Source organism: Rhodanobacteraceae bacterium, from assembly GCA_024234055.1.
In the GTDB taxonomy this organism is placed as follows: domain Bacteria; phylum Pseudomonadota; class Gammaproteobacteria; order Xanthomonadales; family SZUA-5; genus JADKFD01.
Genome location: JACKOW010000001.1, coordinates 350,001 through 407,671, shown reverse-complemented (window position 1 = coordinate 407,671; position 57,671 = coordinate 350,001). Strand labels below are relative to the sequence as shown.

The following is a 57,671-nucleotide window of genomic DNA, read 5'->3' as shown; positions in this document are numbered from 1 at the left end:
GCGGCGATCGCCAGCCACTGCAGTTTCAGCCGGAGTTCGTGCTGCGCCGCGGGGAACCAGTCCAGATTCAGAGCGCTGCTGACCTGCTGGCGCTGATACAGGCCGAACAGGCTGTCGGACTCCCACAGCAACCAGTCCTTGCTATCCAATGCGTAGCCGCTGATCTGCGCCGTCAGCGTGTTGCTGGCAAAGAAGCTGAGCTGGCCTCCGGCCTCGAGGCCGTATCCACCCTGGCTCTCCTGAAAACTGCGCCCGGACAGATACAGCTGCCAGCGACCCACTCGGGGCGCACTGTACTCGGCGTAGTACTGCTGGCGCGCGGGCAGTCGCACCAGACCGTTGCCGCGGGATATCAGATCGTCGAAACCGGCACTCTGGAGATAGGCATTGGCCAGAAACTCGCCGCCGTTTCGGAACTGCAGGATGTAGTCGAGCGAGAGAGTCGATTGCAGATTGTCCCCGGAATCGTTGTGCCGATTGGTGACGCGCGCGCGCTGCAGTCTGCCGCGCAGGCTGGACTCCGGGTCTTCCACCTGCTGCTGCCTTTCCCACAACCAGCGCGCCTCATTGAGACTTGGGCGGCGCTGAAAACCGACGTCGTTGAAATCCAGCTGCCGATCAAAGTGGGTCAGCTCCAGTTGCTGCCGAGTGGCAGCATCGGCGGCGAAGTCGACACGCGCCCACGCGCCGCTTCCACTTTGATTGACGCCCGGCAGATCAATCTGGCTGACGATGACCTGACCGGCGACGGTCCATCGAGGATCCGGTCGCCAGCTGGCATCGATGGCGTGCACGCTGGATTCTCGGGTCAGAAAGGGCCGATCGGCATAAGTGCCTAGATAGCCGATGCTGAACTGATCGCCCGGGCGCAACAGCCGCTGTGCCAGGAACAGACTGCCCAGATCGTCGGCGTAATCGCTTTCCTGGGCCGCCAGCACGCCGTAGTTGAAGCCCAGCGCGGAGCCATTGAGCTTCAGCGCCACATCGATGTCAGCCGCCAGCCCCGAGTTGTCGTCACGAGGCCCACCGATACGGCGCGTGTAGATCAGCTGCCCACCGTCGGTGCTGCGCACATCGAACAGACTCTGGTTCTCGGTGAAGAAGGGCCGGCGATCCGAGAAAAAGGTCTCGATAGCGTCGAAATTCACCACCAATTCGTCAGCCTCGACCTGGCCAAAATCCGGATTCAGCGCCGCCGTGAGCTGCAGATCGCCGGAGGGCTTCCAGTACAGATCGGCACCGCCCTTGACCTCGTTGCGCGTATCGACGAAGTCACGACTCGCCGTGGCATAAGGGAAGACATGGAAGACCGATGCCTGATACTGGTCTATGCCCACCTTGGCGAATTCGGAGATGAAGCGCGGCCGCCTGAAACTGGCCGCCGGATAACCACTGCGTTCCTTGGTGCTGCCGAGCACGCGATCGAACATGATTGCGATCGTGCGTCGCGGCGCCGAACTGTCGCGCATCGGCGCCACCGTCCACGGCAGCAGGAATTCGGCGCTCCAGCCCTCGTCAGTCTCGGCCACCCGGTGTTTCCAGTCGCCATCCCAGTCCGGACTGAAGTTGTTCTCGTTGGTGATGGTGGCGTCCTGGGTCGAGCCGGACAGGGCGATGGTGAAGTTGTACCCGGTTTCGCCGTCGGCATTGAAATCAATGAAGACATTGACCCGATCCCCTGGAATGTCCGCGTCCCGCGGCGTGCGTGCGCGTAACCGCGGCACGCCCTCGGGCTGCCTGCAGCGGAAACCGATGACGATGCCGGCCGGCGTGGACAGCAACAGCGCTTCCGTTTCGTAGGAAGGTTGAGTCAGTGTGTAGGGCTCCACCACCACAAAATCGCGAAACACCTGCGCGCCAGCCCAGGCGGCGTCGTCCAGATGACCGTCGATCTTGATCTCGGGCGGCGCCGCCAGGGCACCGGCGCAAGACAGCATCAGGGCGAGACCGAGGCGCGCGCGGGCAGGATTTGCTGGAGACATGTGCAGGGAAGAAACGCTGGGCGCGCGATTGTACGAGCGCGGCCCCGCCGATCGCAGTGCCAGAAGGCAGGACGCCCGTCCGGATCGCCGAGTTGCACTCGGCGATCCCAGCGACGCCTCGCCTGCACGCGCCTTGCCCCGATTCAGCTCGCCATCAGGGTTGACAGCTCCAGCCCGGCGCATGCACTCTCGCGTCCATGACATTCTTGCCGCACCGCAACATGAACGCAGCCGCAGCGCTACTGGCGCTTCGACTTCTACTGCGCTCACGCGAGGTGTGCGGCTGCCAACGGGGCTAGAGCCCTCAGGCAACAGGAAGCGACAAACCTGAAAGCCCCGCACCTCGTCATGAGGGCGGGGCTTTTGCTTTATTGGCACTGGAGAAGCACATGACAGCTATAGACCCCAATCGCGTCATCGTCTTTGACACCAGCCTGCGTGATGGCGAGCAGGCGCCCGGATTTTCGATGAATCCGCGCGGCAAGCGCCGCCTGGCGCATGCTCTGGCTGAGCTCGGCGTGGACGTGATCGAGGCCGGCTTCCCTTCCGCCAGTCCGGATGATTTCTCGGCAGTGGCCGGCATTGCCCGCGAAGTGCGCGGCGCCTCCATTGCCGGCCTGGCCCGCGCCACCCGTGGCGATATCGAGGCTTGCGCCCGCGCGGTCGAGCATGCCGAACGCCCGCGCATCCACACCTTTATCTCGACCAGCCCGCTGCACCGGCTGCACAAGCTGAACATGGACAAGGCTCAGGTGCTGGAATCGGCCGTCGCTGCCGTCGAATTGGCCAAACGTTACGTTGATGACGTCGAGTTCTCGGCCGAGGATGCGATCCGCACCGAGCCCGAGTATCTGATCGAGATCTTCAGCGCCGTGATCGCCGCCGGTGCCCGCACCGTGAATGTGCCCGATACCGTCGGCTACAGCACGCCGACCGAAGTCCGCGAGCTGTTCGCACGCCTGAAGCGCGAGGTGGTCGGCGCCGACAGCGTGATCTTCAGCTGCCACTGCCATAACGATCTGGGTCTGGCCGTGGCCAACTCGCTGGCGGCGCTGGAAGGCGGCGCGCGGCAGGTGGAATGCACCATCAACGGCATCGGCGAACGCGCCGGCAACGCCGCGCTGGAAGAACTGGTCATGGTGCTGCGCACCCGCCAGGAACGCTACGGCCTGAGCACCGGCATCAACACGCAGAAGCTCTATCCCACCTCGCGGCTGCTGCAGAGCATCACCGGCCAGGAAGTGCAGCGCAACAAGGCCATCATCGGCGAGAACGCCTTTGCCCATGAGGCCGGCATCCATCAGCACGGCATGCTCAAGCACCGCGCTACCTACGAGATCATGCATCCCGAGGATGTGGGCATCACCAAATCGGAACTGGTGCTGGGCAAGCACAGTGGCCGCCATGCGCTGAAGGACCGGCTGACACGCATGGGCTACAGCCTGGACGAAGCCGAGACCGACAAGGTCTTTGCCTCCTTCAAGGCCCTGGCCGACAAGAAGAAAGAAATCTACGACGCTGACCTCGAAGCCCTGGTACTGGCGGTCACCGGCGGCAATGCCTCCAGCTACCAGCTGCTGAGCCTGTCGATCCAGAGCGCCACCGGTGAGTCGCGCATGCCGACCGCCAGCGTGCGCCTGAGCACGCCGGATGGTGGCGAAGTCTGCGAAGCTGCCGTCGGCGACGGCCCGGTCGACGCCCTGTTCCGCGCCCTGGCCCGCGCCATCGGCGCCGAAATCGTGTTGCGCAGCTTCCATATCCGCAGCATTTCCTACGGCAGTGACGCCATGGGCCAAGCCACGGTCGAAGCCGAGTGGGACGGCAAGGAACACATCGGCCGCGGCACCAGCACCGACATCCTCGAATCCAGCGCCCTGGCCTGGCTCGACGTCGCCAACCGATTGCTCAAGGCCCGCGCCCGCGCGGCGGCGGCCAGTGTTGAAGAGGTGGCGGGGGTATGAGGGGCTCGATTCAGGAGCATTTGTCCGCAAAGGACGCAAAGGACGCGAAGAAGAGCAAATTCATCGTTGATCCTTCGTCCACTGTGAAGTTTTCGCAGGCCTTGCCGCCGCGCTCGGGTAGCGAGCTGCTCATGAATATCTCTGCGCTGCCTTTGCTGTCTTCGCGTCCTTTGCGTCCTTTGCGTCCTTTGCGGACAAGAATGGCTCTTTCGGCATTTACGGAGACCCGCCAGTGACACCACGCACCCTCTTCGACAAACTCTGGGACGCGCATGTGGTGGTCGCCGAGACGCCTGAGGCGCCGGCGGTGCTGTATGTGGATCTGCATCTGGTGCACGAGGTGACTTCGCCGCAGGCCTTCACCGAGCTGCGCTCGCGCGGATTGCCGGTGCGGCGCACCGATCGCACGCTGGCGACGCTGGATCATTCGACACCGACGTTGCCGGCAGACGCCAACGGTGAGCTGCCCTACTACACCGCCGAGGCCCGTTCGCAGGTGGAAACCCTGCGTCGCAATGCCGCCGAATTCGGCGTGAAACTGCTGGACTTCGACTCCGGTCAGCGTGGCATCGTTCACGTGATCGGGCCGGAACTCGGCGCCACCCAGCCGGGCATGACCATCGTCTGCGGCGACAGCCATACCAGCACGCATGGGGCATTCGGCGCCATCGCCTTCGGCATCGGCACCAGCGAGGTCGGCTATGTGCTGGCCAGCCAGTGCCTGCTGCAGCGCAAGCCCAGGTCCATGGCCATAGAGGTCGAAGGCACACTGGCAGCGGGCATCAGTGCCAAGGACGTGATCCTGCACATCATCCGCGAGATCGGGGTCGAGGGCGGTACCGGCTATGCCATCGAGTACCGCGGCAGCGCGATTCGCGGTCTGGATATGGAAGGCCGCATGACCTTGTGCAATATGTCGATCGAGGCCGGTGCCCGCTGCGGCATGGTGGCCCCCGATCAGACCACCTTCGACTATCTGCGCGGACGGCCGATGACACCGCAGGGTGCGGATTTCGACGCCGCGGTCGCGCGCTGGAGCACTCTGGTGACGGATGAAGGTGCACGCTTCGATCGCGTTGTGCGCATCGACGCCGCCGACATCAAGCCCACCATCACCTGGGGCACGCATCCGGGCATGGGCGCGGCCATCGACGAGTCGGTGCCGGCCGGTAGCGATGCCCAGCTCAGCAAGGCTCGCGCCTACATGGGATTCGAGGCCGGCGAAGCCTTGATCGGCCATCCCATCGACGTGGTGTTCGTGGGTTCGTGCACCAATGGGCGCTTGTCGGATCTGCGCACCACCGCCGCCGTGCTGCGCGGGCGCAAGGTGCATCCGCGCGTGCGCATGCTGGTGGTGCCGGGCTCCGATGCGGTCAAGCGCGACGCCGAAGCCGAAGGCCTGGACCAGATCTTCGTCGCCGCCGGTGCCGAATGGCGCCAGCCCGGCTGCTCGATGTGCATCGCCATGAACGGCGATCTGGTCGGCCCCGGGCAGACCGCGGTCAGCACCAGTAACCGCAATTTCGAAGGCCGCCAGGGCAAGGGCGCACGCACGGTACTGGCGAGCCCGGCCACGGCCGCCGCCAGCGCCATCGCCGGCGCCATCGCCGATCCGCGGGCGCTGGCGTAGAGGCGAAAGAACATTTTTCCGCAAAGGACGCAAAGGACGCCAAGAGAAGCAAAAGTGAATCAAGTTGTCGGGATGCCGACTTTCGATCTCAGTCGGATCTTGATGCTCTACTTTGCGTCCTTGGCGCCCTTTGCGGACAAAAAACCGCTCTTTACGAGGGTCTAGCATGCGACCAATCACCCAAATCCAATCGACCACGCTGGTATTGCCGCAAGAGAACATCGACACCGACCAGATCATCCCGGCGCGCTTTCTGACCACCACCGAGCGCACGGGTCTGGGCCGCGCGGTGTTCTACGACTGGCGATACCACAGCGATGGCAGTGAGCGCACCGACAGCCTGCTCAACCAGCCGGATGCGCGCCAGCACGCCATCCTCGTGGCCGGCCGCAATTTTGCCTGCGGCTCCTCGCGCGAGCATGCGCCCTGGGCGCTGCTCGATTACGGCTTCAAGGCCGTGATTTCCAGCGAGATTGCCGACATCTTCCGCTCCAACGCGCTGAAGAACGGACTGGTGGCCATCGTCATCGCCCCCGAGCGCCACGCCGAGCTGCTGGCCCGCCCCGGCATCGCGCTGAGCATCGATCTGGAGACCCTGCGCATCCAGGGCCCGGATGGCTGGCAGGCTGAGTTCGAACTCGATGCCTTCGCGCGCCGCTGCCTGATGATGGGCGTCGATCAGCTCGGCTATATCCTCGCGCAGGACGCGGCGATCAGCCAGTTCGAAGCCAGGCAGTAAGGTCGCGATCGCGACCACCGCGAAAGCCGGCTCTTCGCAGGAGCGCCCTTGCGGCGCGACCGGTTCCCGAGGCACATCGAACCTGGTCGCGACACGAGGTCGCTCCTGCAAGGCCAACCTGACCTACCTCACCATCAAGACCGACAAGACCCCATGCACGCAAACATCACCCTGCTCCCCGGCGACGGCATCGGCCCTGAAGTGGTCGCCGCCGGCCTGGCTGTCCTGAACCAGATCGCCACCCGCTTCGAGCACAGCTTCGACTACCACGACGCGCTGATCGGCGGCGCCGCCATCGATGCCACCGGCAATCCGCTGCCGGATGAATCGCTGGCCCGGTGTCGATCGGCCGACGCCATCCTGCTGGGCGCCGTCGGGGGTCCGAAGTGGAGTGATCCGAATGCGCCGGTGCGTCCCGAACAGGGCCTGCTGAGACTGCGTCGCGAACTCGGCCTGTTCGCCAATCTGCGCCCGGTCACCGTGCACCCCGACCTGATGGATCTGGCGCCAGTCAAATCGGATCGACTGATCGGCGTGAATCTGCTGGTGGTGCGTGAGCTGACCGGCGGCATCTATTTTGGCGAGAAGCGCCGCGACGGCGATGTCGCCTTCGACGGCTGCAGCTACAGCGTGCAGGAAATCGAACGCGTGGTGCGCCTGGCGGCGCGGCTGGCCGGCCAGCGCAGCAAGCGCCTGACCCAGGTCGACAAGGCCAATGTGCTGGAAACCTCGCGCCTGTGGCGCCAGGTCACCACGCGCGTGCTGGCCGAGGAATTTCCGGAGATCGCGCTCGAACATCAGCTGGTCGATTCGATGGCCATGCATCTGATCGCCAAACCGTCAGCCTACGATGTGATCGTCACCGAGAACCTGTTTGGCGACATCCTCACCGACGAGGCCGCGCTGCTGGCCGGGTCGCTGGGTTTGTTGCCCTCGGCTTCGCTGGGCGATGGCGGACCCGGCCTGTACGAGCCCATCCACGGCAGCGCCCCGGACATCGCCGGTCAGGACAAGGCCAATCCCATCGGCACCATCCTCAGCGTGGCGATGATGCTGCGCTGGAGCCTGAAACTGGAAGCCGAAGCGGCAGCGATCGAAAAGGCCGTGGCCTCGGTGCTGAGCGCAGGGCTGCGCACCGCCGACATCGCCGCAGGCGGAACGGCGCTGGGGACGGAAGCGATGACGGCGGCCATCGTGGCTGCGCTGAAGTAAAGACAGACCCGCCCCCTGTGGGAGCGGATTCATCCGCGACCGGGCCCCGGGAAACCTTGATCGCGGCTGAAGCCGCTCCCACAGGGGACGGCTTCACTGACTGACAACCGACAACCGACAACCGACAACCACGCTAGCATCCCCCCATGCACATCGGCCCTCATCTGATCGACCCGCCCGTGATCCTCGCGCCCATGGCCGGGGTCACCGACAAGCCCTTCCGGCAGCTGTGCAAGCGCCTGGGGGCGGGTCTGGCGGTGTCCGAGATGACCACTTCGGATGCGCGGCTGTGGGACACACCGAAGAGCCGCTGGCGCATGGACCATGTCGGTGAACCGGCGCCGATCAGCGTGCAGATCGCCGGCTACGATCCGCAGCAACTGGCTGACGCCGCTCGTTTCAACGTCGATCATGGCGCCGACATCATCGACATCAACATGGGCTGCCCGGCCAAGAAGGTCTGCAAGGTCGATGCCGGTTCGGCGCTGATGCGCGACGAGGCACTGGTAGCCCGCATCCTCGAAGCCGTGGTCGCCGCGGTGCCAGTCCCGGTCACGCTGAAGATCCGTACCGGCTGGTGTCAGGCGGTGAAGAACGGCCCGGTCATTGCGCAGATCGCGCAGAGCGCCGGCATAGCCGCACTGGCCGTGCACGGGCGTACCCGCGAGCAGATGTACGAGGGCGAAGCCGAGTACCAGACCATCGCCGAGATCAAGTCGCGGCTGTCGATACCGGTGCTGGCCAATGGCGATGTCGACAGTCCGGAGAAGGCCCGTGAGGTACTGCGCCTGACCGGCTGTGACGGCGTGCTGGTCGGCCGCGCAGCGCAGGGACGCCCCTGGATCTTCCGGGAAATCGCGCATTTTCTGGCCACTGGCGTACATCTGCCGGCACCTGGCGACCGTGAAATCGCCACCATCATGCTCGGCCATCTGCAGGCACTGTACGCCTTCTACGGCGAGCATCAGGGCACCCGCATCGCCCGCAAGCATCTCGGCTGGTACGCGAAAACCCGCGCCGATGGCGAATCCTTCCGGCGCGAAGTCGTGCGCTTTGACAGTGCCCAGGCCCAATACGATTACACCGCGCAGTGGCTGGCCGGCGATAGCTGGCAACTGGCGGCGTGAGCGCAGGGCGGGTACTTGCGGTAGAGGCCTGGCCCATACGGCGGCGACACCGACTTTCTGTCCGCCAAGGACGCAAAGGACGCCAAGAAGGCAGCGGCTGCAATGGTGGATCACCCCCGGATTCCAGTTCCAACTTCGATAGCGGTTTTCCTTTGCGCCCTTTGCGTCCTTGGCGGACAAATGGCTATTGATCAGTGACTTACGATAGGTCTCGTGAGGCCCGGCGCGACCGGAATCGCCTGTTGACGCTGACGCTGCTGCTGCTCGGCGCCTGCAGCAGTGTCCCGCCGCAAGTGGCACCAGCGCCGACGAGCCAGGCACGGGTAGTCGGTGAAGTGCTGCTTGATCCGGCATCGCCGCCCACCGAAGCACCCGAGCGTGAGGTCTTCGAAGCGCCGGAGCAATTGCCGGGCAACGCCATGCCCATCTATCCGGCGGCGCTGCTGACGGCCGGACTGGCGCCACACACGGTCAGCGTACGCATTGTCGTCAACGCCGATGGCAGCGTGGCGCGGGTGATGCCTCTGCCGGATTCGGATGACCAGGTCCCGGGCTACCAGCCCTTCTTCGACGCCGTGCATGCCGCGGTGATGCAATGGCGCTTCGAGCCCTTCCGCGTCGTCCACTGGGCTGAGGGCCCGGATCTGGACGGTGACGGTGAGGGCGACAGCGAATCGGTGGTCGGCGAGGAGACCCGCCCCTTTCGTTTCGACATGCGTTTTCGTTTCGAGGTCGTCGACGGCAAGGCTCAGGTCTCTTCGTGAACCGGCATCACAGTCGGTGATACGTCGTTGCGAGCCACCTGTTCCGGCCTGAAACTGCCCACGGGCCCTGAACCCCCCGGCGTCATTGCGACCCCGGACTTAATCCGGGGGAAGCAATCCAGGGATGTGCGGCGCTACCCTGGATTGCTTCGTCGCTGCGCTCCTCGCAATGACGCGAAGTTGTGGCGAGCGGCGCCGCGGCGCGGCGCCCTCCAAAGCGGCAGCCGGCGCCGGCCGAACGCAGCTGCCCTGCCCAGTCCCCGTCGATTTCGCTAGTCTCTTCGGGAGCCTTCACGAATCAGCCCCGTCATGCCTACCAGTCCTGCTCTGCATGTGATCGTCCTTGCCGCCGGCGAGGGCAAGCGCATGCGCTCGAATCTGCCCAAGGTGCTGTTGCCACTGGCCGGCCGGCCCATGCTCGATCACGTGCTGGCCTCAGCCCGCGCGCTGGCGCCGCAACGCATCCATGTGGTCTACGGCCACCGCGGTGAGCAGCTGAAGGCTGCCTACGCCGACGCCAGCGATCTTGCCTGGGTACTGCAGGCCGAGCAGCGCGGCACCGGGCATGCCGTGTCGCTGGCGCTCGGCGACATCGATGACGACGCCCGCGTGCTGGTGCTGTATGGCGATGTGCCCTTGCTCACCGCCGACACCCTGAGACCGCTGACGGATGCCGCCAGCAGTCTGGCCGTGCTCAGCGCCTATCTCCCCGACCCGCACGGCTACGGCCGCGTGCTCACCGATGAGAACGGTCGAGTGACAGGCATCGTCGAAGAACGTGATGCCACGCCTGAGCAGCGCCGGGTGCGCGTGGTCAACACCGGCGTGGTGGCCGGACGCGCTGACGAGCTGCGTGCATGGCTGGCGCGGGTGCGACCCGACAATGCCCAGGGCGAGTTCTACCTGACCGATGTCTTCGCCCTGGCCGCCGCCGACGGGCTGCCGGCGCTGGCAGTGCCTTGCGCGAATGCGCATGAGGCCTTTGGTGCCAACGATCCCTGGCAGCTGGCCGAGCTGGAACGGCATTACCAGCACCGTCGGCTGCGCGCGCTGTGTCAGGCCGGCCTGCGGGTGGCCGATCCGGCGCGCGTGGATATTCGCGGCGAACTACACGTCGGGCGCGATGTCAGCTTCGACATCAATGTCATCGTCGAGGGCCAGGTTGAGCTGGGTGACGGGGTCAGCATCGGCCCCTTTGTGCGTCTGCGCGATTGCCAGCTGGCCGCCGGAACCGAAGTGCTGGGCCACTGCGATCTGGACGGTGTGGTCACCCTTGGCGCCTGTCGCATTGGCCCCTACGCGCGCCTGCGTCCGGGCACAGAACTGGGTGCCGGCAGCCATGTCGGCAACTTCGTCGAAACCAAGAAGACCCGACTGGGCCCTGGGTCGAAAGCCAATCATCTGAGCTATCTGGGCGATGCCCAGATCGGCGCCGGGGTCAATATCGGCGCCGGCACGATCACCTGCAACTATGACGGCATCAACAAGTTCGAAACCCGAATCGAGGATGGCGTCTTCGTCGGCTCCAATTCCTCGCTGGTGGCGCCGCTGAACATTGGTGCTGGCGCCACCATCGGTGCCGGCTCGGTCATCACCAAACCCGTGCCTGCCGGCGAGCTGACCGTCGCCCGCGCCCGTCAGAGCACCGTCAGCGGCTGGAAGCGCCCGATCAAACGCCCGTAGGCCAGGGTGCGCGCCTGGCGCGCTCCCCGGCGGCTTTTCCGCGCCTAGTCGACCACCACCCGCCAGCCTTCGAAAAACAATTCGGCGGACCCGTCCTCAGCCACCCGCAACCAGGACGCGGCTCGCGGCCAATCGCCAAGGACGATGCGCCGCCGCGAGCCCTCCAGTTGATGCAGCGCCGGTCGATGGGTGTGGCCATGGATGATCCATTCGGCGCCGGATTGCTCGAAAAGCTCCGCGACCGCCGCAGCATTCACATCCATGATCTCGGCAGCCGCGCTGGCGGTGTGAGCACTGCTCTGGGCGCGGGCCTGGGCCGCGAATGCGCGCCGCGCAGCCAACGGCTGGGCCAGAAATTGCGCCTGCCATTGCCGATCACGCAGCTGGCGCCGGATGCTCTGGTACTCCACATCGTCGGTGCACAGGGTATCGCCGTGCAGCAACAGCGCCCGCCGCGATCCCAGCTCGATCACCGCCTGCGTGTCCAGCAGGCGCAGCCCGGCACGCGCCGAAAAGGCCTGACCAAGCAGGAAATCGCGATTGCCGTGGGTGAAGCCGAGCGCGATGCCGGCATCAGCCAGTGCCCGCAACTGGACGCCCACCGCCGCGACCAGCGGATCGTCGTCATCGTCACCCAGATAGGCCTCGAACACATCGCCCAGCAGATACAGCGCCTGACCATCGACCGCCACACGGCGGCAAAAGGCGCTGAAGCGGTCGAAGATCGGGTCTTCGACCGCGGTCAGATGCAGGTCGGACGCGAAGTAGATCGCGCCCATACCCGGCGTTACTGGCCCGCCGCTTTGGCAGCCGGCGCCGCTTCTTCCAGCGTGGCCTTCTCGACCACCACATAGGGACGCGGCAGATTCTGGAACTCGGCCGAGAAGGCGCTGGTCGGCAGCACCTTGATCTTGTCGATCACGTCCATGCCCGACACGACCTTGCCGAACACCGCGTAGCCCCAGGTGCGGCCATCGGCCTTGGAGACGTGGTCCAGCGCCTTGTTGTCATTGACGTTGATGAAGAACTGCGCGGTAGCCGAATGCGGATCCATGGTGCGGGCCATCGCCACCGAGCCACGCACGTTCGACAAGCCGTTGTCGGCCTCGTTCTGGATCGGCGCCCGCAGACCACCCTTGGGCGCGAGTTCGGTGGTGTAGCCGCCGCCCTGAACCATGAAATTGTCGATCACACGATGGAAGATGGTGCCATCGTACTGACCGGCCTTGACGTACTGCACGAAGTTCTCGACCGTCTTGGGGGCCTTGGCCGCATCCAGCTCGATCACGAAGTCACCCTGATTGGTCTTGAAGGTGACGCGCGGATTGGCGGTTTGGGCGCTGGCGCTGACGGCAAAGCCGAAAGCCAGGATGGCGAGAGCGAAACGAGTCATTTCGGGGGCTCCTGATGCATGAAGAACACAGGCCGCGATTCATAGCAGATTTGGGCTAAACGCGGGGGGAATGGCGGGTTGTTGGTTGTTGGTTGTTGGTTGTTGATTGTTGGTTGTTGATTGTTGGTTGCTGGTTGTTGCTTGTTGGTTGTTGGCATTCTGCGGAAGTCCCGGTCGCCCCGGTCGGCGCGCTTATTCGCGCATCAAACTGAAGGCGATCTCGGGGGGGGGCATTTTTTGTCCGCAAAGGACGCTAAGGACGCGAAGAATTCAAAGGATGGTCGGCTGAGTGGCTATCTCTGGCGACACAACCGGCTGACAACTTGGAATCGCTCTACTTTGCGTCCTTTGCGTCCTTTGCGGAAAATGTCTTTTGTTCAGGCACTTGCGGCATGTTTGGTGAGAACGCACTCGGTCCGCGACGGCTGTTGATCCTGGAAACGGTGATCGCGGACAGAGTCCGCTCCCACAGGTGCGAAGGCCTGCATGCCACAATAGAAGCCTCACGCTACGGAGCCCCGCCCATGTCCCTGGCCACCACCGATCTGTCCGATGCCCACCCCGAAGCCGCCGCGCTGGCGCCGATCTTCCGCGACTTCGGCGGCGTGACCGGCTTCCACGGTCAGGTGGTCACGCTCAAGGTGTTCGAGGACAACGCTCTGGTGCGCGCCACCCTGGAAACGCCGGGCGAGGGGCGTGTGCTGGTCGTGGATGGCGGTGGCTCGCTGCGCTGCGCCCTGGTCGGCGGACTGCTCGCCGAACTCGGACGCCGCAACCACTGGGCCGGCATCGTGGTTTACGGTTGCGTCCGCGATGTTGCCGAACTCCGGGCCCAGGCCATCGGCATCAAGGCCTTGGCCCCGCATCCCCGCAAGAGCGAGAAAGGACTGCACACCGGCCATGCTGGCCGTGTGCTTCAATTCGCCGATGTGCAGATCGCCCCCGGCGACTGGCTCTATGCCGATGCCGACGGGATGCTGGTGTCGGCGAAGCGATTGCACCCCTGAGTGAAGCGGTAAAACGTGAAACGTAAAACGTCAATCAGCGAATTGCAGGCTCGTGTTTCCAATTGACGTTTTACGTTTGACGTTTTACCGATACCACGCCCATTACGCTCGGCGACAAACCGTAACGCTGACACCGCCTAGTCCCAAACCCACTGGAGCCCTACCCCATGCCCCAAGCCCTGCACCTCGTTGCCCGCCCGGAAGGCGAACCCAAGGATTCGGATTTTGAACTGCGCCCGGTCGAGCGCCGCGAACTGGTCGACGGGGAGGCGCGGGTGGCAGTGCGCTACGCCTCGGTGGATCCGGCCATGCGCATCTGGATGACCGAGCAGAAGTCCTACTGGCCGCCGATCGGTCTGGGCGAAGTCATGCGCGCCGGCGGCATCGGTGAAGTGGTCGAGTCGAAGAATCCCAAGCTGCCGGTCGGCGCCTGGGTCGGCGGCATGACCGGCATCACCGAGGAGTTCATCACCAACGGCAAGGGCTATCGCGTATTCGATGCCCGCGCCCTGCCTGATCCCACCTGGGCGCTGCACGTGTTCGGCGCCACCGGTTTCACCGCCTATTTCGGTCTCAAGGAAATCGGTGAGCCCAAGGCCGGCGAAACCGTGGTGGTGTCCGCCGCTGCCGGCGCCGTCGGTTCGACCGTGGTGCAGCTGGCCAAGGCCTGGGGCTGTCGCGTCATTGGCATTGCCGGTGGCGCCGACAAGTGCGCCTATGTGAAGGACGAACTCGGCGCCGACGAAGTCATCGACTACAAGAATGAGAAGGTCGGCAAGCGCCTGTTCGAGACCTGCCCCGATGGCATCGACGTCTATTTCGACAATGTCGGCGGCGAGATCCTGGACTCAGTGCTGAAGCGCCTTAAGCTGCGCGCCCGCATCGTCGTCTGCGGCGGTATTTCCCAGTACAACGCCACCGGCGAGGTGCGCGGCCCGGCCAACTACCTGTCGCTGATCTCGGCGCGGGCGCGCATGGAGGGCTTCGTGGTCATCGACTATCTGCACCGGGGCGATGAAGCGATCGCCGCGATGGCCCCACTGGTCGCCGCCGGCCAGCTCAAGGGCAAGGTCGACGTCATGGAAGGCATCGCCAATTTTCCGGCCACCCTGCGCCATTTGCTGGCCGGCAAGAATTTCGGCAAGCAGGTGCTGAAGCTCTGACGCTTTCGCGGGCAGAGCCCGCTCCCACAGTAAGGCGCTGCACCTGTGGGAGCGGATTCATCCGCGACAACAAGCTTCAGGAGCAACAGCTTTCGCGGGCAGAGCCCGCTCCCACAGTCAGAGCATTGCACCTGTGGGAGCGGATTCATCCGCGACAACCGGCTTCAGGATCAAGCACTGTCGCGGGCAGAGCCCGCTCCCACAGCAGGGCGCTGCACCTGTGGGAGCGGATTCATCCGCGATCGCTTGTAGGAAATCTCCGACAGCGAAATCGGAACTTTGCGGCATCAGCCATCGATCTGGCCAGGCAAGCTGGCGGTCATGGACGACACAGCAAACAGCAGGTCTCTGAGGGAAGGACGGCGGTCAATTCCAGGTCAGATCTATTCGATCACGACCGCCGTCAACCATCGCCAGCGCTACTTTGCAGACAGCAACCGCGCCGATCTGGCGAAGTCGGTCCTGGAAGACTCCCAGACTTGGCCCAAATCCCATCCGCTGCTGTGGGTATTGATGCCCGATCACCTGCACCTGCTGCTGGAACTGCAAACCGAATCGCTGTCGATTGCTGTGGGCCGCGTCAAGGCTTTGATCAGTCGTCGTCTGAAAGCGATTCCGACAGGTGGCCTGTGGCAAGCATCCTTCCACGACCATGCCCTGCGGCGCAAAGAGAACTTTTTGACAATCGGACGCTATTTGCTGGACAACCCGGTTCGGGCAGGACTGGTCAGCAGGGCGGCGGATTGGCGCTGGCGTGGCGGCTCCTTGGTGGATGCCGTGGGCATGGAGTGGTCGAAGTGAAAATCTTTCGCGGGCAGAGCACGCTCCCACAGTGAAGCATTGCACCTGTGGGAGCGGATTCATCCGCGACAACCAGCTTCAGGATCAAGAACTGTCGCGGGCAGAGCCCGCTCCCACAGTAGAGCGCTATACCTGTGGGAGCGCATTCATCCGCGATTGCCCTGACCTACTGACAGACGTTCTGGAACAGACACGCCACCCATTCGGGGTGATCGACGAAGGGATTGCGGTTGCCCTGATAGGTGTAGACCACCTCGTTGCGCAAACGCTCGCGGTCGTCGACAGGATCCGCTGCATGCCATTGCAGCAGCACCGACAGCAAACCCATGTAGGCCACCGAGGCATTGCCGTTGCTGGCGGTGATCAGGCTGGCATTGTCGGTCAGGATCAGGTTCGGTTCGGCGGCGCCGGTAATGCTGTGGGTGCCGCCCTCGTAGCGGATGTCCATGTAGAACAGGGCGCGGGCGACATTACCCTTGAGCTTGTCCCAGACTTGCCAGTAGTTGCCGCAACGATAGTTGTTCTGCCCGCTGCCGCCCTGGCCGTAATAGGCGATGGTGGCGAAGGCCTCCGATCCGGCCGGGCAGTTGCTGAAGGGCAGATTGCCGCGGGCCGAGTTGTGGCTGATGTCCGAGACCATCAGCATGTGCAGATCGGTGTACGGATAGTTGGTGGCGCCATCATTCGGGAAGCCCAGCGATTTCGGCCAGGTGTGCTCGCGGTTGTAGTTGTTGTTGCCGGCGCCGGCCTTGGGATAGGTGGCGTTCTTGTAGATGTCGAGCACATTGCTGGTGTTGAGCGGGTCCTGATCGGCGCGGTCGAGCACATACCAAGTATCGATGCTGCCGCTGGCCGAATACGGCAGCTTGGTGTGGTCGTCGATGACCGGGTGCAAGGTGGCGCGCAGGGTGCTGCTGGTGCTGGCATTGACGCTGGCGTAATAACCGCTGCCGACCCCGGCGACGCCGAAGTTCAGTGTGTAGTTGCTCGCCATCGGCGTCGGCGTGCCGTCGATGTCGGTGACCTTGCTGGCGAGGATGGTCAGCGTGCAGCTTTCGTTGGCGGTGAAGTCCACGCTCGGGTCGATGATGTAGCTGGCGCCGCTGCCACTGACCGCCGCCGCCTTGCTGCCGCTGGCCGTGCACACCAGCGTGTACCAGCCCGAGGCCAGGGTCACCGCCTCACTGAAGGTGACGCCGACGTTGCCATTGGTCGGGTGATTGCTGGTGCCTGCCGTCGGACTCGTCGAGCTCACGGTGGGCGCCGCATCCGGCGTGCCGCTGCTGTAGCTGCCGGTCAGGCTCACGCCCGACACCGTGTTGTACATGCGCACCATCACATGCCAGGTGCCGGCACTGGGCGCGGCAAAGCTGCAGCTCTCGTTGCTGGTTCCGGTGTACGGCCGGCAATCGTAGGCCGTGGTCGTCGGCGCCGAACCGAAACGCACATACAGATCCGCATCGCCGCTGCCGCCGGCAGTCTGGAACAACAGATTGCTGGCCCCGCTGGGCACGTTCATGGTGTAGCGCTTTTCGACATTGGCAGCGCCACCGATGCCGGTCACGGCCACGCCGTTCTGCAGCACGGTGCTGGAACTACCGGCCGTGGTGAAGCTGAAGTTGTAGTTGGCGGCCATCGGTGTCGGCGTGCCGTCGATGTCGGTGACCTTCGCCGCCACGATGCTGACACTGCAGGTCTCACCGGCCGCGAAATCGGTGCCGGGGTTCAGCGTGTAGCTGCTGCCACTGCCTGACTGTACTGCCGTGCGCGCGCCACTGGGACAGCTGATCGAATACCAACCGCTGGCAAGACTCACGGCTTCGCTGAAGTTGATGCTGATGTTGCTGCTCACGGCCACGCCGGTGGCATTGGCCGCTGGCGAGGTGCTGCTGACAGTGGGCGCAGCATCGGGTGTGCCGCCACTGAAGGTCTGTCCGCTATTGCAGGCGCCCCACGACGAGGTCGATGGCGATGCCCAGGTGAAATCGGCATAGCTCGTACCGGTGCCGTGCAGTTGCAACGAATGCGTGGACGCGGTGGATGTCGTCTCGCTGACACCGATATTGCTGCTGGTCTGCCCGGATGCCGGGCCATTGGTGGCGGTAAAGCTGCCCTCGTAGCTGAGGAACTGGACCACCGTCCCCGAGGCGTTGACCAATGCCAGACCATCCGGAGCGCCGTTCTGAATTCCGGCGACCGCAAAATACTTGGTTCCATGTCCGCCACACTGACTGGCCAGAGTGCCGGAGAGGTTGATGGTGCTGTAGACAGCGCCATTGCCGCCGTTGTAGAGCACGATGCTCCAGCCGGCCAGACTGGTACCCGCCACTCCCGCAATCTCGACCCGCTCGTTCACGTCGGTGCCGCTGTTGTCGTAGTGCAGCTCATTGATGAAGACATCGGCCACGGCAGCCGAACTCCACATTCCCGCAGACGCGCACAGCAAGACGCATCGCGCCAAAGCACGAAGACCCATCATGAACAAGCTCCCCAGCCGTTCCCCAAGTGCGCGAACTCTGAGCACTTGTTCAGGCTATGTCAATGTTGGATTTGTTGCAGGGATTTGACACGGCACGAGGGCACGAGGGCACGAGGGCACGAGGGCACGGGGCACGAGGGCACGAGGGCACGAGGGCACGAGGGCACGGGATCAGCATGGGCCTGAGTTGGCGTCATTGCGAGCCATCTGTGTCGGCCCGACACTGCCCACGAGCCATGAACCCTGGCAGGCACGGAGCGGCTTTGAGGAGGGCCGCGCGCCTGCGTGGCCGCTCTTGATCTCCGCTCAGCGCAAAGCGGCGCCGCAGCGCGGCGCCCTCCACAACAGCAACCCGAAACCCCGGAGGCATGCGCCGGAATGCGGTTCATGGAGAGCCATTTGTGTCGGCCCGACACTGCACGCTGGCCATGAACCCGCCTGGTGCGCGTAGCCCGTTGTGCCGCGCAGCGGCTCAGCGGGGCTGTTTGGCGGTCGCTGCCCTGGATTGCTTCGTCGCTGCGCTCCTCGCAATGACGCTTGCTTGGTGGTCGTCCGCACCTATCCAGGCGCGCCCGGCCGGGCCTTCCCGAGTCCCGAGTCCCGAGTCCCGAGTCCCGAGTCCCGAGTCCCGAGTCCCGAGTCCCGAGTCCCGAGTCCCGAGTCCCGAGTCCCGAGTCCCGAGTCCCGAGTCCCGAGTCCCGAGTCCCGTGTCCCGTGCCCCGTGTCCCGTGCCCCGCGCCCCTCTCACCCAAACGGCAAACCGAGCGCCAGCCGATCGCGGGTGTAGGCGTATCCGGACTCGATGGCGTCGGCGAAACGGTCCCAGGCCAGCAGATCGATGCTGTCGACCGGGGGCTTCAGCATCAAATCGGATATGGCGGCGTTCTGGGCGGCGGCGCCGGCGGAGTTGACCATGCCGGCGCGCAGCAGAATGCGCAGGATGCCGGGGCGCCTGGGGCCGCCGCGCCAGCGCCGGGTGAGCATCTGCCACAGCGGCGGCAGATCGGTCTCATCGAGTTCGGACACCAGGGCGTGCTCACCGGCGATGTCGATGCCGATGATCGGCCCGGCATTGCGCTTGCGCATGGTTTCCACCGGCAGATTGTCGATGACGCCGCCGTCGACCAGCACCCTTCCGGCGCTGCTGACCGGCGGCAGCACACCGGGAATGGCAATGGACGCACGCAGGGCATGCCAGAGTGAACCCTGCTCGTGAATCACCGCGCCGCCCCGGGCCAGATCAGCGGAAACGCAATAGAAGGGGAGCGGCAGATCCTCGATATCGCCCTCGCCGAATTCACGCCGCAGCAGGCGCGAGGCCTTGCGTCCGGCCACCAGCGCGACCAGTGGCAGGGTGTAGTCGCTGAGCGGATTGCTGCTGACGAAGGATCGGTGGAAGGTCTGGTACAGGGTTTCGTCTTCCCATTCCAGAGCCACCGCGGCCGCCATCAGCGCGCCGATCGAGGTGCCGCCGACGGCATCGATGCTCAGGCCAGCCTCGCGCAGCGCGCGGATCACGCCGATATGGGCGAATCCGCGGGCGCCGCCGCCGGAAAACACCACGCCCACCGAGCGTCGCGCCAGTTGCCGTGCCAGGCGATCGATGTCGGCGAGATCGCGCAGATGAAAATGCTGCTCCACCTGCAGACGCTGCCGCCAGGCGCGCGCCGCCCCAGGAATGATCCTCCCGGGCTGCAGCAAGGCCAGGGCTACGGTCTGGGCACCTTCGCATTGCGGCACGTCGATGCTCAGCGAGCTGGACGCGCGGGTGGCATTGGCGATGAGCAAGAGCTGATCGGCCTGCCGGCGGCAGCGCTCGTTCCAGGCCGATTGGCCATAGCTGCCCACGTAAAGGACGAAGGCGTGTTCCGCCTCCAGCGCATGCAGTTCGCCTATCGATGCCTCCAGGAAATGCTCGGCGTCGACCACCACCGCCTCGCCAAAGCGCCCGAGAGCGGTGCCCAGGCGCTCCACCATGGCATCCAGATCAATACCGTCATGGGCCGGCAACAAGGCCAGCGTGCGCGGAGGCGCTTCCTGGCGGCCCCCCTGCAGCGTGCGCTCCAGGCGCTCCACCGCGATCCGGGCCACCGCCAGCATGGCTTCGGGCTGCGCCCGGGCCAGCCGCTCGAAAGCCTGCAGACTGAAGCGCACGATCTCGGAATCGCGCAGCGCCCGCACCGTGGCCGTGCGCGGATGCCCCGACAGCAAGGCCATCTCGCCGACGGTCTCGCCGGGATGGATACGACCGACCAGTTGCAGACGCGCGTCGAGTCCCCGGAAGGCACCGAGGCAACCGGCGATCAACACATAGACGGCATCGGGCGGATCGCTTTCGCGGAAGAGCTCGGCGCCGCCGGGCAGCGCTATCCATTCCAGTTCGTCAGCCACGCGTACCAGCGAGCGCCGATCCAGCCCCGCGAACAGCGGCAGATGGGCCACGCGGGCCAGCAATTCGGATCGGCGTGAAGGGCTTTCCATGCTCGAAGTGTGGTGAATGCCGCTGTTGCCGGCAAGGACCTTCGGCAGGCGACTGCCAAGCGAGCTTCGACCATCGACTCGGCAGGCCGCCTGCTACCCTAGGGCCCAAGCCGCCGATTGCAGTGCGGCACTGCCTCGGGAAGCCCGCCCCCCATGTCGATCCAAGCCGCGATCCACCATCTCACGCACTACCGCTACGACCGTCCGGTCAGCCTGGGCCCGCAGATCATCCGCCTGCGCCCGGCACCGCACAGTCGCACCCGGGTGATCTCGCATTCGCTGAAGGTGTCGCCGGCCGAGCACTTCGTCAACTACCAGCAAGACCCCTACGGCAACTGGTTGGCGCGCTTTGTCTTTCCCAAGCCGGTGACCGAACTCAAGATCGAGGTCGATCTGCTGGCCGACATGACGGTCTACAACCCCTTTGACTTCTTCGTCGAGGAAGCGGCGGAGTTCTGGCCTTTCGACTATGCCGCGGATCTGGCGCCGGATCTGTCGATCTACCGCACTCCCGAAGCGGCCGGGCCGCAGTTCCAGGCCTTCCTCCAGGCACAACGTCCCAGGGACAAGATCCGCAGCGTCGATTTCGTGGTCGGACTGAACGCCGCGCTGTCGCGGATGCTGGAATATGTGATCCGCATGGAACCGGGCGTGCAGACGCCCGAGGAAAGCTTCACCGCCGGCAAGGGCTCCTGCCGCGACTCCAGCTGGTTGCTGGTGCAGGCCCTGCGTCACTATGGCTTTGCCGCGCGTTTTGTCTCGGGCTATCTGATTCAGCTCAAACCGGATCTGGTGGCGCTGGACGGGCCGGCCGGTACCGACCATGACTTTACCGATCTGCATGCCTGGTGTGAGGTCTATCTGCCCGGCGCCGGCTGGATCGGGCTCGATCCCACCTCCGGGCTGCTCGCCGGCGAGAGCCACATTCCGCTGGCGGCCACGCCGCACTATCGCAACGCCGCGCCGATCTCGGGCACGATGACCTTCGCCGAGACCCAGTTCGACTTCGCCATGGAGGTGCGCCGGGTGGCCGAACATCCGCGCATCAGCAAGCCCTTTTCCGACGAGTCCTGGGAGCGGCTGAACGCGCTCGGTCGGCAGGTAGACCAGTCCTTGCAGGCCGGCGATGTGCGCCTGACCATGGGTGGCGAACCGACCTTCGTGTCCATCGACGATTTCGAATCGCCGGAGTGGAACATCGATGCGGTGGGTCCCACCAAGCGCGGCTTTGCCGACCGCATGATCCGGCGCCTGCGCCAGCGCTTCGCGCCCGGTGGTTTTCTGCACTATGGACAGGGCAAGTGGTATCCCGGAGAAACGCTGCCACGCTGGACCTTTTCGCTGTACTGGCGCGTCGACGGCAAGCCGATCTGGCATCGCCCGGAATTGATCGCTGAGGAAACGCAGGATCACAAGGCAAGCTTGCCGCAGGCACAGGCGCTGCTGACCGGCATCGCCGATGAGTTGGGGCTGGAACAGGAATACGTGGTGCCGGCTTTTGAAGATCCGGCCGAATGGCTGCTCAAGGAGGCCAAGCTGCCGGAAAACGTCGATCCGCAGAACTCCAGACTCAAGGATCCGGAGGAACGCAAGCGCATGGCTCGGGTGTTCGAGCGCGGCCTCAATGATCCTGCCGGGTATGTGTTGCCGGTGCAGCGCTGGCAGTCGCGCAGTCAGGGCCGACGCTGGCGCTCACAGCGCTGGACGCTGCGCCGTGGCCACCTGTTTCTGGCGCCGGGCGACAGCCCGGTCGGCTACCGGCTGCCGCTGGGTGCTCTGCCCTATGTGCCGCCGTCGAAGTATCCGCACATCGAAACCCTGGATCCGGCGGTACCGCGCGGCGAACTGCCGGAGTACGCCAACGCCCCCGGCGTCGTGCCGCTGCAGCACGGGCAGCCGGCGCAGGCACGCGCCCAGTTCACCGAGTCCGAAGTCACCCAGACCCGCAACGAGCAGGAACTGAATACCGAGATCGGCGGCGCCGTGCGCACCGCGCTCACAGTTGAACCACGGGATGGTCGGCTGTGTGTGTTCATGCCGCCGGTCGAGCGTCTGGAGGACTATCTGGAACTGGTCGCCGCGGCCGAACTGTCGGCGGCCCGCCTTGGGGTGCCCGTACATATCGAGGGATACGGTCCGCCGCAGGATCCGCGCCTGAACGTGATCCGGGTGGCGCCCGACCCCGGCGTCATCGAGGTCAACATCCACCCGGCCGCCAGTTGGGAAGAGTGCGTGTCCACCACCGAGGCCGTCTACGAGGAAGCCCGGCAGATCCGAATGGGCGCCGACAAGTTCATGATCGACGGCCGCCACACCGGCACCGGCGGCGGCAATCATGTCGTGGTCGGTGGCGCCACGCCGCTGGACAGTCCCTTCCTGCGTCGTCCGGATCTGCTGCGCAGCCTGATCCTGCACTGGCAGCGCCACCCCAGCCTGTCCTACCTGTTCTCCGGCCTGTTCATCGGTCCGACCAGCCAGGCGCCGCGCATCGACGAGGCCAGACACGACTCGCTGTACGAGCTGGAAATCGCGCTGGCGCAGATTCCACGTCCTGGCGAAGGCCTGCCGCCGGCACCGTGGCTGGTCGACCGCCTGCTGCGCAATCTGCTGACCGATGTCACTGGCAACACCCATCGCTCCGAGATCTGCATCGACAAGCTGTATTCGCCCGATGGTCCCACCGGGCGCCTGGGCCTGGTCGAGTTCCGCGGTTTCGAGATGCCACCCAATCCGCGCATGAGTCTGGCCCAGCAGTTGCTGATCCGGGCGCTGATTGCCCGCATGTGGCAATCGCCCCTCGGTGGACGGCTGACCCGTTGGGGCACGGTGCTGCACGATCGCTTCATGCTGCCGCACTTCGTCTGGGAGGATTTCCTCGACGTGCTCGATGATCTTCGCGCACACGGCTTTCCCTTTCAGCCGGACTGGTTCGAAGCCCAGGCCGAATTCCGCTTCCCCTTCTGCGGCGCGGTCGACTATCAGGGCGTGCACCTGGAACTGCGTCAGGCCCTCGAACCCTGGCATGTGCTCGGCGAAACCGGGGCCATCGGCGGCACGGTGCGCTACACCGATTCCTCGGTCGAGCGCCTGCAGGTCAAGCTCACCACCACGGACAGCGAACGCTACCGGGTCTACTGCAACCGCCGTCAGGTGCCGCTGAACCGCACCCGCACCGGCGGCGTGTCAGTGGGCGCGGTGCGCTACAAGGCCTGGCAGCCGGCCATGTCGCTGCATCCGGTGGTGCCGGTGCACGCGCCACTGACCTTGGACATCTTTGACACCTGGAGCGGTCGCGCCATCGGTGGCTGCGTCTATCATGTGGCCCATCCGGGCGGGCGCAACTACGAGACCTTCCCGGTCAACAGCAACGAAGCCGAGGCGCGGCGGCTGGCCCGGTTCGAGGCCAATGGGCACACCCCGGGCTGGTATGCGGACATACCGGAATTGCCGCATCCGGAGTTTCCGATGACGCTGGACCTGAGGCGTCCGGCCGGCGTCTGAGGACCTTGACATCGGTCGATGGCGGCGGCCTGTCGGGGTACCGAAGCGCGAGGAGGAGGAATGGCGAATCCATGGCGAGTACCTGCAGCGCTGTCCTCGACACGCCATCTGGTTGAGCGCGGCTGATGACGGTTGAGGTCCCGGTCGGCAGTGATCTGGCCAGACTACTGGCCGCTTATCGCCCTCCGGCGGGGGTATCCGACGAACTGCTGGACGGCCAGGGTCAGATGCGTCCTGCCTGGGATCGTTTGCTGACGCAGATCGTGCAACTGTCGCCCGGGCAACTGCAGGAACGCATGCTGCGCGGCGACCGCTATCTGCAGGACGCGGGCGTGTTCTTCCGCCAGTATGACCAGCAGGTCAATGCCGAACGCGACTGGCCGCTCAGTCATATGCCGGTGGTCATCGACAGTCAGGAGTGGGCCGGCATCTGCGCCGGCCTGATCGAAAGAGCTGATGTGCTGGAGCGCATTGCTGCCGATCTCTACGGCGACCAGCAACTCGTGCGCGGTGGCCATCTGCCGGCCGAGTTGATCGCTGGCAACCCGGAATGGTTGCGGCCACTGGTGGGTGTCAGGCCGCGTTCGGGCCACTATCTGCACTTCATCGCCTTTGACATCGGCCGCGGCCCGCGGGGACGCTGGTGGGTGCTCGGTGACCGCACCCAGGCGCCATCGGGCGCCGGCTTCGCGCTGGAAAACCGGATCGCGACCAAGCGCGTCTACGCCGACATCTATGATCAATCCCGAGTGCGCCATCTGTCGGCCTTCTTCCGCGATTTCCGAGCGGCGCTGGAAGGGCTGAGGCAGGATCCACAGAGCCTGATCGGCATGCTCACGCCGGGTCCGCTCAACGACACCTATTTCGAACAGGCCTACATCGCCCGTTACCTCGGCATCCTGCTGCTCGAAGGTGAAGATCTGGCCGTGCGCGACGGCCGACTGCTGGTGCGGACAGTGGCCGGCCTGCAGCCGATCGAGGTGCTGTGGCGGCGTCTGGATGCGGCCTGGGCCGATCCGCTGGAACTCAAGGAGCAATCGCGGCTGGGCACCACCGGCCTGCTGGGCGCGCTGCGCGCCGGCGGCGTCGATCTGCTCAATGCCCTGGGCAGCGGCGTGCTCGAAGCCCGGGCCTTGCTGGCCTTCATTCCGCGCATCGCCGAGCAGCTCAACGGCACGCCGCTGACCCTGCCCAATATCGCCACCTGGTGGTGCGGGCATGCGCCCGAGCGGGAGCTGGTCAAGCGCCAGGCAGAGCGCATGATCATCGGTTCGGCCTGGTCCACACGACTGCCTTTCGAGGTCGATGCGCAGACCGCCATCGGTGGTCGCTGGGTGGAACCGAATGAAGCAGATCTGCAGCGGTGGATCGACCAGAACGGGGCCCAGCTGGTCGGCCAGGAGGCGCTGACGCTGTCGACGACGCCGGCCTTCGAAGACGGTCGTCTGGTGCCGCGGCCGATGAGTCTGCGCGTATTCCTGGCGCGCACGGCGCAGGGCTGGACGGTGATGCCGGGTGGCTTTGCCCGGATCGCGCACTCCCCCGATGCCACCTCGATCGCCATGCAGCGCGGCGGTTCGGCCGCCGATGTCTGGATCGTGAGCCGCGATCCGGCTGAATTCGACGACAGCCGCGGCGGTGCCGAGGTGACGCAGGGGCTGCAGTCCATTGCCCTGCCGACGCGGGCCGCTGACAACCTGTACTGGCTGGGACGCTACATCGAGCGCTTCGAGGGATCGGCGCGTCTGGCCCGCGCCTATCATTTGCGCCTGGCAGAGTCGGGACGCGAACCGCATCCGCTGCTACCGCAGCTGGAGGGTTTCGTTGAACGCCTGGGCATGCGCATGGAGGAAACCGTGCCCGACGCCATGGGCCAGGCGCTGAACTCGGCCAGGCACTGCGCCGGCCAGGTGCGCGATCGGCTGTCGGTGGACGCCTGGCTGGCATTGAAAGACCTGGGCAAGACCGTGGCACAGCTGCGCCCCGCCGCCCAGCCCGGCGAGGATGGTGCCCGCGCCATGGGTGTGCTGCTGCGCAAGATCTCCGGACTCTCCGGCCTGATCCACGAAAACATGTACCGCTATACCGGCTGGCGTTTTCTGAGCCTGGGCAGGGCGCTGGAGCGGGCGCTGGGAGCCGCCAACCTGCTGGCCGAGTTCGCCGAGCCCGATGCACGCCATGGCGGTTTGCATCTGGCACTGGAGGTGGCCGACAGCATCATGGTGCACCGGCGTCACTACGGGGTGGCCATCAGTCGCGAGTCGGTCATCGATCTGCTGGCGCTGGACGAACTCAATCCGCGCTCACTGCGCAGCCAGCTGGATCAGATTCATGAGCAGGTGCAGTTGCTGCCGGCCGCCGCGGCCATCGCCCATGCGCCGCTGCGCACACTGACCCAGGGCCTGAGGCGCAGCCTGCGGGCACATCATGCTCACACCCTCGATGCGGGCGCCTTGCGCGGCATCTGGCTGGAACTCAGCCAGGTCTCGAGCGCGCTGACCAGCGCCTATCTGCGCTGAGCCCCGATCGGCACGACAGACCCCGGCGGGAGCAACGACATCGCAACACCCGATCTGTTCAGGTCATTTGCAGGAGTCCATCGGCCAGCCATGCGCTATGACATCGAACTCAGCATCCGCAACCGCTATCCGCATTGCGCCGACCATGCGCGCTATCTGCTGCGCCTGTGCCCGCGGGATCTCGATCCCCGGCAGACGGTCAGCGCCGCCGACGTGACCGTGACCCCAGTGCCTGCCGAGCGCCGCGAGTTTGTCGACTTCTTCGGCAATCGGGTGCTGGAAATCGCTTATGCCAGCAGCGAAAGCGAAGTGAGAATGGACTTGAAGGCGCAGGTCGAACGCCGCGGGCTTGCGGTGCCGCCGGATAGCTCGCCGACGCTGTCCGATCTGCCCGCCCAGATCAGCGCCGTGGATTCGCTGGCTGCCGAGGCGCCCCATCACTTTCTGGGTGCTTCTGCCCGGGTGGCACCGCATCCGCAGTTTCAACGCTACGCTCAGGCTCACAGCGCACCGGACCGCAGTGTGCTCGATGGCGCGATCGCCATCGGCAGGGCGCTGCATCGCGACATGCGTTTCGACCCGGAGGCCACCACCGTGGACACCCCGGCGCTGGAGGCTTTCAGCCAGCGCCACGGCGTCTGCCAGGACTACGCCCACATCATGATCGGCGCCCTGCGCAGCATCGGCATACCGGCAGGCTACGTCAGCGGCTTCCTGCGCACCAACCCGCCCCCGGGCAAACCACGGCTGGAAGGCGCCGACGCCATGCACGCCTGGGTGCAGTTCTGGTGTGGACTGCAGATGGGCTGGATCGAATACGACCCTACCAACGCCATGTACGCTGACGTCGACCACGTCGTGATTGCCCGCGGCCGCGATTACAGCGACGTCTCGCCGATCAAGGGCGCCCTGCGCAGCGCCGGCGAGCAGCACAGCGAGCAGCGGGTCACGGTGAGGCCGTTGGAGCCGGGGCACGAGGAAGGGGGCGCCACGGGGCAAGGGGCACGGGGCACGGGGCACGGGAAAAGCACGTAGCCCGGGTAAGCGCAGCGCACCCGGGGCCACTACCCATGAATCGTCCAGACCAGTCTGGACTCACAAGAGCAATGCCGCCCCGCTGTCTCTTGCCCCCGCTCACCCGTGCCCCGCCTCCCCGTGCCCCGGCATTTCCAACACCGACCACCAGCAACCCAAAGCCCCCTTGCCCTCCGCTGCAACCGCCCTCAGATAGACTCGATCGATCTTCTGACCTGACGCCGCCCATGACCAACCCGCTGCTCGAAAACCTCGCCCTCCCCGCTTTTGACCGTATCCAGCCCGAGCAGGTACTGCCCGCGGTCGACGCCTGCCTGTCGCGCTATCGCGCACGGGTGGAAGAGCTGGTGGCTGCTGCCACCGACGCGCCCACGTGGGATACGCTGATGGCGCCGCTGGAGGCCGAGGAAGCCGCATTGGAACAGGCCTGGGGTCCGGTGACCCATCTGCATTCGGTCGCCGATTCCGAGCCCCTGCGCGAGGTCTATCAGCAGGCGCTGGACCGGATCACCGATTTCAGCAGTGAGTTGGGACAGCACCGCGGCCTGTTCGAAGCGCTCAAGCGCCTGCGCGATTCCGCTGAATTTGAATCGCTGCGCGCCGATCAGAAAGCGGTCATCGAGCACGAATTGCGCGACTTCGAGCTCTCCGGCGTGGCCCTGGAAGAGCCTGCGCGCACCCGATTCCGTGAAATCTCGCGGGAGCTGGCGCAACTGGAAACCGCCTTCGAGCAGGCCGTGATGGATGCCACCGATGCCTATGTGCGTCCGCTCAAGGCCGAGGAGCTGATCGGCATTCCAGAGTCCGAACGCGCGCTGCTGGCGCAGGCCGCCAAGGACCATGATCTGGACGGCCATGCGCTGACGCTGCAGTTTCCCGTCTACAACGCCGTCATCACCTATGCCGAGGATCGCAATCTACGCTTCGAGGCCTATCAGGCTTTCGGCACGCGGGCTTCGGATCAGGGCCCGCAGGCAGGTCAGTTCGACAACGGCCCACGCATCGAGCAGATCATGGCGCTGCGCCACGAGGCCGCGCAGCTGCTGGGTTATGACAATCCGGCGCTGCTGTCACTGGCTACCAAGATGGCGCCGACGCCGGATCGCGTGCTCGGCTTCCTGCGTGACATCGTCGCCCGCGCGCGACCCGGCGCCGAACGTGAGCTGGCCGATCTGGCCGAATTCGGTCGCGAGCACGGTATAGCCGAGCTGCAGCCCTGGGATGTGCCTTTTTTGTCCGAGAAGCTGCGGCTGGCGCGCTACCAGCTTTCGGATGAGGAACTCAAACCCTATTTCCCGCTGCCGCGGGTGCTGGCCGGTCTATTCGAACTGACCGAGAGTCTTTTCGGCGTGCGCGCGCGTGAGCGCGCCGGCGTGCCGGTGTGGCACGGCGATGTGCGCTACTACGAGCTGGTCGATGCCGACGAGCGTGTGGTGGCAGCCTTCTATCTCGATGCCTACGCCCGCGCCAAGAAGCGCGGCGGCGCCTGGATGGATGTCTGCCGCACCCGCTTCCGCCACGGCGAAGGTCTGGAGCGGCCAGTGGCCTATCTCACCTGCAATTTTGCGCCGCCGGTCGGCGGCAAACCTGCTCTGCTGACCCACGACGATGTCACCACCCTGTTCCACGAGTTCGGTCATGGCCTGCACCACATGCTCACCGAAGTCGAAGCCCGCGGCGTCTCCGGCATCAGTGGCGTGGAATGGGATGCGGTGGAACTGCCCAGCCAGTTCATGGAGAACTTTTGCTGGACTCGCGTGGGCCTGGATCGCATCACCGCCCATGTCGACACCGGCGCGCAGATGCCTGAGGATCTGTACCAGCGCCTGCTGGCCACGCGCCACTTCCATGCCGGGCTGTTCCTGGTGCGCCAGCTGGAATTCGGACTTTTCGATTTCCGTCTGCATCTGGAATTCGAACCCGGTCAGGGCGCCCGGGTGCTGGAGCTGCTGGAGCAGATCCGTGCCGAAGTCTCCGTGCTGCGCCCGCCGAGCTGGCATCGCTTTCCGATGAGCTTCGGCCATGTCTTCGCCGGTGGCTATGCCGCCGGCTACTACAGCTATCTGTGGGCCGAGGTGCTCTCGGCCGATGCCTACGCGGCCTTCGAGGCCGCTGGCATCCTCGATGCCGACACCGGGCTGCGCTTCCGCCGCGAGGTGCTGGCCGTCGGCGGCTCGCGCCCGGCCCTGAGTTCCTTCACCGCCTTCCGCGGCCGCGAACCCGAGGTCGATGCGCTGCTGCAGAGCTACGGCCTGGCCGCTTGAGCCCTTCGGGCTGGTTGTTGGTTGTCGGTTGCTGGTTGCTGGTTGCTGGTTGCTGGTTGCTGGTTGCTGGTCACGTTGTCCGCGCAGCGGGCCACGTGACTTCCAGCCTGATTGAGATCTGGTCCTCACGCCCCCATGATCTGGTCATGACTGGATTTCTGCTCTGGCTGTTGCTGTTGATCGTGTGCTGGCCGCTGGCGCTTCTGGCGCTGGTGCTCTATCCCTTCGTCTGGCTGCTGAGCCTGCCCTTCCGGCTGGTCGGGATTGCTGTCGGCAGCGTCTTCGAGCTGCTGCATTCGATCCTGATGCTGCCGGCACGGGTGTTGCGCGGCCCGCCCCGGTAGAGCGGGTTGCGGGTTGGCGGTTGTCGGTTGCTGGTCAAGAGTGGCGCGGCGCCCTGTAGGAGCGACCTTGTGTCGCGACCGCCGGCTCGGCATCCGCCGCCAGCAAAAGCGCCAACGCAGAGAACGCCGAGATCCGCAAAGAACGCGGAGAGAAGCTGATTCTGCCTTTCTCCGCGTTCTCTCTGCTTTTCCTTCGCGTTCCCTGCGTCCTGCTTCTGACCACGAACCGCCGCGGTTCCCGGTTTTCGCCGCGGCAGGCGGAACGGCGGTCGCGACGCAAGGTCGCTCCTACCGCACGGTGGCGGCTTGCTCCAACAACCGACAACCCACAACCAGCAGATCGCGACACAAGGTCGCTCGTACCGCGCCCCGCCTGCTTTTCTCTGACAACCGACAACCCACAACCGACAACCGCTTCAAAGCCCCGAGCCCGGGCTCGCCTGCGCTGGGGTAGCATCGCGCCCCTATGGCCAAGATCATCGCAGTCACCAATCAGAAGGGCGGAGTCGGCAAGACCACCACCTGTGTCAACCTCGCAGCGGCGCTGGCCGAGGCGCGGCGGCGCGTGCTGCTGATCGATTTCGACCCGCAGGGCCATGCCACCATGGGTTCGGGCATCCCCAAGAAGGAATCCAAGCCCTCCGGTTGCGAGGTGTTGCTGCACGAGGTGCCGATCGAGCAGGCCATCCGCCGCGTCGAGGCCGGCTACGATCTGCTGCCTGGCAACGGCGACCTGACCGCGGCCGAAGTGCGGCTGATGCCGGCGCCCGGTCGGGAGATGCGCCTGAAGCAATTGCTGGCTCCGATCCGCAGCAAGTATCACTATGTGCTGATCGATTGCCCGCCCTCGCTCGGCGTGCTGACGCTGAACGCGCTGACCGCTGCCGACAGCGTACTGATCCCGATCCAGTGCGAGTTTTATGCGCTTGATGGTCTGACCGCGCTGCTAGACACCATCAAGGCGGTCAAGGCCAGCGTCAATCCGGCCTTGCAGATCGAAGGCCTGTTGCGCACCATGTTCGACGTGCGCAACAACCTCGGCAATGAAGTCTCAGGGCAACTGCTCAAGCATTTCGGCGACAAGGTCTTCCGCACCATCGTGCCGCGCAATGTGCGCGTGGCCGAAGCGCCGAGTCATGGGCAACCCATCACCCAATACGATCGCGATTCGCGTGGCGCCGTGGCCTACCTCGGCCTGGCCGGAGAAATCCTGCGCCACGAACGCGAACAGGCGGCGCAACGCGCCGGAACCCAAGGATAAGTCGTACTCATGTCAGCCAAGAAGCGCGGACTCGGCCGCGGACTGGACGCCCTGCTCGGCGACGCCGCGCAGCTGGAAACACCGCCAGCGGAATCGCTGAGCACGCTGCCCATCGAGAGCCTGCAGCCCGGCAAATACCAGCCGCGTACCGGCATGGACCCGGAGCGCCTGGCCGAACTGGCCGCTTCGATCCGCGCCCATGGCGTGGTGCAACCGGTGGTGGTGCGCCGCATCAGCGCCGATCGCTACGAGATCATCGCCGGCGAGCGCCGCTGGCGCGCGGCGCAGCAAGCCGGACTCAGCGAGATTCCGGTGGTGCTGCGCGATATTCCCGATCAAGCCGCGATTGCCATCGCGCTGATCGAGAACATCCAGCGCGAGGATCTGAACCCGCTGGAAGAAGCGCAGGCGCTGAAGCGGCTGATCGATGAATTCGATCTGACTCACCAGGACGCCGCCGACGCTGTCGGCCGCTCGCGCGCCGCGGTCAGCAATCTGTTGCGCCTGCTGGAACTGGCACCAGAAGCGCGCAAGCTGCTCGAAGCCAAACGCATCGACATGGGCCACGCCCGCGCGCTGCTGACGCTGCCCACGCTGTTGCAGGTGCGCCTCGCCCATCAAGCCGCCGAGCAGGGCTGGAGCGTACGCGAGCTGGAAGCCGAGGCCCGCAAGGCCCAGACCCAGCCCAAACCCAAGGCCGCGCCCCGCCGCGACGCCAATGTCCAGAGCCTGGAAACCGAGCTGTCCGAACGCCTCGCCGCGCGCGTAGCCATCCAGCAAGGCCCCCGGGGCCGCGGCAAGCTGGTGATCAGCTACAACAGCCTGGATGAGCTGGACGGGATCCTCGCGAAGATACGCTGAGGCACGAGGGCGCGAGGGCGCGAGGGCGCGAGGGCGCGAGGGCGCGAGGGCGCGATCAGGATTGCTCATCGGAAGCGTCATTGCGAGCGCAGCGAAGCAATCCAGTGCTTCCACAGCCGTGCATCTGGATTGCTTCGCTACACTCTCAATGACGCCAGTCGGGTGTACGACGAGGCTGGATCGGAGCGGCTGTGAGGAGGGACGCGCGCCTGCGCGGCCGCTCTTGATGTCCGACCCAGGCAAAGCGGCGCCGCGGCGCGGCGCCCTCCACAGCAACGGCACGAATCGCGCTCAGGTTATTGCCTGAAGGCGCGTAGCCCGATGTGCCGCGCAGCGGCTCACCGGGGCTTTTCGCGTCAATGCCCACAGAGCGCTACGCGCGCCTCGGGCTACGCCAAGTGGGCGATTGCCGGCACTATTGCATCCAAACTCGTCAGAGCATCTCCGACATCTGATCGCCCTTCTTCGCGTTCTCTCTGCTTTTCCTTTGCGTACTCTGCGTCCGGCTTCTGGCGATGATGTTCCTCAGGGCCGGATTGTCGCTTCACCGGTCGCGCCGCAAGGGCGCTCCTACGGTTGCCGATTCGCCGCGCGCCCTCATCCAGCTCAGAAGCTGTAAACGAGATTGGTCGTGAACAGCGAATCGGTCTTCTTCAGACCCGGCGCCACGTCGGTATTGTGGCGAAACTGCAGGCCGGCCTTGAGTGCCAGCGAGGCGTTCATCTTGACCACCAGACCGCTGTCGTTCTGAGCGAAGGTATTATCGGAACCCGCTTCCACGAGCAGCGAGTTCTCGAATGAGGTGCTGTCGTTGAAGGCATGCTTGAAGTTCATGCGACCGCGAAACACGGTCTGGCCCTCGGTACGCTGGGTGGCGGAATCCTTCACGCGGCGATAGCCCGGACCACCTTCGAACAACCACTCGGTCACGTCGTTCTTGATGGCATACCAGCCATAGCCCAGCGACACGATGGTCTGATAGTCGTAGGGCGCGAAGTCGTCATTCTCGTAGCGCAGCGAGCCGATCGCATAGCTGCGTTCGCTGAGGTCATAGGCGCTGGAACCGGTCAACTCGTAGCGATTGGCAGTCAGGTCCAGATCGCCGGTCTCGGCCACCTGGCCCTTTTGCCGCAGTGCGGCGAAGCCGACATTGTGCTTCCACTTTTCGTCTTCGAGGGTCAGCCCGAGCTTGGCGTTGAGGCTTTCGGTTTCCGAGTTGCCGCGCGACAGCGCCAGACCCAACTCGCCGGCTCCGGTCCAGCCGTTCTCGGCCAGAGCACCCGTGCTTGCGCCCAACAGCGCCAGAAACAATACCTTGCGCATCACAGCCCCCTTGTCTTGTAGGAAGAAAGGGGGCGGATGTTTGCGCCGACGCGATGAATGCGCGGTGAGCAGGACCGCAATCAGGCCTCACTCACCGAGATTTCGTTCAGCGTCGCATGAAGGAACTCAGCAATCCGCTGCCGTGTTTGAGCAGGTCGGCTGCATCGACATCGCCGTCGCCATCGGTATCCAGCATGCTGCCCAGCATCGACTGCAAACCTCCCGCGTTGCCACCCGTGGCGCGCTCCACGTCGTTGCCCAACATGCCGGCCAGGCCACCCGCATCCAGTCCCTTGGCTTGGGTCTGCTGCCCCAGCGCGCCCATCAACATCGGAGCCAACATCGCCAGCAACTGCGCTGCGGAGCCCATGTCCAGGCCTGATGCCTTGGCGACGCCCGCTGCAGCGCGTGGCTGCTGCTGACCGAAGACATGACCCAGAATCGCGACACCATTTTCCAGCGGCGAGCGTTGCGGTGCCGCTTGCGCTTGCTGACCGCCACCCATCATGCCCATCACAGCCCCCAGCAGGCCGCCCATTCCTCCACCGGCGTTGGTACCGCCGCCACCACCGAGCAATCCACCCAACAGCCCCCCCAGATCCACGCCCTGGTGGTCGCGCTTGACCGCGCCAAACAGGGCCTGGGCACCATCCGGACTCGCGGCATTGCGCTGCATCGCGCCCATCAGCATGGGCAAGGCAGCCTGGATGGCGCTCTGCGTCTGTTCCGGACTGGCACCCAATTGCCCGGCCATCTGTTGAATCGTCTGCGGATTGAGCTGACTCAGCATCGCGTCTAGTGCGCTCATGCGGATGATCTCCTGTGAGTGAATCCGGATCATCGCACGATGTCCAAATCGCGGGCTCGGTCGCACGTCAACTTTGGTGCCCCCGACAGGACATCTCGACCATGTGGCAGCCGTTCGCTCCAGCAACGCCGGAATCGCGAATTGCCCTGGTAGCCCGCGCAGCTGCAGGAAATGCAGGCTAGACTCCGCCCCGCATGCACACACCCGCGCAATTGGAATTGCTGTCCCGGATCGGCTTTTGCGCCAGGCGCTGGCCGGATCTGGTCATTCCCGACGACAGCATCCTGGCGCGTATCGTCGAGCAGCATCGCTCCGGCTACATCATCCATGACGGTTGCGACACCCATGTCGCCAAATCACTGCCGCGTCTGCGCCATCGCGTGGAACAGGCCAGCGAGCGGCCCTGCGTGGGCGACTGGTGCATCGCGGCGGTTCGTCATGGCGGTGAGTGGATCATCGAAGAGCTGTTGCCGCGCTTCTCCACGCTGGTGCGCGGCGCCGCTGGCGAGACCCAGGCGCGTCAGGCCATCGCCGCCAATATCGACCACGTGCTGATCGTCACCGGCATGGATCGCGACTTCAATCTGCGCCGCATCGAGCGCTATCTCACCCTCGTCAGCAGTTCCGACGCGCACCCGATCCTGGCGCTGACCAAGGCCGACAAGAGCAGCGAGGTCGATGAGCTGCGCGTGGCCGTCGAGACTATTGCGCCGGGCACGACGGTGCATGCCATCAATGCCAAATCGGCGGAGAGTTGCGCAGCGCTGGCGGCAGAGCTGTTGCCGGGCCAGACGGCGGTGCTGATCGGATCCTCGGGTGCCGGCAAGAGCACGCTGACCAACACCCTGCTGGGGGCCGAACTGCAAGCCACCGGCACCACGCGCGAGCGCGATGGCCGTGGCCGCCACACCACGGTGTCGCGGGCGCTCAAGCCGCTGCCGGGCGGCGCCTGCCTGATCGACACGCCGGGCCTGCGCGAGATCAAGCTCACCGGCGACGAGGACCTCGCCGAAGCCGGCTTCGACGACATCGAAGCGCTGGCAGCGTCCTGCCGTTTCCGCGACTGCAAGCACGAGAAGGAACCCGGCTGCGCCGTGCGCACTGCCATCGAGGCTGGAGAACTGGACCCAGGCCGCCTGAGCAGCTGGAGCAAGCTCGGCGGCGAGATCAGCCGCGCCGGCGAGAGCCCGATCGCGCGCCGCGAACGCAAACAGCACGACGCCGCCATGGCCCGCGCGCTGCGCGATGTGCTGAAGAAGAAGGGCCGCAGCTGAGGGCTGGTTTGTCGGTTGTCGGTTGTCGGTTGCTGGTTGCTGGTTGTCGGAGGGAGCTGGATCACGCGGAGACGCGGAGGTCGCGGAGGTCGCGGAGAAAGGCTGGATCAACCAGGCTTCCGTGGGAGCGGACTCTGTCCGCGATCCGTTGATCCGGAACGGCCATCGCGGCTGAAGCCGCTCCCACAGGGAACGCGCACCGCCGTCGCTGTGGGAGCGGACTCTGTCCGCGATCAGTCGATCCGGAAGGCCCATCGCGGCTGAAGCCGCTCCCACAGGGCGCGCGCATTGCCGTCGCTGTGGGAGCGGACTCTGTCCGCGATGGCTGGTTCGGCGAAGGCAATCCCTGGCTCAAAATGCCACTCTCCGTTGATTGAGCGTACGAGGGCAGCAAGAGCCAGAATCTCGCGCCAAACCTGCCTTTGCGTGCCCTCTTGCCCTCTTGCCGGACCGCAAGTTCCGGTTTCCCGTCTACAGCGTCCGGACAAGTCCGGACCCACAAGAGCTCGGTTCTTCAGCCCGTCAGCGACTGCGGCGCGCAGCCCGCCAGGCACCGAAGACATCCAAGGGACTCAGGCGATCGCCCTCGCTGCGCCAGCGCTTCGCGCTCGCTAGCCAGCGAGCTTCAAGATACTGCAGCACTGTCATCGCCGGATCTGCGGTCGCTGCCGACTCCAGATCCAGGCCCTGCGCCACCTCGGCCATCAATTCACGGCGCTGCAGGTGCGCAAGCTCCGGCCACTGTGAGCGTTTGAGGCCATGGCGGGCCCAGAGATCGAGCGGCAGCACATTGGTCAGCGGCGTGGTCGCGCCCAGGGTCAGTCGCAACGCCAGCGCCAACCACGGCAGGCGCCAGGCCGCGGCCCCGGGATGCAGGCTGTCGCTGGCAGCCGCGAGCGCGGTCAGACGTTCACTCAGGGCCTGCGATTGTTCCGGCGCAGCCGCCATCAACCAGTCAACGCTGGCCGCCACCAACCCTGCCACCGGCTGGCCCTGCCCGAGATCGGCAAAACCATGCGCCAGCGGGTGCCGGGGATGTCCTGCGGCCCAGGCTTGAGCCTCCTCGGCCCACCATGCCAGACGGGCCTCTGCGACCCGCCGCTCGCTGACCGCAATCACGCTTTGGGCCAGTTCGCGCATCAGCACGTTGACGGCCAGGAACTGCTCGCGGCCACGTCCCGCCGGAGCGAACTGGCAGGCCAGCAGCAGCCGTGGTTCACCCGCCAGCCACGGCTGACAGAACTCCAGCAAGGCAGGATTGACGTCCGGCAGCATCAGTGAGCTCGATGCGACAACAGCGACAGGCAGCGCTGCAGCGCTGCACCGAGTTGCCTGGGGTCATCGACAATTTCGTCGGCGCCCCAGCCAGCAACCTGATCCGGCATTTCCAGATAACCATAGGCCGTGGCGATATTGAGTGCGCACCCGGCGGCCCGACCGGCGGCAATATCGCGCTCGTCATCACCGACCATGACGGTCTGTTCGGGCTTCAGCCGCAGTGCTTGGCAGGCATGCCAGATCGGCTCCGGATACGGCTTGCGCCGATCCAGGGTATCGCCGCCCACCAGGGCGGCGAAGCGCTCGGTCCAGCCCAGTTCTGCGAGCAGTTGTCTGGCCAGCCCTTCGGGCTTGTTGGTCACGATGGCGGCAGGGATTCCGGCCGTCTGCAGCTGATCCAGCACCTCGGCGATGCCCGCATAGGGTCGACTCAGGCGCGCCAGACGGCCGGCATAGATCTGCAGATAGCGGGGCAACAGGCGCTCGACCAGTTCCGGCTGATCGGGGAAACCCAGCGTCAGCAGCCCGCGACCACCGCGCGCCGCGACAGCTGGCGGCAGAGCGGCCGTGCACGGATCCAAGCCAAGCTCGACGCGCACATCGTCGAGCGTACCGATCAGATCCGCAGCGGTGTCGATCAGCGTGCCATCAAGGTCAAACAGAACCGCTCTCACCATGGGCGCTGTGCGGCCACCAGATAATTGATCGAAAGATCCGCGCTGCGGCGTGCCTGTCGGGTGAAGGGATCGTAGGCCAGCCCTTCGAATTCCAGCTCGACCAGCCCCAGGTCCACCAGTGCCCGGCGCAATTCCGACGGCTTCAGAAAGCGCTCGTAGCGATGGGTGCCTCGGGGCAGCAGGCCGAGCACGTATTCGGCGCCGACGATGCCCAGGGCGAAAGCCTTGGGAGTGCGGTTCAGTGTCGACAGGAACAAGCGCCCGCCGGGCTTCAGCAACTGCACGCAGGCGCGCAGCACCGACAGCGGATCGGGCACATGTTCGAGCATCTCCAGGCAAGTGACCGCATCCTGGGATTCGGGCATCTCGGACGCCAGCTGCTCGACCGACTGCAAGCGGTAGTCCACCTTGATGCCGACTTCCAGCGCATGCAGGCGGGCCACGTCGAGCGCGTCTGCGGCCAGATCCAGGCCGATGACCTCGGCGCCGGCGCGGGCCATGGCTTCGCTCAGGATGCCGCCGCCGCAGCCAATGTCGACGATATGGGCACCCGGCAAGGACTGCCGCTCGCTGACGAAGGCCAGCCGCTGCGGATTGAGCTCATGCAGCGGCCGGAAGGGGCCGTCGCTGTCCCACCAGCGCGCGGCGACACTGTCGAAACGGGCCAGCTCGCGGGCATCGGCGTTCTGGTTCATGCGCTCTTTGCCTGCCCGGCGCGCACAGCTGCCTGTGCCTTCAGCGCCCAGCGGGCGGCCGTGGCCATGAGCGCCTCGCGATCCACTCCGAGCAACTGCCCGGCGCGCACGCGCCGCTGTCCGGCCACCCAGACGTCGCTGACGTCGTGTCGCGATGCCGCGTACACCAGATGCGACAGTGGATTGAAGACCGGCGCCAGATGCAGCCGGTTGAAATCGACTGCGACCAGGTCCGCCGCCTTGCCGAGCTCGATGCTGCCGATGCGATCTTCCAGGCCGATGGCCCGGGCGCCGCCCAGCGTCGCCGCCTCCAGCGCCGTCGCCGCGTCCATGACCGCCGGATCCGCTGACACGCCCTTGGCCAGCAAGGCCGCGGTGCGCATTTCGCCGAACAGATCCAGATCGTTGTTGCTGGCGACGCCATCAGTACCAATGGCGAGGCCGACGCCGGCCTTCAGCAGATCGCCGACCGGGCAGAAGCCGCTGGCAAGCTTGAGATTGGATTCCGGACAATGGGCCACGATCACGCCATGCCGGGCGATCTCTTCGATCTCGCCCGGCGTCAGCTGGGTCATGTGCACCGCAGTCAGATCCGGCCCGATGAAGCCGAGGCGCTTCAGTCGCGCCAAGGGTCGCTCATTGTGGAGCTTGCGCGACTCCTCCACCTCGAAGGCGGTCTCGTGCACATGCACGTGCACGCGCAGACCCAGCTGATCGGCGTAGGTACGAATGCGCTTGAAGCTGTCGTCCGAGACCGTATACGGCGCATGCGGGGCAAAACAGGCATGCACCAGCGGGTCGCCCTTGAGCTGATCGGCCAGCACCAGGCCTTTGGCGAGGTATTCGTCGGCGTTGCGCGCATAGGGCGTGGGGAATTCCAGCACGATAAGGCCGACAGCGGCGCGCATCCCCAGGCGTCTGTAGACCTCGGCGGCCACGTCCGGGAAGAAGTACATGTCGTTGACCGCGGTGATGCCGCCGGCCAGCATCTCGGCCACGGCCAACTCGACGCCATCGGCCACGAAGGCGGCCGATACCAGCGCGCCCTCGGCCGGCCAGATGTGCTCGTTGAGCCAGGTCATCAGCGGCAGATCATCGGCAATGCCGCGCATCAGGCTCATCGCCGCATGACAATGGGCGTTCACCAGCCCCGGCATCAGCACATGCTGATCGAGTACGGTGCGCTCGCGCGGCTGATACTGGCCACGGGCCTGATCGATCGTCATCAGACCGACGATATCGCCACCGTCGATGGCCACGGCGTGCTCTTCCAGGACCACGCCCTTGGGCTGCACCGGCACCACCCAGCGCGCTTCGATCAGATGGTCAATGACCTGCATCGCCGCGCTCCGTCTAGGCTTACTTGTTGGCGCGGCCGACGTACTCGCCGCTGCGCGTGTCCACGCGTACGGTTTCGCCGTTCTCCACGAACAGGGGCACGCGGACGACGGCACCGGTTTCCAGCTTGGCCGGCTTGCCGCCACCCTGCGCGGTGTCGCCGCGCACGCCCGGATCGCACTCGACAATCTTCAGCTCGACAAAATTCGGCGGCTGCACCGACAGCGGCGAGTTGTTCCACAGGGTCACGATGCACATGTCCTGCTCGCGCAACCACTGGGCGGCGTCGCCCGCGGCAGCCTTGTCGGCCTGGAACTGTTCGTAGGTTTCCGACTGCATGAAGTGCCAGTATTCGCCATCGGAGTACAGGTACTGCATGTCGGTATCGACCACGTCGGCACCCTCGATCGAGTCGCTGCCCTTCATGGTGCGCTCGACCGTGCGGCCATTCTTCAGGTTGCGAATCTTGATTCGGGTGAAGGCCTGGCCCTTGCCGGGCTTGATGAAATCGGTGTCCACGATCGTGTACGGATCGCCGTCCACCAGAATCTTGAGTCCATTCTTGACATCATTCATGCCATACGAGGCCATCACCATCTCCATGCGCAAGCGGCGCCTGCTGCGCCGCTATGATTGGGAACCTGAAAGTCGCGTCGAGCGACGCGGATCAATACGAACAAACCCGGAATGATACCTGCTAGCGCCTTGTTCCCACCAGAAACGCGGGCGTTGTCCTTGCGGCCCTGGAAACTGTTGCTGCGCGAGGCTTTTCGCGATGGCGACCAGCTGCTGGCCTTTCTTGGCCTGTCGCGGGCCGATCTGGCGCTGAGCGAGTCCGCTGCCTTTCCGGTGCTGGTGCCGCGCGGCTTTGCCGAACGCATGCGCCATGGCGACGCAGCCGATCCGCTGCTGCGCCAGGTCATCCCGCTGGCGGAAGAGGACCAGCCAGCCACCGGATTCGTCAGCGATCCGGTGGGCGACCTGACCCGTACCCGCGGCCCGGGGCTGATCCACAAATATCCGCACCGGGTACTGTTGATCGCCACCGGCAGCTGCGCGGTGCATTGCCGCTACTGCTTCAGGCGCCACTTCCCCTATGCCGAAGAACTGGCTGCACGTGAGCAGTGGCGCGACGCCCTGGCCCAGATCGGCGCCGATGACAGCATCCACGAAGTCATCCTGAGCGGCGGCGATCCACTCTCGCTGGCTACGGCCAAGCTTCAGGAACTCACCGACGCACTGCGCGCATTCAAGCACTTGCGCCGTTTCCGGCTGCACACCCGCTGGCCGATCGCGCTGCCGGAACGGGTGGACGCGGAATTGCTGCAATGGCTGTCCGGGCTGCCGTGGCCGCTGACCATCGTGCTGCACGCCAATCACGCCCGGGAGTTCGATGGCAGTGTTCATGCCGCGTTGCGGCGATTGCGCAGTGCCGGGGCGGTACTGCTGAACCAGTCGGTCTTGCTGCGGGGCGTCAACGACACGGCGCCGGCGCTGCGTGAACTCAGCGAGACGCTGGCCGATGGCGGCGTGACCCCGTACTACCTGCATCTGCTCGATCGGGTCGCAGGCGCGGCGCATTTCGAGGTCGATCTGCGCGAAGCTCGGGCGCTGATCCGGGCCTTGCGCGCCGAACTGCCGGGCTATCTGGTGCCACGACTGGCGCGTGAAGTCCCCGGACGAAGCAGCAAGACCGTGCTTGCCTGAGTCAGTTTTTGCTGCACAGTGTCAGGGATTGCGTTTCTTTCACCAGAGTTTGTGGCAATTCATACCGTATTTCGGTCAAAATGCCGCGCTCGTCCGTAGAGTTTTCTGTGCCCATGGGAAAAGCCGACAAGGTCCTGCGTGTCCTGCTGGTTGAGGATTCGGTGGAGGATGCCGAGCAGGTCATCAGCTTGCTGCGCAACGCCGGAATCGCCGTGCGCCCCAATCGGGTGGAAGACGCGGAGCAGCTGAAAGAGGCGCTGGAGAGCGGCAGCACCGACATCGTCCTGCTCAGTCCCCGCGCCAAGAAGCTCAACCTGACCGATACCGCCGGCATTGTGCAGCGCAGCGGCAAGGACATGTCGCTGATTCAGCTGGTCGATTCGGTCACCCAGGACGCGGTACTGAAGGCCATGCGCGAAGGCGCGCGCGACATCGCGCTGCGAACCACGCCGGACCATCTGCAGACCGTCGTCCTGCGTGAATTCGAGAACCTCAGTACCCGCCGGGCGCTGCGCCGCATGGAGGCTGCCTGGCGCGAGAGCGAACGTCGAGCCCATTCCCTGCTGGGCAGCTCCAGAGACCCGATTGCCTACGTGCACGAAGGCATGCACGTCTATGCCAACAAGGCCTATCTGGAGATGTTCGGCTTCGAGGACTTCGACGAAATCGAGGGACTGGCCATCCTCGACCTGATCACCAGCGGTGATGCCGAGAAATTCCGCAATGTGCTGCGCATGCAGAGCAAGGGCGAGAAGCCGCCCGAGAAGCTCGATGTGCATGCCAAGCGTGCCGATGGCAGTACCTTCGAGGCCATCATGGAGTTGTCGGAAGCGAGCATTGAGGGCGAGCCCGCCACTCAGATCATTTTCCGCCAGCAAACGCTCGGCACCGAGCTGGCCGAGCAGCTGGATGCGCTGAAGCGTCAGGACCTGGTGACCGGTCTCTACAACCGCCAGTACTTCATGGGCGAACTGGACAAGGCAATCGCCTCGGCCAACAGCGGCAAGATTGACCAGGCCGTGCTTTACATCGAGATCGACAACTACCGCAAGGTACTCGATCAAGTGGGCGTCGGTGGTGCCGATCTCTTGCTGGGCGACGTCGCGAGCATGCTCAAGGAGCTGATTGCGCCGCCCAACGATCTGGTCGCCCGCTTTGCCGACCATACTTTTACCGCCGTGTTGTCGGGCCGCCCTCACGAAGCCTGCGTGCAGATGGCCGAACAGATTCGCAAGCGCTTCGAAGAACGCATCTTCGACGTGGGCAAGCGCTCGGTGAGTCTCAATGCCAGTGTGGGCGTATGCCTGCTGACCGAGAAGGTTTCCGGCTCGCAGATGGTGCTGGAGAAGGCCAATGAAGCCTGTCGCACGGCCGAGGCGGAGGGCGGCAACCGCGTTGCCACTTTCGATCCGGCCGCCCAGGACAAGGCCGACGCGGCCAAGGACCGCGAGTGGCTGGACACCATCAAGAACGCTCTGGTGAAGGACGGTTTCATTCTGTTCTATCAGCCCATCGTCTCGCTGCAGGGCCACGAGGGTGAGTTCTATGAGGTACTGCTGCGCATGCAAGGGCCCAAGGGCGAGATCATGCCCGGACAGTTCCTGCCCATCGCCGAGCGCTTCGGACTGCTGCCGCAGATCGACCGCTGGGTCATCGAGCACGTGCTGCAGATCCTGCAGGAACGCATGAAACAGGGTCGTTTGACCACTTTCTTCATCAAGCTCACGCCGCAAGCCATCGACGACGGCACGCTGCTGCCCTGGCTCGCACAACAGCTGAAGAACGCCCGGGTGCCCGGTGACCGCCTGGTCTTCGAGATGCCCGAAAGCAAGGTCGTGACCCATCTGAAGCAGGCCAAGTTCTTCCAGAAGGGTCTGGAACAGCTCAAGTGCGGCTTTGCGCTGGAGCAGTTCGGCAGCGGCCTCAACTCCTTCCAGTTGCTGAAGCATGTCGGCGCCAACTACGTGAAGCTGGATCGCACCTTCATGGCTGACCTTGCCAAGAGCGCCGAAAATCAGGCCAAGATCAAGGACCTTTGCGAGCAATCACGGGCTTTCGGACGCATGACCGTGGCCGAGTTCGTCGAAGACGCTGCCAGCATGTCCATCCTGTTCTCGGTGGGCGTCAACTTCGTCCAGGGCAATTTCCTGCAGGAACCCGAGAAGGTGATGTCCTACGACTTCGGCTGAAGCCGAAGTCGTCGTCCCAGAAGACCATCCCCCAAGCGCCGGGGGCCGACCTCAGCCCTGACGCAAGACCGCGATGCGCTCTTCCAGCGGCGGATGGGTCATGAACAGCCGCTTCAGGCCTGCGCCCACGCCGCCGGAGATGCCAAAGGCCTGCACATCCTTGGGCAGCGCGGTCTGACCGTGATTCAGCATCAGCCGCTGCAACGCCGCGATCATCTTCTCGCGACCGGCAAAACGGGCGCCGGCGGCATCGGCACGGAATTCGCGCTGGCGCGAGAACCACATGGCAATCACCGATGCGATGATGCCGAAGACGATCTCGAGCACCATGACCGTCAGGAAATAGCCGATTCCTCGACCCTCGTCGGCGCTGCGCTTGAAGATCGCCTGATCGATGATCTGTCCGATGACGCGGGAGAGAAAGAACACGAAGGTATTGAGCACACCCTGAATCAGCGCCATGGTGACCATGTCGCCATTGGCGACATGGCCGACTTCGTGGGCGAGCACCGCCTCGACCTCGTCACGGGTCATGTTGCGCAGCAAGCCGGTGCTCACCGCCACCAGCGCATTGTTGCGACTCATGCCGGTGGCAAAGGCATTGAGATCGGGCGCGTCGTAGATGGCCACTTCCGGCATCTGAATGCCAGCGGCCTGGGCCTGGCGTGCCACGGTGTCGACCAGCCAACGCTCTTCAGCGCTGCGCGGCTCGGTGATCACCACGGCACCCGTAGAGCGCTTGGCCATCCACTTGGACAGGGCCAGCGAAATGAATGAGCCGGTAAACCCGACCACACCGGCCAGGATGAGCAGGCCCACCGTGCTGCGCGGGTCTATACCCAGAGCCGGCCCCATCAGATTGGTCACCAGGCCCAGCATGACCAGTACCGCGAGATTGGTACCCAGGAACAACATCACTCGGGACATCGCTAAACTCCTTCAGCTGAGGCTGAGCATGATCGCGGGCAGCAGTGTGAAAACCAGATCTAGGACCGAATCATCCGTTCATCTTGCCTTGCTGGTGGATCACCGGCCTGGCATGCACCGCATGATGCATGGGATTGAGGCCGACGTAGTCGGCTTTCAACCCTGCCGAAAGTCGCGTTCAGGCAGCGCAAGGAAAGCGCTGGAGTCACCCGGAATCACCAATGACTGTCCTTGCTGACCCGGGATGAGCGAGCAGCGACACTATCGCGGGCGCTTCGCGCCCTCACCCACCGGCCCGCTGCACCTGGGATCGGCGCTCGCCGCCCTCGCCAGCTGGCTGGATGCCAGGGCCCACGGCGGTCAGTGGCTGGTGCGCATGGAGGATCTGGATCCTCCGCGCGAGCAGCCAGGCGCTGACCGTCTGATTCTGGACCTGCTGGACGCGATCGGCCTGCGCTCCGACACCGCCGTGTTCTACCAGAGCCATCGAAGTGGGGCCTACGCCCAAGCGGTGGCGCAACTACTTGATGCCGGAATGGCTTTCGAGTGCCGCTGCAGCCGCAGCGACCTGGCCGCCAGCGAGGGCCTACACCGCGGCCCCTGCAGGGAGTCGGCGGCCAATGCCGAACGGACACCGGCGATCCGACTGCGGGTGCCTGATGTCGAGATTGAATTCGACGACCGCATTCAAGGGCGCCAACGGCAGAATCTGTGTCGCGATGTCGGTGATTTCGTGTTGCGCCGCGCCGATGGCCCCTATGCCTATCAACTCGCCGTGGTCGTCGACGACGCCGCCCAGCAGATCACGGACATTGTCCGCGGTGCCGATCTGCTCGACTCGACCCCGCGCCAGATTTATCTGCAGCAATGTCTGGGCCTGCCGACGCCGCGCTACGCGCATTTGCCCGTGCTGCTCGGTGCCGACGGGCAAAAGCTGAGCAAGCAGAATCTCGCGCCGGCACTGTCGCCGGACGAATTTCGGCAGCAGTTGCCCAGGATCGCGGCCTGGCTGGGACAGCCCGTTCCGGAGGGCTCCCTGGATCTGCAGGGGCTGAGCCGCCAATGGCGTATGGATCGCGTTCCCCGGCAGCTGGCGCTGCGGCCGGACAGCGGTCTTTGATCGAAGTACGCGGCATCCTTCGCCTTTCCAGTGCTCGGGCATGTCGCAACCCGGTGGACACCAGCGCCCGCTCACGCATCAATGCGGGCAAGCTTGTTTGCGGTGTGTAGAATCTGTGGACTTTCCGGGAGGGAGAATCTGTGATGACGAGTCGTGTCGCATTGGTGACCGGCGGTACCGGTGGTATTGGCACAGCGATGATCAAACGCCTGGCCAAGGCCGGCCATCGTGTCGCCACCAACTACCGCAATGAAGAAAAGGCCAGGGCCTGGCAGGAAGAACTGAAGGCCGATGGGGTGGATTGCCTGATTGTCCCGGGTGACGTCGCCGATTTTTCGTCGAGCCGGGAGATGATCAAGGAAATCGAAGCCAAGCTCGGGGGCATCGACATTCTGGTCAACAATGCCGGCATTACCCGTGACACCACTTTCCACCGCATGAACGAGATGCAGTGGTCGGATGTCATCGCCACCAATCTCACCGGCTGCTACAACGTGACTCGCAATGTCATCGAGGGCATGCGTGCACGCATGTGGGGCCGCATCGTCCAGATCTCCTCGATCAACGGCCAGAAGGGCCAGTATGGTCAGGCCAACTACGCTGCCTCCAAGGCGGGCATGCATGGCTTCACCATCTCGCTGGCGCAGGAGAATGCCAAGTTCGGGATCACGGTGAACACGGTCTCGCCCGGCTATGTGGGCACCGATATGGTGATGGCCGTCCCGGAAGACGTGCGCGCCAAGATCGTGGCCCAGATTCCCACCGGACGATTGGGTTATCCCAGCGAAATCGCTTATGCGGTCAACTTCCTGGTCGACGAGGAAGCCGCGTGGATCACCGGCGCCAATCTGTCCATCAACGGTGGACACTACATGGGTTGGTAATCGTCGCTGGTGGCCGCCAAGGCCACCAGTCTTCCAACGGCAGGCATGCTGATCGATACCAGAAAGGGCCACGATGTCCCGTCCGCGCATCATCAAGAAGTACCCCAACCGCCGGCTCTACGACACCGAGATCTCGTCGTATGTGACGCTTGAGGATATCCGCCAGTTGGTTCAGGACGGTGACGCCTTCGAAGTCCAGGATGCAAAGACCCAACAGGACCTCACCCGTTCGGTGCTGCTGCAGATCATCACCGAACGCGAGGAACAGGGGCAGCCGCTGCTGACCACCCAACTGCTGTCGCAGCTGATTCGGTTCTACGGGGATTCGCTGCAGGGATTCATGGGCAGCTATCTGGAACGCAGCATGCAGATCTTCCTCGATCAGCAACAACAGTTCCGGCAGCAACTGAACACGCTGCTGGGGCAGTCGCCCTGGGCCGTGATGAACGATCTGACCGAGCGCAATCTGGAGCTCTGGCGGCAGTTGCAGCAGGGTTTTGGCAAGCCACCGCCGCCGGCACCGCCGGGCTCACCAGGTGTGCCGCGCGATCCGGCCGACAGCGACAAATCACGGCGCAAGAGCTGATCCGGATCAGTCCGGCGCACCGCGCTGCGCCCAGCGCATGATGCGCTGGGCAATCTCGAACTGCTGCGGCGGCAACAGGCGGTACAGCGCCCGTGGCAGGTCGGTGCCCGGCGGACAACCGAACTGAGCGCAGGTATAGAGCGTCCAGATTCCCTCGCTGCCGCAGGAGGCACTGCGGCTGCAGGCGATCCAGTCAGCCGCCGGAATCAAGGCATTGTCGATATCGGCCCGTGCCGGCGCTGTCGTTCCTTCAAAGATGCGGCCCATCGGCAGCACATCGTGCTCCAACAGGAAGCGCAGGGCCGCGGCCAGCAGGGATGCATCGGCACTGCCGCGCAGATGCCGCCAGGACAGTTCCAGGGCGGCCTGCCGCGAGACAAAGGCCTCCACCCAATCCGGCAGCTCGCCATTTCGCTTCGCCGTCTGCGGACCGTAGTCCGGTGGCGGATCGAGATCGCTGTCGAGCAGACCCGCGCAGCGACGCATCAGTTCACTGATCCACGGCTCGCGGTTGGGATCGTCCTCGACCCGACGGCTGGACGCATCAGGGCGGCGCACCACCGAACAGCTCACCCGCACTTCCTCGGCCAGCGCATGCAGCTGGGGAGCGTCGTCGGACAAGCTTCGGCGCGCGGCCTCAAGAGCGCTGCGCAGATCGCGGGCGTTGCGCACCTGACTGGCCTGCCTGGCTTCGCTGGACAGCGGTTTCGGCCAGTCCGGCAAGGGCGCTTCAGCGCTCTGTCGACTTGGCGCCTCGGCACCCGCCAGCGCCGGGGACGAACGCGTTTGCCAGCCACCGAAATGCCAGACCACGGCCAGTCCGGTCAGGATCAGAGCCAGCAGCATGGGCCATCGCGCGCTCATGGCGGCGGACCGTCCTGCCAGCGCTCCAACCAGGCGTGGATGGCCAGTGCCGATTCCATATCGCGCGGCGCCAGGGCCTGATGCCAGGCAGCGCGCATGTCACTGCCGGGATCGCAACCGTGCAGCGCGCAGACCCGCAAGGTCATCAGGCTGTCGCTGTCACAGGCATTCCACTGCGCGCACTCACGCCAATCTGCCACCACCCGGATCAGCTGCTCGGCCTCACCCGGCAACAGCAGCCGACGATCGGAAAAGATCTGCGCTTGCGGCAGGGCTCCGAGCCTGTAGGCCTCGAGCCAGGCATCGACTAGTTCCTGCGGCTTGCGCGAGCCGTGCAGTTGCACCAATGCCTGTTGTGCGGTGGCTGAATCTGCCCCTTCTTCAGGCTCGCGAGGCAGCGGCGTCTCGCTGGTTCGGACATCCATCGAGGGCACCGGCAGCTTGGCACAGCGCCGCAGGAGTTCCTGACGCGCCGGATCGCGTCGCGGATCGGCTTCGGTCCGACCATCCAGTTCGAGGATGGCCAAAGCCCGGCAGGCACCGTCGATCTGCTCGCGCAAGCGCCGCGCTTCCGAACCCTGCAGGCGCTGAAGCGCCGCCGCCGGATCATCGGCATGGAGGACTGCGAACGCACTGGGACGATCAGTGGCAGGCGCTGCCACCATTGACTCCGACAGCGACGTCGTTGGCGCAGTCACCGATGACCGGCGCGTGTCCTGAAGGGCCCACGCCGCGAATACCAGGAGAATCACCAGCGCCACCCAGACACGCATTTCAGCCATACCGCGAAAAAGGGCTTGCGGTGGGCATCATTGCGCAGCCATGCCAGCCGCGCCAGCCTGCAACCCGGAACCCGCATGTCCAGAGAGTGACTCAATGCAACGCTGGCCTGCTGGTCTTGCCGACTTGCCACGGCCCACTCGCCCTTCATCCCCATGCCTGATCGATCATCGCGGCGACGTGCGCGAGATCAAGCGCGACTATTCCGAGCAATCGCTGCCGAATTTGATCGATCGGATGAACGGCCGGCTCGAAGAGCGCGCGCAGGATCTGGCCGGCGACACCGGCCCCTGGTGTTCAGCTGTCGCTGATCCAGCCATCCAGCAGGTTCACCCGGCGCTGGGCACGGGCGGCATTGGCCTGATTGTGGGTCACCATCAGGATCGTGGCGCCATCACGGTGAAGCTCTTCCAGCAAGGCCATGATCATCTCGCCCTGACTGGTGTGCAGCGCGCCGGTGGGTTCATCGGCCAGCAGCACTTTCGGGCGGGTGATCGTGGCTCGGGCAACGGCCACCAACTGCTGCTGTCCACCCGACAACTGGCGCGGATAGAGATCCTTCTTGCCGACGATCTGGAACCGGTCAAGGATGTCGGCGACGCGCGCCTTGCGCTCACCGCTGGCGACATTGCGATAGGACAGCGGCAGATCCAGATTCTCGGCCACGGTCAGATCGTCGATCAAGTGGTACTGCTGAAAGATGAAGCCGATGGCTTCACGCTGCAACGCCTGACGCGCCTTCGGTGCCAGTTTGCCGACTGCCTTGCCGTCAAGTTCGTAGTGACCGTCGAACTCACTGTCCATCAGACCAAGAATCGATAGCAGCGTGCTCTTGCCGGCGCCCGAGGGACCGGTGATGGCGATGAATTCGCCAGGCGCCACGCTCAGGTTGATCTGCCGCAGCAACCACAACCGGCCCTGTCCGGCGGGTACGGATTTTTCCAGCTTTTCCAGGCGGATCATGTGGGTTCCTTTTCGTGTAGGGGTGTCGGGGTCATCCCTGCGTCATTGCGAGGCGCGCAGCAACGAAGCAATCCAGCGGTCAGCGACTTTGCATATCGATTGCTTCGCTGCGCTCGCGATGACGCCACTGCTGCATTCACTCCTCGCGCAACGCCAGATTGGGCTGAATTCGCGCCGCTCGTCGCGCCAGACTCCAGCAGACCAAGGCCGTCAGCAGCAGCAGCGGCAGTCCCGATCCGGCGACCACCCAGGGCGCAACAGCATCGACATCGAACAGCATTCCGCTCAGACCCTGGGCCATGAACGCCGCCAACAGCAAACCCAGCGCCAGACCGGGCACGCCGATTACCAAACCCTTGGCAGCAACGAACCTCAGCGCCCGCATCGGTGTGGCGCCAAGCGCCGCGCGCAGCGCCAGTTCGCGGCGCCGGCGTGACAGATCGACGCCAGTACGCCGTAGACGCCGACCATCGATAGCGCCAAGGCAAAGATCGCGAAGGCGCTGGCATTGCGCGCGAAGAACATCGGGCTGGCCAGTTGCTCGTCTCGATCATCTGCTGGCGCAAAGCTGCGGTAGATACTGAGGCCCGGCTCCACCTGCGAGATGGCGGCCTCTGCCTGCCGTATCAGTGATTTGGGAGGCAACGGTCCTGACAGCAGGAAGCTACCAAAAGGCAAGGGTACTGAGTAAAAGGCAACCACACCTCGGCTGCAGCGTTGTCACCGTCGACCTGATCAATCTTGAGGTTGTCGACGATGCCGACGATCACAAAAACGGGTCGGTTCACCGCTTTGTCCGTAGGGCGGCACCATGATTTGTTGTCCTACGGCGTCAGCGCCATTGAACAGCTCGCGTGCTGCACGGTCGTTGAGCAGGGCAACGCGGGTCGAACCGGCACGATCGCTGGGCAGGAAGGCGCGGCCGCGCTGAAGCGTGACACCCAGTGCCTGTAACGCCGGGCCATCAATGGCGCGCGTCCGCAGCGTCTGCGAGTCGTTGCTTGCAGCACCCGGCAGCCATACATCGACGCTGGTTCTGCCTACGGGCGTGAACGGCGCTCCGGTCATGAAAGCGACCTGCTCAACGCCTGGAATAGCCGCCACGGCTGCCTGCATGCGCTGCATTCTTGGCAGAAACTCCGCGCCATCGCGGCTGTCCGGGAAAACTTGCACAGCCAGCATGTGATCGACCTTGGCCAAATTATCCTGCCGGGCCAGCTGCTGAGCACTGATTGCCAGCAACGCGGGCGTCGACACAGCAGCGATCGACAGCCCCAGCGCGACGATCGGCAGCCCGCGTTCCAGACTCAAGCCGCGAGGGCCCAAGCCCACACGGCGAGTCAGGGAGGCGGCAATTGCGCCGCGATGCAGGCGCAACGCCGGCCAGGCACCGCAGATCATCAACACCAGCAAGGTTCCGGCGGCAGCAAACGCAACGACCGGCAGTGAGATGGTCACCTCGGCGCTGCGCGGTAATCCGCTGTCGAGCAGACCGACAAAATAGTTCAGACCCATTGATGACAGTGTCAGCGAGAGCACCAACGCCAGCGTTCCGATGATCAGTACTTCGGCCAGGAATTCGAAGGCGATGCGCGACTGGCTGGCACCCAGGGCACGCTGGATACCAAATTGTGGCAGGCGTCCCAATCCGCGCACCATCACCAGATGCGCGGCATTGGCACAGGCAATCAGCAGCACCAGCATCGAAATGCCGAACAGCGCCAACAGCAGCGGGCGTCGGGCGCCGATTGTGTGCTGCAAGCAAGCGTTCGCTGTGGAGCACCCATGCATCGCCGGTTACGGCACCCGTGGCATTTTCCAGCATGGCGTTGAACTGCTCCGGCGTGGTCCCCGGCTGCAGGCGCCCAATGCTGTTGATGTAGCGAGCATTGTCATAAACCCCGGGCTCCATGTTGCGATATTGGGACTCGTCGGCGGCAATCCACATCGCCACCTCGGGGCTGGGATAGTCGAAGCTCGGTGGCATGACGCCGACAATCTCCGGACTGATCCAGTTCAGGTTGATGGCCTTGCCGATGATGTCTGGGTCAGCGCCGAACTGCTCCATCCAGGTCGCATGACTGAGCACGGCACGGGCCTGACCGAGATCCTCAGCCTGAATCGCTCGGCCCAGCATGGGTGGTACGCCAGGACGTCGAAAAAGCCGCCACCGACTGCATTGATCGTCAAGGCCTTGGGACGATCATCCACTTTCAAGTCGGCGCCGCCCCAGGTGTAGTAACCGAATCCCTGCAGACCGGCGAGCTGCGGCAGTGTGGTCAAGGCATCGCGCGGGGTAATACTGCCCTGTGCGCCACTCTGCATTCGCTGGGAATCGATGACCACGATTTTATCGTCGTCTGGATAGGGCAGCGGGGCCAAGGCGACAGCGTGCAGGATCGCAAACATGGTGATTGTGAGACACAAACCCAGTGTGAGTGTCCTGAGCAGGCCCAGCGCGTAGCCGGGGGTACGGAGCAGTCGCTGAAATGCTGAAAACAGGATGGCCATGGTCGAATTCGTCACTCGTCACGCAGGGCGACGGTCGGGTCGACCGCCAGAGCGCGTCGCGCCGGAAGTAGCGTTGCCGCTATTGATACCGTCATCAGGATCAGTACCAGTATGGGTACGCCCCAGTTATCGGTTGGCAGATCGGTCAGCGTATTGCTGAGCATATTGGCGAATGGAATCGCCAGGGCTACACCCACTACCAGACCCACCAGCACCTGACCCATGGTCTGGGAGAGTAGCCGCCGCAAAACCGAAGCGTTTGGCGCGCCCAGAGCCCGCTGCACACCAATCTCCCGAGTACGCTGACTAACCAGTTGCGCGATCAGTCCGTACAAGCCAGCAGCGGAAAGCACCAGGGCCACCAAGCCGAAGGCCGAGAACATTCCGGACACCACGCGCTCTCCGACCATGGCCACACGCATCACCTCGTCATAGGTCCGCAGCCAATAGGCTGGCGTGTCCGGATCCTGCTGTCTGAGCAGTTCGAGGAAGCGTGTCTTGAATGCCTCGGGATTGGCGCGGGTTCGCATGACCACGCTGACGAAACGGGCCGGACTCTGGGTCAGTGAGACCAGCACATTGGGCAGTGCGGGATCACCCGGATCCTCCAGTTGCAGGTTCTCGACCACTCCGATAACCGTGTGCCAACGCGCATCGTCACCTTCTGCCGGAATACGCACACGACGGCCGATCGGATCAGCGCCGGCAAACAGATTTTCGGCAAAGCGATCATCGACTATGACGACCGGGTCGGATTCTGTGGTGTCTCTGGTATCAAAATTGCGCCCAGCGTGGAGGTCAATGCCATAGGTCGGCACAAAGCCTGAGTCAACGGCAGCGTATCGGGCGACCTGGCCTTTGTCATGGGCCGACTCATGGCCCTCGGCAAGCACGCGCTCGGTACCTGCCGTCAATCCCGGCAAGCTGGTTCCGGCGCCGACCGACAGCACTTCAGGTTGCTCGCGCAGGGTAGTGGTCAGGCGCTCGAAGAAGCCAACTGTCTCTGCATCTTCAGGGTAGAGCTGGGGAAAAAGAGCAATGCGAGCGGTCAGAAGATGGTCCGGGTTGATGCCCAGATCCGTCTTCGACAAACTGTCGACGCCGCGGACGATCACCAATGTGGCCAGCAGAACAACACAGGTCATCGCCAGTTGGCCGGCCACCAGAACGCGGCTGAGTTTGCCCAGGCCACCGCCGGAAACCGCCCGCCCGCCGTCGCGCAGGCTCGTACCCAGGGCGTTTACGCGTAAGCGCAGCACCGGCAGCACGGCGACAATTGCCGCCGTTATCAAGGCAATCAGGAGCGCGACTGCTGTCAAGCTCGGTTCAAGGCTGGCAGTGACCCAGGGCGGTGGCCCGTCATCAGTACCGGCATATGAGTTGATTACCCAATCCACCCCCCAATGCGCCAGCGGCAAGGCAATGGCGGTGGCCACCAGGGTCAGAGTAAGGCTCTGACCCAACAAATAGAATCCGACCCGACTGCGACTTGCGCCTAGTGTGAGTCGCAATGCCAGATCACGACTCCGGGCCATGGTTCGCACCAGCATCAGATTGGCGGCATTCGCACAGGCCACCAGCAACACCAGCGCGACACAGGCCAGCATCAGGTTCAGCAACATCCGCGTTTCGCGATCTGCATAGAGCATGGCCATCGGCTCGGCATCAACTTCAACGCCGGACCAGCGGGCGGCATCGACAGTGATTTGATCGGCGAGCCAGGATTCGAGAATGGTGTGAATGGTAACTGGGGTGTCACTGTCGAGGGTCCGGGCGAAAGCTTTCAACTCGCGATCCGGCGGGGCCGTCGGCGCACGCACCACCTGCGCGGGCAGCCAAACCGTTTCTCGAAGTGGAAAGCTGAAATCCGGCGGCATCACGCCAACGACCGTGGCCGGTTCGGCGTTGGCACGTACCTGAGTGCCGATAATCGCGGTGTTGGAAGCGAATCGCGTTCGCCACACCTGGTTCGAAAGAATCACAACCGGCGGCGCGCCCGGCTGATCATCTTCTAAACTGAAATTGCGCCCCAGTACCGGCGTAACGCCAAGCATGGGGAACAGATTGTGGGTAACAAAGGCACCTTCGAGTCGTTCGACTCCCTCGTCGGTTCCAAGGTTGACCGTTGCTTGCCCCACTCCCGCCAGTTCAGCCTTGCCCTTGAAGCGATCCTGCCAATCAAGAAACTGATCGGCATCTAGCGCCCGCAGGTTGGAGCCGCTGTTGGCGAGATCGCGCCAGCCAACGGTTTGCACCTGCGCGGCATTGGGAAACGGTAATGGATCCCAGACCATCGATTTGAGGATCGACAGCATGCCGATCACCCCAGCCAGTCCGAGAGCCAACACCAGAATGGTGAACAGGCTGTTGCCCGGCTGCAGCGCCAGAGCGCGCCAGGTTTGGCGAATATCCGAGATTCCGAAAGCCATGATGTTTGCGCCTCTACTCGCCAACTGCCGCTCGACGAATGCGAGCGTCTTCCTCATGCCGAAGCTGGTGCATGGTCTCTTCGTCGACTACGCGGCCGTCAAACATGAAAACCTTCCGATCGGCGAAGTCGGCATAACGCGGGTCATGGGTCACCATGCAGATAGTGGCGCCGGCGCTGTGCAATTCATCCAGCAAGACCATGACCGCTTCGCCGTTCTTTGAATCGAGATTACCGGTCGGTTCGTCAGCAAGCAGGATTGAAGGCTCGCCGACCAGTGCGCGGGCGACTGCAACACGCTGTTGCTGACCGCCTGACAGCTGTGAGGGATAGTGCTTCAGTCGATGCGCCATGCCGACGCGATCCAGAGCCCATTGCGCTTTTTTCTTGCGTTCCGCCTTGTTCAATCCGGTCCGGTAGGTCAACGGCAGTTCGACATTCTCGAACACGGTGAGATCGCCGATCAGATTGAAGGCCTGGAAGATGAAACCGATTTCCTTGTTGCGAATCTTCGCCCGCTCATTGGCTGTTATGGAGCCAACCGAGCGCCCATTGATCTCATAGATCCCGCTGCTTGGGGTATCCAGGAGACCGAGAATTGCCAGCAGAGTCGACTTACCGCAACCAGAAGGACCCGAGATCGAGATGTACTCACCTTTGCGGATATCCAGGTGGATGCCGCTGAGCGCATGGGTTTCGACATCCTCGGTCAGATAGACTTTGGCGACATCTCGCAAGGAAATCAGTGCGTTGTTGTTGGTCATGGGACTTTCCTCGGGAACGGTGGAGTCAGCGCAGACGGAGACGGTCGTGCTGGTCATAGCTACTGGTATCGGAAAGGATCACCTGGTCCCCGGGCTCAAGACCGCGGGTCACCTCGATGAGGCTGACGGAGGCACGGCCCAGTTCGACGGGTACCCGCTCGGCAATATCCGTCTCTGGGTTCAGCCGGAACAGGGTGGTGCGGCTCTCGGCTTGACCGAAGGCTGGGCGTCCCACGTACATCACATTCGTGAGTTTCTCGATCTCGATGGTGCCGTCGACTGAAAGATCGGGGCGAGCACCGGGAGGCAACGGGCCAACCAGGTCGACGTCAACCTGCACGGTACCGTTCTGTACCGCCGGATCGATTCGCACCACCATGCCCGGAACGATGCCGTTGCGTGTATCTACACGCACGGACTGGTCAATCTTGACATCCTTCGCCTGTGTTTCAGGAATACGGAGCTCAGCGCGCAGCACATCGGGCTGCGCCACGCGGGCCAGATTTGTCCCTGGGCCGACTTGCTGTCCTTCTTCGACAGCAATTGCTTGCAGAATCCCGCGCATGCCAGCTCTAACACCTAGCGCTTCGGCTTGCCGTTTGCGCAGTAGGTAAGTGTTTTCAAGCTGATCAAGCCGAGCCCGTTCAGCCGCTAACTGGGCATCCAGATTGCGCTTCAACATCGCCAGTCGTTGACGTTCAATATCCAGCCGTACCAGCAACTGGTCTGCACGGAGCTGTGTCTGACGGTACTGCAGGGCCGAGACAATGCCCTTTTTGTTCAGCTCGGCCTCTGCCTCTGCTTGCAGCTTGGCCCCTTCCTGGTCTGCCTGGACCGAAGCAATCTGTGCTCGCTGATCCAGCACCTGGCTGCTCAAGCCAATTCGTTTCGCCTCGAGGTCAGCCTTGGCCGCCTGCACGGCAGCATTGGCGAACAGCACCTGGTCATCGATCTCGGGATTGGTGAGCTTCAAGATCAAAGTGTCGGGTTCTACCGTCGCGCCGGGTCGGATCACGATCTGATCGACACGGGCCGTCGTATCCGCCGACAGCCAACGAATTTCCTTTGGCACCAGTTGCCCAGGCCCCCGAACCTCGCGCAACAAGTCGCCGCGTTTGACGGTATCGATCCAGACCGATTGCCGTTGTACCTGCGGTGCAGCAGGCTCGAGTCGAGCGACAGCAAAACCGGCGGTCAGAATTACGATGAGGGCAGCGCCGCCGAGCAGAGCTCTGCGACGCTGGCGTTGTTTCTTCAGTTCGGGGCGTGCGATGTCCATGCCCTGAAGTCTGCAAACAGCGTGCCAAGCGCAAATTAAAACGGCAAGCCATTGTTCTTAGTCCATATTTCTGGCCGAACCAGACGCTGGCAGCCGGCCCTGGGTGCCGTTGTGTTCGAATCCGTGCATGGAGTTCGCCCAGGTGTTCGCAACCGAACAGGGACCGAAGACGCATGTCATCTCAGCGTTCGAAGAAGCGCCCGCGTAGATTCGCCAGATTGCACGGCTGAGTGGACGAATCAAACTGATGCTGCAGAATCTGCTCCCAGGCGAGACGACATGCTGACGTCGAACCCGGCAAGGCAACGATGATGGTCCCGTTGGCCAGACCGGCAAAAGCCCGAGACTGCAGCGCGGACGTGCCGATGTCTGCAAATGAGAGCGCGCGAAACAATTCACCAAATCCCGGCATGGTCTTGTCGAGCAGCGGTTCGATTGCCTCGGGTGTGCTGTCGCGCCCAGTGAAGCCGGTTCCGCCGGTGCAAAGGATTGCCTGGCAAGCCGGATCGGCAATCCAGGCGGAGATCCGGGCACGCATCAGGTAGCGGTCGTCGCGCACGATCGTACGTTCGTGCAGTTGGTGATTTGCTGCGTCCAACGCGGAAACCAAGTAGTCGCCGGACGTATCGTCGGCGGTTGTGCGCGTATCTGAGACCGTCAGCACTGCAATTTTCATTGGCCTTTCCGATCGGACTTGAAGGGCTAACGATAGCGCGCAACGCCAGCTGCTGTTCGGCTCTGGCAATGTTGTACGGCGCATGAGTTGCCGCTGGATGGGGTATTTGATTGCGGGCAGCTGGGATCGATGTGGTTGGAAGATCCTCAAACCCCAGACAGCACAACGCCCAGTCGATTGACTGGGCGTTGTGGTGTTTAAAAGGTGCTTGGCGATGACCTACTCTCGCATGCGGATGCACACTACCATTGGCGCTGACGCGTTTCACTTCCGAGTTCGGGATGGGATCGGGTGGGACCACGTCGCTATGGTCGCCAAGCATTGAAAAGTGTTGGGCAGGTAGCCATTGGCGCCAGGAGGAACGAGCGTGTCGTTCGTCGCATGGGCTTTGAG

45 protein-coding genes, 2 rRNA genes and 2 pseudogenes (2 of these 49 cut by a window edge) are annotated in these 57,671 nt (G+C 64.4%); 23 read left to right on the top strand and 26 right to left on the bottom strand.

The window, feature by feature from the left end; translation table 11 throughout:
* Window positions 1–1,937 carry the 5' portion of a hypothetical protein gene (locus H7A19_01695; GenBank protein MCP5473535.1) on the bottom strand. 265 nt of this gene lie to the left of the window's left edge, so the window shows 1,937 of its 2,202 coding nt (coding positions 1–1,937); its start codon is at window positions 1,935–1,937; its stop codon lies off the left edge, out of view.
* A 434-nt stretch (window positions 1,938–2,371) separates the two neighbouring features.
* Here H7A19_01695 and H7A19_01690 point away from each other — a divergent pair, with 434 nt between their 5' ends.
* From H7A19_01690 to glmU, 7 genes are all read left to right on the top strand, one after another.
* The gene (locus tag H7A19_01690; protein MCP5473534.1) at window positions 2,372–3,943 is read left to right on the top strand and encodes a 2-isopropylmalate synthase; all 1,572 of its coding nucleotides are present in this window, start codon (window positions 2,372–2,374) and stop codon (window positions 3,941–3,943) included.
* A 232-nt stretch (window positions 3,944–4,175) separates the two neighbouring features.
* Complete coding sequence (leuC, locus tag H7A19_01685) at window positions 4,176–5,573, top strand: 3-isopropylmalate dehydratase large subunit (protein MCP5473533.1); 1,398 nt, start codon at window positions 4,176–4,178, stop codon at window positions 5,571–5,573.
* A 166-nt stretch (window positions 5,574–5,739) separates the two neighbouring features.
* The gene (leuD, locus tag H7A19_01680; protein MCP5473532.1) at window positions 5,740–6,312 is read left to right on the top strand and encodes a 3-isopropylmalate dehydratase small subunit; all 573 of its coding nucleotides are present in this window, start codon (window positions 5,740–5,742) and stop codon (window positions 6,310–6,312) included.
* A gap of 153 nt (window positions 6,313–6,465) precedes the next feature.
* A complete protein-coding gene (leuB, locus tag H7A19_01675) occupies window positions 6,466–7,524 on the top strand; it encodes a 3-isopropylmalate dehydrogenase (GenBank protein MCP5473531.1) in 1,059 nt (352 codons plus the stop codon).
* Window positions 7,525–7,670: 146 nt separating this feature from the next.
* On the top strand, window positions 7,671–8,651 hold the full coding sequence (gene dusB / locus H7A19_01670; GenBank protein MCP5473530.1) for a tRNA dihydrouridine synthase DusB: 981 nt from the start codon (window positions 7,671–7,673) through the stop codon (window positions 8,649–8,651).
* Window positions 8,652–8,893: 242 nt separating this feature from the next.
* Complete coding sequence (locus H7A19_01665; protein MCP5473529.1) at window positions 8,894–9,415, top strand: hypothetical protein; 522 nt, start codon at window positions 8,894–8,896, stop codon at window positions 9,413–9,415.
* Window positions 9,416–9,724: 309 nt separating this feature from the next.
* On the top strand, window positions 9,725–11,098 hold the full coding sequence (gene glmU, locus H7A19_01660; protein ID MCP5473528.1) for a bifunctional UDP-N-acetylglucosamine diphosphorylase/glucosamine-1-phosphate N-acetyltransferase GlmU: 1,374 nt from the start codon (window positions 9,725–9,727) through the stop codon (window positions 11,096–11,098).
* Between the two features lie 44 nt (window positions 11,099–11,142).
* Here the strand turns inward: glmU and H7A19_01655 are convergent, their stop codons facing one another.
* The gene (locus H7A19_01655) at window positions 11,143–11,877 is read right to left on the bottom strand and encodes a UDP-2,3-diacylglucosamine diphosphatase (protein MCP5473527.1); all 735 of its coding nucleotides are present in this window, start codon (window positions 11,875–11,877) and stop codon (window positions 11,143–11,145) included.
* Window positions 11,878–11,885: 8 nt separating this feature from the next.
* Window positions 11,886–12,491 (bottom strand): peptidyl-prolyl cis-trans isomerase, encoded by a 606-nt coding sequence (locus tag H7A19_01650; GenBank protein ID MCP5473526.1) that lies wholly within the window; start codon window positions 12,489–12,491, stop codon window positions 11,886–11,888.
* Window positions 12,492–13,015: 524 nt separating this feature from the next.
* Between H7A19_01650 and rraA the strand changes: the two genes are divergently transcribed.
* From rraA to H7A19_01635, 3 genes are all read left to right on the top strand, one after another.
* Window positions 13,016–13,498, top strand: coding sequence for a ribonuclease E activity regulator RraA (gene rraA / locus H7A19_01645; GenBank protein ID MCP5473525.1), 483 nt, complete (start codon window positions 13,016–13,018; stop codon window positions 13,496–13,498).
* Window positions 13,499–13,665: 167 nt separating this feature from the next.
* Window positions 13,666–14,661: an NADP-dependent oxidoreductase gene (locus tag H7A19_01640; GenBank protein MCP5473524.1), complete on the top strand. Its 996-nt coding sequence runs from the start codon at window positions 13,666–13,668 to the stop codon at window positions 14,659–14,661.
* Between the two features lie 321 nt (window positions 14,662–14,982).
* Window positions 14,983–15,462 carry a transposase gene (locus tag H7A19_01635; GenBank protein MCP5473523.1) on the top strand — a complete coding sequence of 160 codons (480 nt, stop codon included), beginning with the start codon at window positions 14,983–14,985 and terminating at the stop codon, window positions 15,460–15,462.
* Window positions 15,463–15,628: 166 nt separating this feature from the next.
* Here H7A19_01635 and H7A19_01630 read toward each other — a convergent pair whose 3' ends face one another.
* Complete coding sequence (locus H7A19_01630; GenBank protein ID MCP5473522.1) at window positions 15,629–17,869, bottom strand: Ig-like domain-containing protein; 2,241 nt, start codon at window positions 17,867–17,869, stop codon at window positions 15,629–15,631.
* 816 nt (window positions 17,870–18,685) lie between these two features.
* Window positions 18,686–20,422 carry a patatin-like phospholipase family protein gene (locus tag H7A19_01625; protein ID MCP5473521.1) on the bottom strand — a complete coding sequence of 579 codons (1,737 nt, stop codon included), beginning with the start codon at window positions 20,420–20,422 and terminating at the stop codon, window positions 18,686–18,688.
* A 153-nt stretch (window positions 20,423–20,575) separates the two neighbouring features.
* Here H7A19_01625 and H7A19_01620 point away from each other — a divergent pair, with 153 nt between their 5' ends.
* From H7A19_01620 to H7A19_01590, 7 genes and pseudogenes are all read left to right on the top strand, one after another.
* Complete coding sequence (locus tag H7A19_01620) at window positions 20,576–23,923, top strand: transglutaminase family protein (protein MCP5473520.1); 3,348 nt, start codon at window positions 20,576–20,578, stop codon at window positions 23,921–23,923.
* Between the two features lie 125 nt (window positions 23,924–24,048).
* Complete coding sequence (locus H7A19_01615) at window positions 24,049–26,442, top strand: circularly permuted type 2 ATP-grasp protein (protein ID MCP5473519.1); 2,394 nt, start codon at window positions 24,049–24,051, stop codon at window positions 26,440–26,442.
* A 90-nt stretch (window positions 26,443–26,532) separates the two neighbouring features.
* Window positions 26,533–27,477: a transglutaminase family protein gene (locus tag H7A19_01610; GenBank protein ID MCP5473518.1), complete on the top strand. Its 945-nt coding sequence runs from the start codon at window positions 26,533–26,535 to the stop codon at window positions 27,475–27,477.
* Between the two features lie 227 nt (window positions 27,478–27,704).
* Complete coding sequence (locus tag H7A19_01605; GenBank protein MCP5473517.1) at window positions 27,705–29,741, top strand: M3 family metallopeptidase; 2,037 nt, start codon at window positions 27,705–27,707, stop codon at window positions 29,739–29,741.
* Window positions 29,738–29,938 (top strand): annotated as a pseudogene (locus tag H7A19_01600) (hypothetical protein). Before H7A19_01605 ends, H7A19_01600 begins: the two are co-directional and overlap by 4 nt.
* Before the next feature lie 613 nt (window positions 29,939–30,551).
* Window positions 30,552–31,346: a ParA family protein gene (locus H7A19_01595; GenBank protein ID MCP5473516.1), complete on the top strand. Its 795-nt coding sequence runs from the start codon at window positions 30,552–30,554 to the stop codon at window positions 31,344–31,346.
* 9 nt (window positions 31,347–31,355) lie between these two features.
* Window positions 31,356–32,207, top strand: coding sequence for a ParB/RepB/Spo0J family partition protein (locus H7A19_01590; GenBank protein MCP5473515.1), 852 nt, complete (start codon window positions 31,356–31,358; stop codon window positions 32,205–32,207).
* A 606-nt stretch (window positions 32,208–32,813) separates the two neighbouring features.
* On the opposite strand, the gene H7A19_01585 is transcribed toward H7A19_01590, so the two are convergent.
* Together H7A19_01585 and H7A19_01580 are read right to left on the bottom strand one after the other, a co-directional pair.
* Window positions 32,814–33,530, bottom strand: coding sequence for a DUF481 domain-containing protein (locus tag H7A19_01585; GenBank protein MCP5473514.1), 717 nt, complete (start codon window positions 33,528–33,530; stop codon window positions 32,814–32,816).
* A 106-nt stretch (window positions 33,531–33,636) separates the two neighbouring features.
* The gene (locus H7A19_01580; protein MCP5473513.1) at window positions 33,637–34,338 is read right to left on the bottom strand and encodes a DUF937 domain-containing protein; all 702 of its coding nucleotides are present in this window, start codon (window positions 34,336–34,338) and stop codon (window positions 33,637–33,639) included.
* A gap of 194 nt (window positions 34,339–34,532) precedes the next feature.
* Between H7A19_01580 and rsgA the strand changes: the two genes are divergently transcribed.
* Window positions 34,533–35,612, top strand: coding sequence for a ribosome small subunit-dependent GTPase A (gene rsgA / locus H7A19_01575; GenBank protein MCP5473512.1), 1,080 nt, complete (start codon window positions 34,533–34,535; stop codon window positions 35,610–35,612).
* Between the two features lie 522 nt (window positions 35,613–36,134).
* Here rsgA and H7A19_01570 read toward each other — a convergent pair.
* Genes H7A19_01570 through efp form a run of 5 tightly spaced genes read right to left on the bottom strand, consistent with a single transcriptional unit; the run spans window position 36,135 to window position 40,191 of the window.
* Window positions 36,135–36,887, bottom strand: coding sequence for a hypothetical protein (locus H7A19_01570; GenBank protein ID MCP5473511.1), 753 nt, complete (start codon window positions 36,885–36,887; stop codon window positions 36,135–36,137).
* Window positions 36,887–37,567 carry an HAD-IA family hydrolase gene (locus tag H7A19_01565; protein MCP5473510.1) on the bottom strand — a complete coding sequence of 227 codons (681 nt, stop codon included), beginning with the start codon at window positions 37,565–37,567 and terminating at the stop codon, window positions 36,887–36,889. Before H7A19_01565 ends, H7A19_01570 begins: the two co-directional genes overlap by 1 nt.
* On the bottom strand, window positions 37,561–38,262 hold the full coding sequence (gene ubiG, locus H7A19_01560; protein ID MCP5473509.1) for a bifunctional 2-polyprenyl-6-hydroxyphenol methylase/3-demethylubiquinol 3-O-methyltransferase UbiG: 702 nt from the start codon (window positions 38,260–38,262) through the stop codon (window positions 37,561–37,563). Before ubiG ends, H7A19_01565 begins: the two co-directional genes overlap by 7 nt.
* The gene (locus H7A19_01555) at window positions 38,259–39,602 is read right to left on the bottom strand and encodes a TRZ/ATZ family hydrolase (GenBank protein ID MCP5473508.1); all 1,344 of its coding nucleotides are present in this window, start codon (window positions 39,600–39,602) and stop codon (window positions 38,259–38,261) included. The genes ubiG and H7A19_01555 overlap by 4 nt, the downstream gene beginning before the upstream one ends.
* Window positions 39,603–39,621: 19 nt before the next feature.
* A complete protein-coding gene (gene efp, locus H7A19_01550) occupies window positions 39,622–40,191 on the bottom strand; it encodes an elongation factor P (protein MCP5473507.1) in 570 nt (189 codons plus the stop codon).
* A gap of 96 nt (window positions 40,192–40,287) precedes the next feature.
* On the opposite strand from efp, the gene epmB reads away from it, so the two are divergent.
* Both epmB and H7A19_01540 read left to right on the top strand, forming a co-directional pair.
* Complete coding sequence (gene epmB / locus H7A19_01545) at window positions 40,288–41,307, top strand: EF-P beta-lysylation protein EpmB (protein MCP5473506.1); 1,020 nt, start codon at window positions 40,288–40,290, stop codon at window positions 41,305–41,307.
* Window positions 41,308–41,420: 113 nt separating this feature from the next.
* A complete protein-coding gene (locus H7A19_01540; GenBank protein ID MCP5473505.1) occupies window positions 41,421–43,496 on the top strand; it encodes an EAL domain-containing protein in 2,076 nt (691 codons plus the stop codon).
* Window positions 43,497–43,547: 51 nt separating this feature from the next.
* Here the strand turns inward: H7A19_01540 and htpX are convergent, their stop codons facing one another.
* Entirely contained in the window at window positions 43,548–44,423 is an 876-nt protein-coding gene (gene htpX / locus H7A19_01535) for a protease HtpX (GenBank protein ID MCP5473504.1), read from the bottom strand.
* A 244-nt stretch (window positions 44,424–44,667) separates the two neighbouring features.
* On the opposite strand from htpX, the gene gluQRS reads away from it, so the two are divergent.
* The 3 genes from gluQRS (at window position 44,668) to phaR (ending at window position 47,013) form a co-directional block, all read left to right on the top strand.
* Window positions 44,668–45,543, top strand: a complete 876-nt coding sequence (gluQRS, locus tag H7A19_01530) for a tRNA glutamyl-Q(34) synthetase GluQRS (protein MCP5473503.1) — start codon at window positions 44,668–44,670, stop codon at window positions 45,541–45,543.
* Between the two features lie 143 nt (window positions 45,544–45,686).
* A complete protein-coding gene (gene phbB / locus H7A19_01525) occupies window positions 45,687–46,427 on the top strand; it encodes an acetoacetyl-CoA reductase (GenBank protein MCP5473502.1) in 741 nt (246 codons plus the stop codon).
* Between the two features lie 73 nt (window positions 46,428–46,500).
* Window positions 46,501–47,013, top strand: coding sequence for a polyhydroxyalkanoate synthesis repressor PhaR (phaR, locus tag H7A19_01520; protein ID MCP5473501.1), 513 nt, complete (start codon window positions 46,501–46,503; stop codon window positions 47,011–47,013).
* A 6-nt stretch (window positions 47,014–47,019) separates the two neighbouring features.
* On the opposite strand, the gene H7A19_01515 is transcribed toward phaR, so the two are convergent.
* From H7A19_01515 to H7A19_01455, 13 genes and pseudogenes are all read right to left on the bottom strand, one after another.
* On the bottom strand, window positions 47,020–47,877 hold the full coding sequence (locus tag H7A19_01515) for a hypothetical protein (GenBank protein ID MCP5473500.1): 858 nt from the start codon (window positions 47,875–47,877) through the stop codon (window positions 47,020–47,022).
* Entirely contained in the window at window positions 47,874–48,650 is a 777-nt protein-coding gene (locus H7A19_01510) for a hypothetical protein (GenBank protein ID MCP5473499.1), read from the bottom strand. Before H7A19_01510 ends, H7A19_01515 begins: the two co-directional genes overlap by 4 nt.
* 304 nt (window positions 48,651–48,954) lie before the next feature.
* On the bottom strand, window positions 48,955–49,620 hold the full coding sequence (locus tag H7A19_01505) for an ABC transporter ATP-binding protein (protein ID MCP5473498.1): 666 nt from the start codon (window positions 49,618–49,620) through the stop codon (window positions 48,955–48,957).
* A 136-nt stretch (window positions 49,621–49,756) separates the two neighbouring features.
* Complete coding sequence (locus H7A19_01500) at window positions 49,757–50,005, bottom strand: hypothetical protein (protein ID MCP5473497.1); 249 nt, start codon at window positions 50,003–50,005, stop codon at window positions 49,757–49,759.
* Window positions 49,993–50,265 carry a hypothetical protein gene (locus tag H7A19_01495; protein MCP5473496.1) on the bottom strand — a complete coding sequence of 91 codons (273 nt, stop codon included), beginning with the start codon at window positions 50,263–50,265 and terminating at the stop codon, window positions 49,993–49,995. Before H7A19_01495 ends, H7A19_01500 begins: the two co-directional genes overlap by 13 nt.
* A 90-nt stretch (window positions 50,266–50,355) precedes the next feature.
* On the bottom strand, window positions 50,356–51,381 hold the full coding sequence (locus H7A19_01490; GenBank protein MCP5473495.1) for an ABC transporter permease: 1,026 nt from the start codon (window positions 51,379–51,381) through the stop codon (window positions 50,356–50,358).
* 52 nt (window positions 51,382–51,433) lie between these two features.
* Window positions 51,434–51,757 (bottom strand): annotated as a pseudogene (locus tag H7A19_01485) (ABC transporter permease).
* A 385-nt stretch (window positions 51,758–52,142) separates the two neighbouring features.
* Window positions 52,143–54,617, bottom strand: coding sequence for an ABC transporter permease (locus H7A19_01480; protein MCP5473494.1), 2,475 nt, complete (start codon window positions 54,615–54,617; stop codon window positions 52,143–52,145).
* Window positions 54,574–55,323, bottom strand: coding sequence for an ABC transporter ATP-binding protein (locus H7A19_01475; protein ID MCP5473493.1), 750 nt, complete (start codon window positions 55,321–55,323; stop codon window positions 54,574–54,576). Before H7A19_01475 ends, H7A19_01480 begins: the two co-directional genes overlap by 44 nt.
* A gap of 25 nt (window positions 55,324–55,348) precedes the next feature.
* Entirely contained in the window at window positions 55,349–56,602 is a 1,254-nt protein-coding gene (locus H7A19_01470; GenBank protein MCP5473492.1) for an HlyD family efflux transporter periplasmic adaptor subunit, read from the bottom strand.
* A 181-nt stretch (window positions 56,603–56,783) separates the two neighbouring features.
* On the bottom strand, window positions 56,784–57,278 hold the full coding sequence (moaB, locus tag H7A19_01465) for a molybdenum cofactor biosynthesis protein B (GenBank protein MCP5473491.1): 495 nt from the start codon (window positions 57,276–57,278) through the stop codon (window positions 56,784–56,786).
* Window positions 57,279–57,484: 206 nt separating this feature from the next.
* Window positions 57,485–57,597 (bottom strand): 5S ribosomal RNA (rrf, locus tag H7A19_01460).
* A gap of 66 nt (window positions 57,598–57,663) precedes the next feature.
* Window positions 57,664–57,671: ribosomal RNA gene (locus tag H7A19_01455) — 23S ribosomal RNA — on the bottom strand (it continues 2,849 nt past the right edge of the window).

Excerpts from the sequence above, each read along its gene's own strand:
- H7A19_01605 (MCP5473517.1), top strand. The coding sequence starts at position 27,705 with ATGACCAACCCGCTGCTCGAAAACCTCGCCCTCCCCGCTTTTGACCGT.
- H7A19_01565 (MCP5473510.1), bottom strand. The coding sequence starts at position 37,567 with ATGGTGAGAGCGGTTCTGTTTGACCTTGATGGCACGCTGATCGACACC.
- H7A19_01540 (MCP5473505.1), top strand. The coding sequence starts at position 41,421 with ATGGGAAAAGCCGACAAGGTCCTGCGTGTCCTGCTGGTTGAGGATTCG.
- moaB (MCP5473491.1), bottom strand. The coding sequence starts at position 57,278 with ATGAAAATTGCAGTGCTGACGGTCTCAGATACGCGCACAACCGCCGAC.
- phaR (MCP5473501.1), top strand. The coding sequence starts at position 46,501 with ATGTCCCGTCCGCGCATCATCAAGAAGTACCCCAACCGCCGGCTCTAC.
- H7A19_01515 (MCP5473500.1), bottom strand. The coding sequence starts at position 47,877 with ATGAGCGCGCGATGGCCCATGCTGCTGGCTCTGATCCTGACCGGACTG.
- H7A19_01585 (MCP5473514.1), bottom strand. The coding sequence starts at position 33,530 with ATGCGCAAGGTATTGTTTCTGGCGCTGTTGGGCGCAAGCACGGGTGCT.
- H7A19_01475 (MCP5473493.1), bottom strand. The coding sequence starts at position 55,323 with ATGACCAACAACAACGCACTGATTTCCTTGCGAGATGTCGCCAAAGTC.
- H7A19_01470 (MCP5473492.1), bottom strand. The coding sequence starts at position 56,602 with ATGGACATCGCACGCCCCGAACTGAAGAAACAACGCCAGCGTCGCAGA.
- H7A19_01590 (MCP5473515.1), top strand. The coding sequence starts at position 31,356 with ATGTCAGCCAAGAAGCGCGGACTCGGCCGCGGACTGGACGCCCTGCTC.
- rraA (MCP5473525.1), top strand. The coding sequence starts at position 13,016 with ATGTCCCTGGCCACCACCGATCTGTCCGATGCCCACCCCGAAGCCGCC.
- efp (MCP5473507.1), bottom strand. The coding sequence starts at position 40,191 with ATGGCCTCGTATGGCATGAATGATGTCAAGAATGGACTCAAGATTCTG.
- rsgA (MCP5473512.1), top strand. The coding sequence starts at position 34,533 with ATGCACACACCCGCGCAATTGGAATTGCTGTCCCGGATCGGCTTTTGC.
- dusB (MCP5473530.1), top strand. The coding sequence starts at position 7,671 with ATGCACATCGGCCCTCATCTGATCGACCCGCCCGTGATCCTCGCGCCC.
- glmU (MCP5473528.1), top strand. The coding sequence starts at position 9,725 with ATGCCTACCAGTCCTGCTCTGCATGTGATCGTCCTTGCCGCCGGCGAG.
- leuD (MCP5473532.1), top strand. The coding sequence starts at position 5,740 with ATGCGACCAATCACCCAAATCCAATCGACCACGCTGGTATTGCCGCAA.
- H7A19_01635 (MCP5473523.1), top strand. The coding sequence starts at position 14,983 with ATGGACGACACAGCAAACAGCAGGTCTCTGAGGGAAGGACGGCGGTCA.
- htpX (MCP5473504.1), bottom strand. The coding sequence starts at position 44,423 with ATGTCCCGAGTGATGTTGTTCCTGGGTACCAATCTCGCGGTACTGGTC.
- H7A19_01580 (MCP5473513.1), bottom strand. The coding sequence starts at position 34,338 with ATGAGCGCACTAGACGCGATGCTGAGTCAGCTCAATCCGCAGACGATT.
- H7A19_01640 (MCP5473524.1), top strand. The coding sequence starts at position 13,666 with ATGCCCCAAGCCCTGCACCTCGTTGCCCGCCCGGAAGGCGAACCCAAG.
- leuB (MCP5473531.1), top strand. The coding sequence starts at position 6,466 with ATGCACGCAAACATCACCCTGCTCCCCGGCGACGGCATCGGCCCTGAA.
- H7A19_01655 (MCP5473527.1), bottom strand. The coding sequence starts at position 11,877 with ATGGGCGCGATCTACTTCGCGTCCGACCTGCATCTGACCGCGGTCGAA.
- H7A19_01595 (MCP5473516.1), top strand. The coding sequence starts at position 30,552 with ATGGCCAAGATCATCGCAGTCACCAATCAGAAGGGCGGAGTCGGCAAG.
- phbB (MCP5473502.1), top strand. The coding sequence starts at position 45,687 with ATGACGAGTCGTGTCGCATTGGTGACCGGCGGTACCGGTGGTATTGGC.
- H7A19_01615 (MCP5473519.1), top strand. The coding sequence starts at position 24,049 with ATGACGGTTGAGGTCCCGGTCGGCAGTGATCTGGCCAGACTACTGGCC.
- H7A19_01690 (MCP5473534.1), top strand. The coding sequence starts at position 2,372 with ATGACAGCTATAGACCCCAATCGCGTCATCGTCTTTGACACCAGCCTG.
- H7A19_01500 (MCP5473497.1), bottom strand. The coding sequence starts at position 50,005 with ATGCGGGCGCTGAGGTTCGTTGCTGCCAAGGGTTTGGTAATCGGCGTG.
- H7A19_01505 (MCP5473498.1), bottom strand. The coding sequence starts at position 49,620 with ATGATCCGCCTGGAAAAGCTGGAAAAATCCGTACCCGCCGGACAGGGC.
- gluQRS (MCP5473503.1), top strand. The coding sequence starts at position 44,668 with ATGAGCGAGCAGCGACACTATCGCGGGCGCTTCGCGCCCTCACCCACC.
- H7A19_01555 (MCP5473508.1), bottom strand. The coding sequence starts at position 39,602 with ATGCAGGTCATTGACCATCTGATCGAAGCGCGCTGGGTGGTGCCGGTG.
- H7A19_01650 (MCP5473526.1), bottom strand. The coding sequence starts at position 12,491 with ATGACTCGTTTCGCTCTCGCCATCCTGGCTTTCGGCTTTGCCGTCAGC.
- ubiG (MCP5473509.1), bottom strand. The coding sequence starts at position 38,262 with ATGAACCAGAACGCCGATGCCCGCGAGCTGGCCCGTTTCGACAGTGTC.
- H7A19_01510 (MCP5473499.1), bottom strand. The coding sequence starts at position 48,650 with ATGCGTGTCTGGGTGGCGCTGGTGATTCTCCTGGTATTCGCGGCGTGG.
- epmB (MCP5473506.1), top strand. The coding sequence starts at position 40,288 with ATGATACCTGCTAGCGCCTTGTTCCCACCAGAAACGCGGGCGTTGTCC.
- H7A19_01620 (MCP5473520.1), top strand. The coding sequence starts at position 20,576 with ATGTCGATCCAAGCCGCGATCCACCATCTCACGCACTACCGCTACGAC.
- H7A19_01480 (MCP5473494.1), bottom strand. The coding sequence starts at position 54,617 with ATGAGGAAGACGCTCGCATTCGTCGAGCGGCAGTTGGCGAGTAGAGGC.
- H7A19_01570 (MCP5473511.1), bottom strand. The coding sequence starts at position 36,887 with ATGCTGCCGGACGTCAATCCTGCCTTGCTGGAGTTCTGTCAGCCGTGG.
- H7A19_01610 (MCP5473518.1), top strand. The coding sequence starts at position 26,533 with ATGCGCTATGACATCGAACTCAGCATCCGCAACCGCTATCCGCATTGC.
- H7A19_01625 (MCP5473521.1), bottom strand. The coding sequence starts at position 20,422 with ATGGAAAGCCCTTCACGCCGATCCGAATTGCTGGCCCGCGTGGCCCAT.